Consider the following 53691-nt stretch of genomic DNA (forward strand, 5'->3'; position numbering starts at 1 on the left):
GCGGAGCCCCGTCAAGAATGGGGGGATTACCGAGATCAGCGAAAACATGTGGGTATCCGCCTACAGCCCAAATTTCCACAACCTCAAATTTGGCTTCAGTGGCATAGCGGCGGAGAGCATGGCGAGTGTAACGGTGATGATCGTGCGGCTCCTCGTGGAGCCAATAGAAAAAGGGCACGCCAACGATTAAAATGGCTTCGTCTCGCGCTATTCGAGCCATCTCATCCCATAGCCTAAGCGGGTTAAAAATGTGCTCGAGCACATCCGTGCATAAGATAGTATCCGCAGAGTCATCAGGAAGATCGACGTTCTCGTTAAGGTCAGAGAAAACGTCAACATGGCGGTTGTCATGCAAACTGGACTCCCAATCCACCCCAATGCTTCTGCTGACGAGCGGGCTGTAAATCCCACCATACGGCTTTTGGCCGCACCCAAGATCCACCAAATCGCCTTTCGCATACTTTTTAATCGCGTACTCGTACCCTGCGATAATGCGGTCGGCATTGATGCGGGAAGTGATATGTACTTGCTTTCTATCGCGGGAAGCACGCCACTTTCCGCGGCGATACTCAGCCTTACTGGGCGACCAGTTCTCGATAATCGACAATTGCCCCTCCAAGCAAAATAGTATCTCCCCAGTAATGCACGGCACCAAAACGCGGTCAATGCGCGAGGTGCTGATCTGACCCCTTCAAATTGGTCCAGTTTGAAGGGGCAGATCATTTTTGAACCGCCTCCCTGACTGAATCCGGAAAACTCTAGCGTCCGCTGGTCCAACGTTGGGGGGCGGTTCAAAAAACCGCCGAGGCTCCAATCGCAGCCGGATGAAAGTTAAGTGGCAGGTCACGTACGGTTGACGGCTTATGGAACACGGTCGGCCAGATCGTCACACTGTTCGAACCGCAAGAACGCGCCAACTACTCCAAATCATGCGGATATGCCCCCAAGTAAAGTGGACGTGCTCTAGCTAGCATAGAGCTAGGGTCCGTCCATCTCGGACGCTTGTTCTATTCGGGCCCTTCCTTATGGTTCGACGATTTTGGCGAAAGAAACCCCATTATATCCACAACAGCGCGTCGATTGAAGACAAAGCTCATAGCTGCGTAGCACGTAGTACCAATGCCCGCCGCAACTGCTATTCGAGATAGGTCCGACAATGAACCAACGAGAAAGCCGGTGAGGGCCACCGTAATCGTGATCGCACAAAGTGGTGACCCTACAGCTAGCAAATATTCCCGCCCCCCCACCTCACACAATGGTCTCAGTATAAACGCCCATTGCCCTAAGGACACGACGGCGAAGAGACCGATGAGGGCAAAGGGTACGGCCCGCACGTCAACATAACAGGCGACTCCAACAAATACTAAAATCCCCAATAATACAGCCGTAGAGGCCTTAAATGCTAGATCCGTCCGCCCCAAGGCGTAGAGTAGGCTGCCAATTGGGTTGCCCAAGCTACGGACGGCGCACCAGACCGCCATCCAACGTAGAAAATGAGCTGCTTCGCTCCAATTATCGCCCAGTATAAGAGCAACTAATTCTGGAGCCAGCAGTGATAGTGCCCCATAGAGCGCAAAGTTGACTGTCGCGGTCATCCTTAAAACAGAGATATAAATCCGCCCGACCTGCTTCTTGTCGCTCGATCGTTGCGCCAACAGTGGAAAGGTTACGCGAGTTATCACGGGATTGACCGCAAACATGATCTTTAGGCAGATGTCTCTCGGTTGGGAGTAAAAAGCCAGCGCTTGGGGTGAGACGAGACGTCCGACGATAAATATGTCCGCGTTCAAGGCGATAGCGTTCACTACGTTGACTGCTAGCACGTTCAAACCGAATTTCAAGAAACGACGACATTCTTTGTACTGGAAGTGAAATTGCGGTCTCCATCGACCTGCCCAAGCCAGCCAAGCACCTGCCGACGTGATGGTGGCAATGATGATTTGCCCAAATACTATCGCATAGACGCCGAGGCTAGCCCAAGAAAAGTATATTATAAATACAACACCGATAAAGTTAGCTGAAATCTCGATCTGTGCAACTCTTGCGAACTCGAGCTCTCGTTCCGCGAGAATTCGTAACTGCATCCCTGCCGCATTTATTACAATCACTGCCCCCATCATAGCGATCGGCAAGGCGAGCGCGGGCGCCCTAAAAAACTCAGAAATTGGTGATGATAGCGCAGCCAAAGAAAGAGCAATCACCGACGCTGTCACGATGCCCAGCCAATATATACTGGATCTTTCATGCTTTGTGGTGTCTCGATAAAACACTAGAGCGCTGCTTATGCCGAAGTCCGCAAACATCGTTGTGATATTCGTGACGGCGATAACTATTGCCAGAGCGCCGAGTTGTTCGGGACTGAGTAGGCGTGCCAGTACAGCAATTTGAGCAAAAGCCAATCCTGATCTAACCAGATTCGCTGTAGCGGTCCATCGGACCGCGCTGAAGGCTTGTCCTCGCACACTCATGGAAAGCTTCGTCTGATGTCGCAGGCGGGTCGCTCATGCTGCATCTCTCGTCTTCCGGTACACAGCAGCAAAACGGCTAGAATAATAATCCACGTCGGACGGAGCGCTTGAAAGAGGTCACCTTCCAGCGCGTTGCGGAAAATTGCGAAGAACCACAGTGCGAGTAGGCCAGACAAAACGCTATAGTTTTCATCGGCTGTGGGATGATATCGAACGATGGGAACGGAAATTGCCACCAAAGTGAAGATCAATGCGCCCCACCCCCCTTCCGCCAAGATGTTCATGAAGCCGCTGTGTGCATGCCCGACGGCCCGGAGGAAATCGGTGTCTACCAGCTTGAAATATGGCGAACCCCCGCCGGGTTCGAAGAATACTCCGAAGCCCCATCCAGTCCAAGGCCGCTGCTCTACGCTATAGAGTACCACGTTCCACACGTCGGTTCGACCCGTAAACGTCGGGTCGATTCCCAATAGCCCCGCACCCACGGGCCCCCACCATGGCAGAGCCGCTGCCGCAGCAATTGAGCCCAGTATAAGGATGTATGCCACGCTCCGCAGTACGAATCGGTACCTGAGAAAGTACATGCTTAGTTGTCCAAGTACGACCGAGGGTACAAGCATACCGATCGCGGTTTTAGATTCCGTCATCCACAAGAACAAAAATGAGGCGCTGCTCGCGGCATACCACAGCCAGCGAGCCTTCGTGGTTCCTGCGCCCTGCGTCCATAAAAGCAGTACAGAAACTGCTGCACTAGCGCCCGCTAGATTTTTATGTGGATAGATCCCCCGCCAAGCGCCTGGGTACTCCGACAAATGAATTCCGCCAAGCGCAAATACAGCGATGAAGTTAAGAGCAGTGACTGCAAGGCTCGCATATGCACCGGAACGGACGACGTCCTTCGGCGATAATTGCGGCACTGTAAGAGCGACGCCAGAAATGAAAATGAGAGACAGTATGGAGCGTCGAAGAGACGTGGCGGGATCTGTGGAGAAAAGGCCGGAGAACATCATCATAACGGCGATCAGGAGAAGCGGCCAGACCTTCGCAAGCCTCCTTGCAACGACGTTGGATTGTCTACACGAGAACACAGCGAGCGCAAAGAATAGCGGGAAATAAATCTGCGTAATAAACCGGCCCGAATCTTGATATACGATCTTAGTGCTGACATGCTCCGGCGAGAATATCGTCAGCCCGGTAAACGAACCAAAAAATAACGCGAAAAGTATAAAAGATGGCGAAAGCAGCGGCATTGTGCTGTTTGACTCGCCTGACGCAGAAACCTTCACTACTCAAGCCTCTGCATATAAAATGCGCTTGTAGACCGCTTCGATATTTTTCATTTGGGCGTTGAGCGTGAACTTAGCCAACGCCCTCTCTCTTGCGGATTTTCCATATTGATGGCTCACCTCTTGGCTAGCTAGGAAAAATCCGATTTTATCCGCTAGGTCCAACGCGTCGCCCTCCTTTGCGAACAATCCAGAGGCGCCTTCTCGTATTGTCTCCAGCAGTGGGCCCTGACGGAAGCACACCAATGGCTTTCCGGCGGCCATGGCTTCTAGGCAGATGATAGGAAGTCCCTCATTGTCACCAGTCCGGGCACGACTACTTGGGACGGCCACAACTCTTGCCTTGACAATCATAGCTTCCACGAACTCATGAGGCTTGGCGCCATGGAAAAGAACCGAACCTCCCAGAGGTCGGGCCGCTTCCTTTAGAGCTTTTTCATCCGGTCCAGTACCTATAATGTGAAGCACGGCATCGGGATGCTGTCTATGAACAGGCGCCCATGCCGCTAAGAGATGGTGGCATCCCTTTTTCTCGACGAGTCGTCCGACGAAGAGGCAGTTCGGATTAGTCGCGGACAGGGGGTGATTAAAGAACCGATCAGCCACGCCGTTGTGTATAACGTCTAATTTACCTCGTGGAACATTGCTCTCAAATTCAAGGCAATCGGCGATATAATTAGATGGGCAAATTATACTCGACGCATAGTCAATAATCGATTTGCGGCGAAATTCGCTGATTATTCCTGTCCTCTCCCTAAGACGTGCGCTCCTGTACGCTGTCGCATCAAAGCCATGGGCTGTGACGACCAGGGGTATTTGCCGTCTAGAAGTTGCTGCGTATACGAACGCCGCGTCTGTCAAGAAGTGTGCGTGTACTAGGGATGACCGATCCAGCACTTCAGAAGCATCTTTATTTACCCGGCCCGTAAGGGCACTTAACCACGCCTCACGTCTGTTCCCACCCATTTCCACCGCTGACATCGGCAAGATTCGAGAAGGCTCACTGTTGCGACAGGTTAACACCTCAACGGGGAAGTTTTGTATGCCCAAGATATGGTCCCGCACGAAAGTCTGAGATAGCGGGAGGATCGTTTTAGCAAAAACCGAGATGGTGTTCATAGCTTCACCTCAGCACAGCAAGATTGATAAATTTCGAGCGTCTCCCGATACAGACGTTCCTGATTGTACAAGCGGGAATATCGCTCTTGCTGTTGGACCATGACCTGATGCCATGCCAGGTCTGATGACAGCAGTGGCTGTAGTTTTGCAGCAAGATCCATTTCGTCTCCAGCATTGAAAAGGCTATTGGCGTTGCAGTGCCCGACAACGTCCGGTAATCCGCCAACACGGCTCGCTAAGACAGGTGTTCCAGCGGCCATTGATTCTAAAGCAGTCCTTCCGAATGGTTCGGCCCAAAGGGAAGGTACTATTGTCAGACGGGCACGTTTCATTTCTTCCCGGACCTGCTCAGACTTGATCTGTCCCATGAAAACGACCGTTGAATCCTTTTCTGTCAGTGACCGCAACTCTTCCTCTTGGGGGCCCCCGCCGATGATTCGAAGGCGGTGTCCGTCGCTCTGTATCTGTTTCCAAGCAGCTATTGCTGTGGCCACGCCTTTTTCAGGCACCAACCTAGCTATGACGACGACATCTCGCCGCTCCCTTGTTGATTGGATAGCGGAGTCAAATGCAGGAACAATGTTTGATCGTACAGTAATTTTGTCTGCCGGAAGACCGGCCTTAACGTGTATCTCTTTTACAAAATCCGAGATAGCAATGTACCGGCTTACGCAGCCAGTCCATGTGCCGAGGGCTTTATGGACCCCTAACATAGTCGCCACTACCGCACTGCCAATCATGCTGTCTCGATAGCAGCCGCGTGCGACACCCTTCCAGGGAATTGCGCTCCCAACGCAAGCGAAGCACGGAGCATTCGACCTGTATAAGCTCGCGTTAACACAGGTGTAACGATAATTCCGCAGATGCTGAATTGATGCTACCCCATGTTGACGTGCGATCCGATGGACAATTGGGGAAAACTGCGGAAAGAAGTTTTGAACGTGAAGGATATCGAACTGATCTGTCCTTAGCCGATCTTCCAGTGCTTTCGCGCTCGCTCGCGACCATACCGAGTTGACTGCCGTTGACACGATGTTTTTCCCTGAGATGCTAGCATTCGATAGCTCCCATAGGTCCACATCGTGACCGTACGACCGCAGCATATCTGCCTCTACCCGTGTTGAAATGTCCTCGCCGCCAGGGGCAGCATAGCGGTTGTGTAACATCAGAATGCGCATTAGGCGGAACCCGCTAGGTCTTCAAGAGGAATACTTGGCAGGTCAACCATACCTCATCTCGGAGGGCTGATGAGGATGGTCTGGTACCATCTTATGCGCTCCGATTTTCTGCTGGAGCACTTTGCGGACATACAAGGGGTTCAGGTGCAGGTAGCGGCGCCAGAGCCGCTTCGGCTCCTGGCGAAGCCGAAAGAGCCATTCCAAGCCTCGATCCTGCATCCATTTTGGCGCCTGGGGAAGCAGGCCGGCATGAAAATCGAAGGCCGCTCCCACTGCAAGCATCGGCAACGAAAGGCGACCTTTGTTCTCGTAGACAAAGACTTCCTGACGGGGGCAGCCAAGCCCCACGAATACGATATCTGCTCCAGACGCTTGTATGCGATTGATCATCTCATCGTTTTCGGATGCGGATAGCTTTCTGAACTTTGAAGGCTCATGGCCCGCAATCCTAAGCGCCGGATAAAGCTTCCCCAGATTACTGATCCAACGTTCGAGTACTTCTTCACGACTGCCATAGAGATAGATTGATAGACCTTCATCGGCCGCCGCCTTGCAAACGTCGAGAGTCAGGTTGGGACCATATACCCGATCAGGAAGGGATACCCCATAGAGGAACTTCATTGCCCACCGGACTGGCTGACCGTCCGGTGTGACCAGCTCGAGTGAATTCAGGCGGTGTCTGTGCTCGGGATCCATCGCGCCCGTCATCACCCCGTGAACGGCTAACGCCGATACACCGAATTGCGTCTTAGTTTTCGCTGCGTGTACGATTTTTGCGACAGCACCGTCGTAATCTACGACGTTCACATCCACACCAATGATGTTGACCTTCCCTTTGTCAATCATGCGCTTTTATTCCAGCGAGGCTTGCCTGCATCGTGAATGTCCTGAAGGGTCGACTGTATGTCGTACTTCAGGGAGAAATCGGGATAATCGCGTTGGAACGCCGTGATGTCGCTGATCCACCAGATGTGATCGCCAATGCGGTTCTGGTCTGAGTAGCTGTGATCAAGTTTTTTGCCAGCAATCTGCTCGCACATCTGAATTGCTTCGATCATTGAGCAATTAGCGAATCGGCTTCCGCCAATATTGTAAACTCTGCCTGGCTTGGGTGAGGAGGCGAACTGCCAAAGAGCATTCACGAGGTCGTAAGAATGGATGTTGTCGCGGACCTGCTTACCCTTGTAGCCAAAAATTGTATAGGGGTTGCCGGTGACGGTGCATTTCATGAGGTATGCGAGGAAGCCGTGTAACTGCGAGCCTGAATGACCGCCACCTGTGAGGCAGCCGCCTCTGAAACACGCGGTATTCATCCCAAAGTAGCGCCCGTACTCTTGAACCAGAATGTCTGCGGAGACCTTCGAGGCTCCAAAGAGCGAATGGGTGCACTGATCGATGCTCATTGATTCATCGATGCCCTTCTCGAAGTAGGGATGGCTTCCATCAATCTCCCAGCGGGTTTCGGTTTCGACAAGCGGCAAGAAATTCGGAGTGTCGCCGTATACCTTGTTTGTCGACATGAAGATAAAGGCGGCTTGAGGCGCATTGCGTCGAGTGGCTTCAAGCATGTTGAGGGTGCCGACTGCGTTTACGCCGAAATCTGTGAAAGGTTCTTTTGCGGCCCAGTCATGGGAGGGCTGCGCCGCCGCGTGAATGATTAGGGTCAGGTCATCACCGAGATCGGCAAAAAGTGCGTTGAGGGCGTCGAAGTCACGTATGTCAATGGAGGCATGACGGTAGCGCTTATGTGACTGTTCGAGCTCGGCAACTCGCCATTTCGTCGATGCGTCTGCGCCAAAAAAGTAAGATCGCATGTCATTGTCAATGCCGACGACATCCATTCCCTTGTCGATAAGGAAGCTCACTGCCTCCGATCCGATGAGCCCACCGGCTCCGGTTACAAGTGCGATAGCCATAGTAATTCCCCGTAATTTTCCGCTTACTCTGCTGCGATGGAGTGTTGTAGACTGGTGGTGCTGCCCGTCCTGCCGATGCACCAGTATTCAAACCCCGCGGCGACGACAGCGTCCTCAGGCATAACATTCCTAAGATCGATAACCAGCGGTGCGGCGACCTGCTTCTTCAGTTGCTTCAAATCGATTGTTTTGAACTGGTCCCATTCGGTGAGGACGATGACAGCATCGGCCCCGTTTGATGCTGAGAACGCGTCTTCGCAGAACGTCACGTCGTGGAAGATCTTCGCTGCATTCTCCATTGCCTCGGGATCATAGGCACGCACGGTTGCACCAAAATCCTGCAGAGCCTGAATGACAGGTATGGCAGGCGAGTCCCGCATGTCGTCGGTGTCAGCTTTGAAAGCCAGACCAAGCACCGCGATCGTCTTGCCGTGTACTGATCCTCCGCATGCATCAAGGACCCTGAGCGCCATTGCTCTCTTGCGATTGTCGTTGACCTGGATAACCGTTTCGATTGTCCTCAGTTGGACGCGGTGATCGCGTGCGGTCTTGGAAAGTGCCAACGTGTCCTTCGGGAAGCAGGACCCGCCGTAGCCAGGGCCGGCGTTCAGGAACTTCGAGCCGATGCGGCTGTCAAGTCCAACACCGTTTGCCACATGCCGGATATCGCCGCCCACGGCCTCGCAAAGGTCAGCAATCTCGTTAATGAACGTGATCTTCATCGCCAGAAAAGCGTTGGCTGCATATTTGATCAGTTCTGCGGAGCGCCTGGAGGTGTGGACAATGTTGGCGCCTGCGAGACCGTCAACTTCGTAGATCGCCGACACGATCTTCTTCGCCCAATCATTCTCGCTTCCGATGACGACCCGATCCGGGCGCATGAAGTCGTCGATAGCTACGCCTTCGCGGAGAAACTCCGGGTTCGAGACCACGGCCAACTTAAAAGGGCGATGAGCCTTGAGAAGGATCTGCTCCACCTCGTCTCCCGTGCCCACCGGTACGGTCGACTTGTTGACGACGACCAGATCTCCGGTTGCTTTCTCTGATATCTCACGAGCGACTGCATAGACATATTTCATGTCTGCATGGCCGTCGGTGGGTCGGGGCGGTGTGCCTACTGCGATGAAAGCCGCATGAGCGCCGTTGAGTGCGTCAGCAAGATCGGCCGTAAAATTCAGCCGTCCCGTCTCGTGGTTCTTCTTGACCAGTGCGTCAAGGCCGGGCTCATAGATCGGAACTTGGCCCTGCTTGAGAGCCTCGATCTTGCGAGGGTCGTTGTCAACACACACCACATCGTGACCGATTTCTGCAAAGCAGGTACCTGCAACGAGACCGACGTATCCGGATCCAATAACTGTGATCTTCATGCACTTGCCTCCACGCGAGACGCTCTGTTGAGACGGTTAAAATTGGAAAGTTGATCATTAAAATACTCGATTGTTCTCAAAATCCCTTCCCTAAGTTCCACGTTCGGCTGCCAAGCCAAATGGTCCTGGGCCCGCGAAATATCTGGGCACCGTTGTGTGGGGTCATCCTGGGGGAGGGGTAGTAAAATCAACTGCGACTTGGAACCCGTCAGCTCAAGTACGATCTCCGCGAGCTGCCGAACTGTGAATTCATTCGGATTTCCGATATTGACCGGGAAAGTGACTTCGTCCGGCGCATTCATCAAACGGATGATCCCCTCGACGAGATCGTCGCGATAGCAGAAAGATCGGGTCTGGCTACCATCGCCATAGATCGTCAGGTCCTCTCCCTTGAGCGCCTGCACGATAAAATTGGAGACAACTCGGCCATCTTCGGCGTTCATGCCCGGACCATAGGTGTTAAAAATGCGAACGACGCGAATGTTGACGCCGTACTGCCGATGGTAGTCGTAAAACAAAGTCTCCGCTGCTCGTTTGCCTTCATCGTAGCATGCACGGATGCCGATCGAGTTGACGTTGCCCCAGTAGGATTCCGTCTGGGGGTGAACCAGCGGATCGCCATAAATCTCAGACGTGGAGGCCTGAATAATCTTGGCACCATACTTCTTGGCCAGGTCCAGCATATTGAGAGCGCCAAGAACGCTGATCTTCATCGTGCGGACAGGATCGGCTTGATAATGCGGCGGAGAGGCCGGACAAGCAAAATTGTAGATTTCGTCTACTTCAATATCGAGAGGGTCGCAGACGTCCCACTCCCGGAACTGGAAGTTGGGATGAGACAGAAAATGCTCAATATTTGCTTTCGAGCCCGTATAGAGGTTATCCAGGCAGATAACCCGATTGCCGGCAGCAAGCACACGTTCGCAGAGGTGGGCCCCTAGAAACCCGGCGCCACCGGTGATCAATACATTTTTCATGAAGTCCCCGCTCCTGAAGACAGTTTGCTTCAGAGATTAAAACCCGGTGCCGCCCTTCAGTTCGGAGGCGACGGTCCAGAATAGGATTTTGATGTCCAGCAAGAGGCTGAAGTTGCGAACGTAGTAGAGGTCGGAGTAGATGCGGGCTCTTGCTTTGGAGGTGCGCGTGGTTGGACCTCTGAACCCACGCACCTGCGCGAGACCTGTGATGCCCGGCTTCAATGCGTGCCGCTCATGATAGGTCGGAACCAAGACCTCGTAGGGAACGCCGGCAGCCAGCATCCCGACCGGGTGGCATCTTGGCCCCACAAGCGACATGTCGCCAAAAAGCACGTTGAGGAGTTGCGGGAGCTCGTCGACGTTCGTCTTTCTGATGAGTTTCCCAACGCGTGTGACACGAGGATCGCCTTCAACCGTCTGCGCTACGCCCGACGCATCGCACAGGTCGGTTCGCATTGATCGGAACTTGAAGACCTTGATGCGTGACCCGCCTTGGCCCCAACGGGTCTGCGTGAATAGGACCGGGCCGGGGCTCTCAAGCTTGATCAATACTGCAACGAGTACGAAAAGTGGAAGAAGCAACACCAGCGCAAATGCCGATACGGTCAAATCAACCGCACGTTTGATGGCAAGTTGACGCTTTGGCAAAGCAGGTGCCGCCACCCCACTTGGCGAAAGTAGACCAGCGACAGGTGAGCGGAAGTGGCGAGGGGATTCCGTGGCGGGATCAGCGTATGCGCGTGCTTCCATCATGGTCGTTACTCACTACCTCGTTAACATGGTATTAACATATTCTATAATTTGTTGCAGTGCAAATTGCTTTCTACCTATTTCGGAGTATTGGTTAATCCGAGCGTTGGAGTGTATTAATCAGGCAACATATATTGGGCGTGTGGCGATCTATGCAGCATACGAGCGGCCGTACTCAGCCAAACCGCCTGGAGGCTCAAACGGGCAAGAGGTTGTACTTCAATAGGCTCTAAAAAACGAATTCGGAGGGATCTTCATTAGGCAGCGAATAATCTCTCCCAAAGTATTCTTCACGCCGACGCACCTAAGTCTTCAGCTGAAAAGTCGAATCCATAAAAGGAAACGGCCCGCTAACAGGCGGGCCGTTCGGACTGGTGCGTCTCTAATGCGAATTAGTTTGCGGAAGCAGCAGTGGCCTCAGATGGGCTGGTTGCTGCTGCCGCTGATGCGATCTCATCAGCTGCTTCTGGGGCGGCCGCAATTGCAGCGGCAGCAATCTCGGGGGCAGCTGCAGGGTTTGCTGCCACAGCTGCTCGCGTAATTGCAGCGGCAGCGGCAGGATTGGCAACGACAGCCACCCTCACGATGGCGGCAATTTCGGCGGCGGTTGCTCCGTTTGCGGCGGCTGCACTGACCGCAGCGCTCACTTCAGCGGGCGTTGAAGGAACCTGCGCAAACGCAGGCGCAGAAAAGGTTACTGCCGCAGCGATGGTGGCGGCCGTAAACAAAAGGCGCGATTTGGAAAATGCACTCATAATTTCTTCCTTGTTGTTGTACGGCCTGATGCAGCCACTCTTCATAATATGGAGCCGGGATCAGCCAAAAGATCGACCTTTACTTACTTCGTATATGCCACAACCGGCGGAAAATGCAATGGGTCATGTGGTATTTTAAGTCGAGGTTAACTCTAGCGCTCTTGCTGCCGGCGTAATGCAAATGGCTTAAACACTGCGCGAATATATTGCATGCTGTGAATGATGTATTGGATCCTGAACGCGATTGCGTCCTCATTCGACGTAATAGTCAGAGTAAGAAGAATACCCCAATAGTTTTGCGCGTTCCTGCTGGTTGAGAACAGCCAGGAGGGGTGTCCCGTCAGGCGCACTATCACGCAAAGCGGCCACAGCACGTTTCGCACTGCTCTGCGATGTCGCGGCCCACTTCACCACGAAGGCAATAACATCCGCATGGCGGGCGAGGTAGAGGCCGTCGACTACCGGCTCGATCGGCGGTGTATCCAGGATGATGTAGTCGAAGTTGCGACGCGCAACTGAAATGAGCCTCGCCATCTCCGGCCCCATCAGCAACTGGTCGGTTGGGCTATTGCCCCGTCGCCCCCCCAGAACCACGGTCAACCCCGTGTGGGGATCGGCGGTGGTGAGCTTTGGCAGGGAACCCGCGTCGCCGCCCTGCAGGTAGGTCACCAGGGTGGTGTCGGGCGCGAGGCCCAGGTGCCGGTGCAGGCTTGGTTTGCGCAGGTCGCAGTCGATGATCAGTGTGCGCTTGCCCGACAGAGCGTAGGTGCGGGCAAGCGACAGGGCGATGGTCGACTTCCCTTCATTGGGCAAGGCCGATGAAATCATCACGACGGTACCGCCGCTGTTTTCGTCACGCTGCCCGTTCTTCTTGTAGAGGCACTGGTCAATCGCCACTCGAATGCGGCGCACCGATTCCGAAAACATCGAAAGCGGGGAGCGGATGATGATGTCCGAAAGGCTGTGCCCATCGGCGTCGTCGGGGCCCGGCCCTTCTGTCGCTCGCGGTGAGATGGAAGCAAGCGGCAAGCGCAGGACGGTTGCCACCTGGTCCTCATTGGTGAAGCCGCCGACAAAATACTCTCGCACGAAAGCCAGTCCCACGCCGAGACCAAGTGCCATGACAGCAGCCAGTGGCAGGATCAGCTTCTTCTTTGGAAACGAGGCGTCACGGGGAGCCAGCGCCTCTGAGACCACCCGACTGTCTGCCATCTGCAAGGCAGCCTGGGTATCAAGGCGCTGCAGGCGAGAGGACAGGTTATCGAATTCGCGCCGCGCGCCTTCGGCCGTCTGCCGCAGGCTGTAGAGCTGCGTCAGTGTCTCGTTCGGAAGATTGCTGGTCAGGACCGCGTCGGTGAGGCTAGATCGTACTGAAGATTCTTCCTGTTCAAAGTTCTGGACTTCCGAACGGAGCGAGTTAAGCGCCCGGCGGCCTTCCTCGGCGATCGTTTCATCGAGCTTCTGCAGTTCGGCGCGAAGATCAATCGCACTGGCTGGAGAAGCTGAGGCCAACTGCCCGGCGAGCGCCTGCCGTTGCCGCTCCAGTTCCTCCGCTGCCTGGGTCTCGAGGCTCTGCACCAGGGTGGCAAGATCATTGCGCTTCAGGGTCTCGTCAATCAATTCTACCCGTGAAAGCCCTTCGCGGCGTTCCTGTTGGATCCGGGTCAGTTCGTCATACAGAAGGCCGACGTTGGAAGAGCCTTGCTCCCGAAGCGTACTGATATTGCCAAGGATGAACTCGTCGACGCTGCGAGCGCTACCGGCAATGGTCGCACGGGCGTTCTCGACCTGTTTCTGCAAAATGTCGCGTGAGGCAAGAGTCGCCGATACCTTGGATTCGACCTGCCGGCGGATATAAGTTTCGGCCACGGCGTTTGCGAGCAGCGCTGCCTTCTCGGGGCTCTTCGAGGTGACGGAGATGTTGATCAGGTAGGTCAGGCCGCGCCTGTTGACGCTGACTGCCTTTCGGAAGTTGTTGAGAACACCGGAAACGGCCTCCGCCGGATTTGGCGGTTCCGCAGTCTTCAGGCGGATCATCTCCAGAAAACGGCCGACCACCCCGACTTTAACCCCGAATTCTTCGTCGGCGACGAGGTTCTGGCTATTGATCACGTCGAGGAGAACGCCGTCCGATGCAACAATGGCAACTTCACTCTCCACCCGCGCATTGTCGGTGCTGCCATTCTGGCTTCTGGGATCGGCCTCGAGAATATCCTTGGAGGATGTATCGACGAAGAGGAGTGCGGAGGCCGAGTAGCGCGGCTCGATCGAATAAACGATAATGGCCGCAACAGCCGTCAAGCCGACCACGAAAGACAGGATGAGCAGGATCTGGCGGCGGAAGATCCCCATCAGACTGCGCAGATCGATATCGTTGTTCATGATGTTCCCAAGGAGCGAACGCAACAACCCGCGCGATCCGAGCAGGCCACCGGGCAATCGATTAACTTACGAGCGGATGTCCTAGCTCGACTGGTCCCCGCGAGTCACGAGGAAGGTATATATTTGGTTAATCGCGAACGCGACAGTCCTCGCAGTGTTGCGCTGCGGAAAAAGGGGAGCTTGTGAGGTTTTTGCTGCCTTGGGATATTTGATCCGACTAGAACCACCCGAAGGCGAAGGCACCGAGACGATGCCCCGGTGGTGCACTGCGCCATCAGGCGTTCCAGCTTGGCGGCGTCACCTGGAGTTCGCGCTGGTTATCCAGTTTTCATCTGACGCTTGCCGTTGTGATGCCGTCCACGCCAGGGCGGACAACATCATAGAATGCAACGGATGCTTGAATGATGATGATCCACATGGAGATCGAGACACCAAAGGCACAAAGAAGATTTCTGAAACGACGGGACATGATGCTCTCCTTGAGTGGGTAGCATCGCCTGGAGGCCTTCCTTAGTCGTAAAACTTCATGGTTACCGTTCTTCAGGCTTCCGGCGTGGTAAAGAGCGTGTTGTGGCAAAGCCGACAATTCGAGCAATTGGTGCTGCCACCCTGAAAATCCGGTATTTTTCGGGTCTCTCGATCGGGGCGGACGAACAGCGGCTGGTACTTTCCCCCTTGTTAGTTGCCGCGAACTGACCAGAACCGAGACACATAGCACTTGGTTGTCGCAGCCCCTTGGCCGGGGCCACCACATGAATACCCCTACGTTAACGACAGGTCTTGGGACGTCGGTTGATTTTGGCGCGGTTGCATAGCAGGCGCAATGCTCTGCCGCAGTAAGGTTCCGGAAGCTGCGCTCCGTCTGAAGCGAAGCTGCCGGCCAAACGTCGTGGACGGCAGAAGGTGAGGCCAATTAGGAGGCGGGGCGCCTGATTCCTTCTGGATCTTGGGCCATTTCAACCTCCTCTGCGATCTCGCGCAGAGCATAGGCGATGTCTGCCCGCGACCAGCCTTTCTCGCCCAGCTGAACGACCAGGCGCCGAACCGGCGCGCGGATTCCGAAATCGAACTCCAGGGCGCGATCATCAGCCGAGCGGGAATTCATCAGATCTGTCGTAAAATCTTTCATGTCGCCATGAACAGCAGCATCGAGCCTTCGATGCAACCGGTTCCGCTCGTTAAGGTTGGCAAGAAAGGTTAAAGCGAGAATGACACTGCTCCGGAACGGAACAGGTTTATCAAGGCGCAGATGCAACCGGCTTTGTTGATCTGCTTGATTTGGCGGCCACGGCCGGTAAGGGTCGCGTGTTGCAAGGCGCGTAGCCGCGTTGCCGCTTTTGCCGCAGCAGCGACAGGAACAGGCGCAAAGCCTGTTCTTCGTCAGGACAGAGATCGATGCGCTGCTGGCCGCGTGTGCCAACCCGTCCCCAGGCCCTGAGGAGGGATACTTCTCCGAACAGGTTCTTCTCAATTGATAGGGCGTAGAAGCGGGCCATATTCCTGGCCCCATCAAGGCGTCGAACATGAACATGATACGATTGCTGGCTCATGGCCAAAGAATCGCGCATGGTGAGGACAGCGTCCAACGACAGTTATGAATCGATCAAGCGCCACCGATTCAAGATTTTGATGTGATCACCTCTCGAGGCCGCGGCTCAAGCCGCCTGGGCAATCAACGCCATAACCGGGCAAGCGTCGCTGGATGACACCGCTGATCGCGCAGCGGCCCCTCGACTGACCTTAGTCGCGATCCAGCCGAGCCAGATGCTCTTCGCACACGAGTTTCACGCGATCATGAAGGGCGGCCGTGCGCTCGCCCAGCCAGGAAAGCGCTTCCTCGCTGATTTCGAAATGCTTCGAATACCGTGCCTTTACATAGGCCTCGTTCAGGGTGTTGAACCAGGCCCGTTCGCGATGCTGATCGCGCGGAAAAGCATCTGCTAAACGCCGATCCTGCTCTTCTGCAAGAGAGCGGAGAAACTTGATGTTGTGCGAGGGTGGAGCGTAGTTCGTCAGCGTCAGCAAGACGCAGGAATAAGCCTGCTCAAGTGATTGATGAAGTTCAAAGGACGCGACCTTGTAGTCCCTTTCACTGAGACAAAACTTCGAGACTTTAAGGAAGGTCTGCGAGAGCGAGAACCGCTCATGAAAATGCTCCCTTGCGACCCGCAGCCGATCCTCAGGCGAGAGCACTCCCGGCTCCGCCAGCGGTTCATCATCGAGTTCATAGAGGACAATCCCCTCCTTGCGAATGTCAGAGAAGAAGTACTGCCCCTCCTTGAGGAAGCTATTCACCTCGCGCCTGGAGTGAACAATGAAGCTGACTGGCGTTTCAATCGCCTTGTCGTGGATCAGCCGGTCGGCCGCCTTGTGCCAGTATTCGGCAAAATCGCAGAGCTTGCGGTTGTTGACGATGACCAGCAGGTCGAAGTCCGAGCGATAGCCCTTCATGGTGAAGGGCTCGTCGACCCAACCGCCTTTGGCATAGGAGCCGAACAGGATGATCTTCAGGATACGCCCGCGCTTCTTGAAGTCCGCCGTCCCCTCTTTGAGAGCATCCTCGAACTCCTCGTGCAGGATCTCCAGAACCCGAGCGAGTTCCCTCTGCTTGCGAAGCGGCATGTGGTCGAGGGATGATTTCATCATGGTCAAGGAATTCGAAAGTTAATTTAGGTTCATGGAAGAAAACCAAAGGGTAAGGACGCATTCTACATGTGACCGCTCGGATCTCAAATCGTCATGATGCGTCCAGGATCAGCCTACTGGCCCGCGGCTCGCTTGTATATCAGCACGGCCAGCAACACGAGTGGGGCGATGATCGCCATGATGACGAAGAGGTCGGCCCGATCAGCCGCAACCTGTTCCTCGATCTTCACCTCGGCCGTTGTCCAGACGATGCATTCTTCGTAAGCGGCGCCCTCTGGGATCTCACGACACGCCTCAACGGCAATCGCCTCGGCGCTATCTGGCGTGCTGTTCGGCATCCATCTCTCCAACGGCAGCAAGGGTGGCAGGGATCACCGTTCTGGAGTCTATATGATGCTGTCCAGGCGCTCCAGACAAAGCCCCGGGTTTCTGCTACCGGTTCCCGCTGGATCGCGTGACGCGTGGCGGACGGACCTTCTCAAAGAGAACCATGGGCCTGGGCTGCGATGCGAGTTCTTCCAGCCTTGATGGCCGCGGGGAGAGACCGTTCCGGGTATGATCGAGCTATCGAGGGAGATCTATCAGGTGAAATTCTGTAGAACATCAGCCGGCATGCCCTGAAGTCCCGGCAGCGATCGCCGGTTCCTCCTCGCATGGAGACAGGCTCGGCGCCATGATGAGAACCTGCACCGTCCGAGGACATCGGTCGACACGGCAAGGAGGTCAAACTCCGATCCGGACCCTCTGCCCACGGTCGGCGTAACGGCACCCGCCAGAGTTACTGACCCGCAGCGGCCTCGTGTTTTCCGTCTTTTTTATCAAGTGCCACCTTCAGGTACTCGGTGCTGTTGTCGATGTGCGCCCGCATGAGCAGCTTTGCGCGCTCGAGATCGCCGCTGCATATCTTGTTGTAGATCTCGAGGTGCTCGGCGTAGGCCGCGTCATACGACTTGGTCGGGACGCTTGAGGTGACCCGGATGACCTCGGCGACAAGTCCGTGCAGGTTGTTGTAGACGATCGACAGCACGCTGTTGCCGGCAGCGTCGACCAAGGCTTGATGGAAGGCTGCATCGGCTGCGGTGAAGCTGGCAAAATCCTCTCGCTTGCCAGCCTCGAGCATTGCCGCCAACGCCTCCTCGACCTTGGTGAGCTTCGATTTGCCTGCGGTTCCCAAGAGATCAATGACGTCGCTTTCGATCATCCGGCGCACGATCATCACCTCGGTCAGATGATGGGGGTTGGCGCGCAGGAGCTGGCGGACGGTCACAGCAAGCGTATCGAGGAACTCGCTGACGTCGGCACGCACCACCGTGGTCCGCTCACCATGGCGCCTTCGGACGAGGCCCTTTGTTTCCAGAACCTGGACGGCTTCCCGGACGGATCGCGTCGACACGCCGAATTCGCGCGCCAGGTCACCCTCCGACGGCAGTTTCTCGCCGACGCGCAGCTGTCCGGCCAGGATGCGCTCTTCCATTGCGGCCGCAACGGCGGCGTGCAGCTTGTCCCGGCCTGGGGTCTGGGTGGTCGTCAGTGTCATGGGTGTCCCTCAGCCATCGTAAACCGCTGCCATTGCTGTGCTGCCATAGCACAAATTAGTTATGACATAAGTGCTGTCAAGCTGCACCCGTCATGCTTGACATATGACTTATGACATGAGATCGATGAGGTGCTGGCGCTTGCACTAACGGAGGTACTGCCTGCCAGCACTGGGCAGTTGGGAGGAAAGACATGAAAGCGTTCAAAGCTGCGCTAGCGGCATCTGCTATTATCGGTGGTATTCTGGGGTCGGTTGGGCATGCCTTTGCCGAATGGCCGGAGCGGGCCATCACGGTCATCGTGCCATGGTCGGCCGGAGGCGGAACGGATGCAACCGCGCGCGCCGTTGCGCAGGAGTTGGAGGAGCGTTTTGGTCAGCCCTTCAACGTGGTGAACCGCACCGGTGGTGGTGGCCTCGTCGGTCATATCACGATCGCCAATTCTGCCCCGGATGGCTATACGCTGGGGGTAATCACTATTGAAACGACCATGTTCGAAGCCCAAGGTCTGCCAGGGGCATCGCCAGAGGCATTCACTCTGCTGGGCCGGTTCAATGCCGACGCCATCGGCATCAATGTGCGTGCAGACGCTCCCTATGCCACAGCAAAGGAGCTGGTGGAGGCGGTCAAGGCCAACCCGGGGCAGTTGAAGGCGTCCGGTGCAAATCGAGGCGGTCTTTCGCACTTGGCATGGGCGGGCTTGCTCAATCGTCTTGAAATCGATCCGCAGGCAGCGCCCTGGGTCGCCTCCGACGGTTCTGCGCCTGCCATGCAGCAGCTTGCCGCCGATGCCATCGAAGTGGTGTCGACGTCTCCTGCTGAGGCGCAGTCTCTGGTCGATGCCGGTGAGGCCAAGACCCTCCTGCTGATGGCCGACGAGCGCAGTGCGCTTTACCCGGATATTCCCACGGTATCAGAAGCGCTCGACGTCGCCTGGTCGCCCTTGCCGTTTCGCGGCCTGGCAGGTCCAGCCGGCCTTCCCGACGAGGTGGTGACCAAGGTGTCCGAGGCGCTTGCCGAGATCACCAAGGACGAAGAGTTCATCGCGCTGATGAAATCGCGAGGCTTCTCGGTTGCCTATCAGGACGCCGAGACCTTCACCAGCACGGTGATGCGCTCGCGCGACGACCTTGTCAGCGCCATGCAGGCCGTCGGCCTGGCAAAGTAGCTCTGGCGCAGGAGCTCACGCCATGACCTTCGACGAACGGATTCTCGGTCTTGCACTGCTGCTGTTCGGCATCTTGGTGGCCTGGCACTCCCAGGCCATCCCCTCGGTGCCAGGCGCCACCTTCGGGCCGTCCTTGATGCCGACGATCGTGGGACTGCTGATGGCCGGCTGCGGCCTGTCCATCTTCATCGGCGGCGTTCGCGCCGCCGATGGCGGCCCACTGGTGGATGTCTCGGTGTGGAGAGGGCAAAGGCGGGGACTTGCCTGTGCCGTGTGGGCGATTTCCGGCGTGCTTGTCGGCATTCTGTTCATGCCGATCCTCGGCTTTCCGCTGTTTGGCGTGCTGTACGCGCTGCCACTGATGCTGCTGATGCGGGCGCGTCCGCTCCCGGCGGCGATCATCTCGCTGGTGGTGGTTCTGGTTGCCTATTTCGCTTTCAAGCGCCTGCTCTACGTGCCCTTGCCCTCCGGGCCCCTGACACTCCTGGGTTAGCTCAATGACATTTGATGTTTTCATCTCGGCGCTGTGGATCGTCCTTCAGCCGCAGGTGCTGATCGTGGTGCTGCTTGCCTCCATCTACGGGCTCTTCATCGGCGCCATCCCGGGTCTGAGCGCGACCATGGCCACGGCACTGTTGATCCCGCTGACCTTCTACATGGATCCGGTGCCGGCGATTGCCGCCATTGTTGCGACGACGGCCATGGCGATCACCGCCGGCGACATCCCAGGCGTCCTGCTGCGCATCCCTGGCACGCCGGCCTCGGCGGCTTACGTCGAGGAGGCCTACGCCCTTAATATGAAGGGCAAGGCACAGCTCGCCATGGGGATCGGCATCATATTTTCCGCAGCCGGTGGCCTGTTCGGCGCGCTGGTGCTGCTGGTCAGCGCTCCGCTTCTGGCGCGAGCATCGCTGAACTTTTCCAGTTTCGAGTTCTTTTGGCTCGCCCTGCTGGGGCTGTTGACCTCCGCGCTGGTCAGCACCAATGCGCCGGCGCGCGGTCTCTTCTCGCTTTGCCTCGGGCTGCTGATCAGCACCGTCGGCCTCGACGTCACCTCCGGCCAGCCGCGTTTCACGTTCGGCGTCATCGACCTCTACGGGGGGGTCAGCTTCATCCCGACGATGATCGGCATGTTCGCCTTTGCCGAACTGCTGCGCGGCCTTTCGTCGGCAGGGACCGTTCCTCCTGTGCCAGCCAAGGAAAGCCTGTTCAGCAATCCGTTCGCCGGCGTCTGGGGCGCATTTCGCCGCTACCCGTGGAGTTTCCTGCGCGGCTCCACTCTGGGCGCGTCGATCGGCGCCCTGCCAGGGGTGGGCGGCGACCTGGCCGCCTGGATTGCCTACGGCATGAGCCGGCGCTTCTCCAGAACGCCGGAAAAGTTCGGCACCGGGCACGAAGAAGGGCTGATCGAGGCGAGTTCCTCCAACAACGCCGGCCTCTCCAGTGCCTGGGTCCCCGCGCTCGTCTTCGGCATTCCAGGAGATGCCGTCACCGCCATCGCCATCGGCGTGCTCTTCATGAAGGGCCTCAATCCAGGCCCGAAACTCTTCGTCGAGAACCCGACGATGCTGACGGCCGTCATCCTGACCTTTGCGCTGGCCAATCTGTTTCTCATCCCCATCGGCTTCCTTGCAATCAAGGGTGCCCGCTACGTTCTGGCCGTGCCCCGCGGACTGATCGTGCCGACCATCCTCGTCTTTTGCGTCGTCGGATCGTTTGCGATCAACAACACGGTCTTTGACATCGCCATCATGCTGGTGGCGGGCCTGGTGGCCTATCTGATGGAGTCCAATCGCTTTCCGATCGCGCCCGTCATTCTGGGCCTGGTGCTCGGCCCCATTCTCGAACGCAACTTCATCATGTCGATGCAGATCGCCGACGGCAACCTGATCGGCTTCTTCAGCCGGCCGGTGGCGGCCGGGCTGGGGATCCTGGTCTGCGCCATCATCGTCATCCCGATTCTTCGCAGTCTCGCCGCACGCCTGCGCAGACCGCTGTCGTCATAGACCACGTTTATCCAACACGAGGAGCAATTGCATGCACGATCCATTTTCCGTTGAAGGCCGTATCGCCGTCGTCACAGGCGGGCTGGGACAGCTCGGCACACAATTTTCCCGATCGCTGGCGCAAGCGGGCGCCAAGGTGGCGATCTTCTCGCGCCGCCCGTTCAGCGACGCCCAGATGGCTGAGAAGTTTCCCGGCCTCACCGACAACATCCGGGTCTACGAGGCAAGCGTAACGGACAAGGCGGCGCTCGAAGCCGCGACCGAACAGCTCATTGCCGATTGGGGTGTCCCTCAGATCCTCGTCAACAATGCCGGTATCGACTCCAAGCCGGACGGATCGGCCGAACAGAACGCGCCCTTCGAGGTCTATCCCCGCAAGTACTGGGACGACATCATCGAGACCAATCTGACCGGCGTCATGTTGACCAGCCAGGTGGTCGGCAGCCGCATGGCAGAAGCCAAGAGCGGCTCCATCATCAACGTCGGGTCCATCTATGGCATGGTCTCCCCCAACCAGGCTCTCTACGCCTATCGCGAGGAGAGAGACGGCGTGCCTTTCGTCAAGGCAATCTCCTACGCGGCCTCCAAGGCGGGCCTCCTGAACATGACGCGGTATCTGGCAACGTACTGGGCTCCGAAAAAGGTGAGGGTCAACCTGATCTCCTTCGGCGGTGTGAAGACGGCCAGCTTCGACAAGGAGTTCATCGACGCCTTCCTGGAACGCGTGCCGATGGGACGTCAGGCCGAGATCGACGAATACAACGGCGTGATCCGCTTCCTCGCTTCCGATGCATCTTCCTATATGACCGGCTCGAATGTCGTCGTCGACGGTGGCTTCACGGCCTGGTGAGGGGCGGCGCGATGAGCTTTTACATCGGCATTGATGTCGGCACCGGGAGCGCCCGGGCGGGACTTTTCGACCGGCAGGGGCGGTTGCTTGGCAGCGCCGCCGCATCGATAGAGACCTTTCGCCCGAGCCCGGAGCTTGCGCAGCAGAGTTCGGCCGGCATCTGGGGCGCCGTCGTCACCGCAGTGCGAGAGACGATGACGTCCTCCGGGGTCGACGCCGGGGCTGTCAGCGGCATCGGCTTCGATGCCACCTGCTCGCTGGTGGTGGCGGGGGAGGGTGGGGTACCGGTCACGGTCAGCCCCGATGGAGCGCCCGACCAGGATGTGATCCTGTGGATGGATCATCGGGCGATTGCCGACGCCGAGGCGATTACGCAGACGCGGTCACGGGTTCTGGATCATGTCGGGGGCGTCATGTCTCCGGAAATGGAGATCCCCAAGCTGCGGTGGCTCAAACGCGAGCTGCCGCAAAGCTGGAAAAGCGCCGAGACGTTCTGGGATCTGCCGGACTGGCTCGTTCATCGCGCAACCGGCAGCGACATCCGCTCTGTTTGTTCTTCAACCTGCAAGTGGACCTACCTGGGACATGAAGGGCTCCAGGGGGAGGGCTGGGACGCTCACTTCTTTGAGGCGATCGGACTGAGCGACCTCGCCGAGCGCGCCTTCGGTCAAATCGGCACCCGGTTTGCAGCAGCGGGCGTGCGCGCCGGCGGCCTTACTCCTTCTGCAGCTCAAGACCTCGGTCTTGTTGCGGACACGGCGGTCTCTACCGGCCTGATCGATGCCTATGCGGGGGCGCTGGGGACACTGGCAACAGGGGATGGTGAGGGGGGGCTCGACCTTGGCGCGCGCCTGGCGGTGATTGCCGGCACCTCCACCTGCCATATCGCGCTCACCCGCAAGCCGATGTATGTGCCGGGCATCTGGGGGCCCTACTTCGCGGTCTTGCTGGACGACTGGTGGGCCAATGAGGGTGGGCAGTCCGCGGCCGGCGCCTTACTGGATCATGTCATCGCCCGACATGCTGCAGCCGCTGAGCTGACAGCATCCTACCCAGAACGGCGGCCAGCAGACGTTTTGAACGAGCGTCTCGCATTCCTCTCCGAGGAGACCTGTTACCTGACGCGACAGCGCCATGTTCAGCCCGACTTTCACGGCAACCGTTCACCGCTGGCCGAACCATGGCGCACGGGAGCGTCTGTGGGACTGACGCTCGACGCCGGCCTCGACGATCTGGCGGTCGAGTATCTCGCAACGCAGCAGGCACTCGCCTATGGCACCCGTCACATCATCGAGGTGCTGCGCGCCAAGGGAGTCATGGTCGACATACTCGTCGTCAGTGGCGGGCTCGCCCGCAACCCCCTGTACCTGCGCGAGCACGCCGATGCGAGCGGCTGCCGCGTGATCGTGCCGGACCAGGCCGAGCCGGTGCTGCTTGGCTCTGCGATGCTCGGAGCCGCCGCCGCCGGGGACTATTCCAGTCTCGATGAGGCCATGCGCAGCATGAGCGGATCGGCCAGGGTCATCGAGCCGCGTGGGCGAGAGATCGCCCGCTACCATGACGCCAAATACACTGTCTTCCGCCGGATGCAGGACGATTATGCCGCCTATTGCGCGCTGATGAGCGGTGCAGGAGCAAGCTTTGAGAGAAGAGAGACGGGATCATGACGACAATCCAGATGGTCGCCAGTGGTGACTTGCGTGAAAGCGCGAATGTCCAATGCTGGCCGGCCCAGCAGGCCATGGAAGCGCGCATCGCAGAAGCCGTCTCTGCCACGGGACATAGCGTCTGCCGCGCACACCCCTTCAAGGCGGACAAAGGCCACGGCTTCATCGCATCTCAACGCGAAGGCATGGATATCTTCGCTGACATCGATCCGGAAGCGCCGGTCATCGTCGCCGAAGCAGTCTGGCAGTATTCTCACCACGTGCTGGCTGGTCTGGTCAGCCACAAGGGGCCGATCCTCACCGTGGCGAACTGGGCAGGGGAGTGGCCGGGGCTCGTCGGCATGCTCAACCTCAACGGCTCATTGACCAAGGCAGGCGTGCGCTATTCCACGCTCTGGAGCGAGAGCTTCGACGATGTATTCTTCTTGTCGGGGCTCAAGACCTGGATCGAGACCGGGACTTTGGATCACCCGATCACCCACGTGCGCCCGTTCGACCCGGCGCGCCTTGTCGAGGAGGATCGCAGGCTGGCAGCGTCCATCGCCGACGATATCCGCCACAGGAAGGTGATCCTCGGCGTTTTCGATGAAGGCTGCATGGGCATGTACAATGCCATCGTGCCGGACGAATTGTTGATGCCGCTGGGCGTCTACAAGGAGCGCTTGTCGCAGTCCGCCCTCTATCACGCCACCATGGCTGTGGAGGAGGAGGAGGCGCGCGCCGTCTACCAGTGGATGCTCGACCGGGGGATGCGCTTTCATCTGGGGCGTGACCCAACTCTGGAGTTGACGCAGCAGCAGGTGATCCACCAATGCCGCATGTACATTGCCGCCGTGCGAATGGCCGATTCCTTCGGTTGCGAGGCGATCGGCATCCAGTACCAGCAGGGCCTGAAGGATCTTCTGCCAGCGTCAGATCTCGTCGAGGGCATGCTCAACAACGACGATCGTCCTGACGTCATGCGGGAGGACGCAAGCATCATTCGCCAAGGGCAGGCGATCGTTCACTTCAACGAGGTGGACGAGTGCGCAGGCCTCGACGGCCTTTTGATCAATCGCGTGCATCGCGCCTTGGGGCAACCTGTCGAGACCACGCTTCACGACCTGCGTTGGGGTGACGTCGACCGGTCAGGGTCCCGGGATGACTTCATCTGGGTCTTCGAGATTTCCGGGGCTGCTCCTCCAGCGCATCACGAAGGGGGATGGGCAGGATCAGAAAGCCTGCGCCAGCCACCCATGTTCTTTCCCGCCGGCGGTGGCACCCTGCGTGGTGTGGCCAAGCCTGGGGAACTGGTCTGGAGCAGGATCTACATAGAGGATAACCGGTTGCAGATGGACATCGGCCGTGGCCAGGCAGTGTCACTGCCCGAGATGGAGACCCGCAGACGCTCCGAGGCCACCAACCCGCAATGGCCGATCATGCATGCGGTCCTCACCGGCGTGGACCGCGATGCAATGATGGCGCGCCATAAGGCCAATCACATTCAAGTCGTCTACGCTAACTCGCCAAACGAGGCAAACCGCTCCATGGGCGTCAAGGCCGCACTGGCCATGGAGCTCGGCATCGCGGTGCACCTTTGCGGTGTCGACGCCCAATCCAGCACACAATCAGCACCAGAAGCTTACCAAGGAGCATCGCAATGACCTACGACTATGCCGCAACAGATTGGGAATCGATCGAACGGCTCTCCAAGTGGTATTCGGGCGACATCCACGACGTCATGGACAAACACGGCGCCTACGGTCATCTCAAAGGCATATCCTTGTTCGGGAGTCTCGCAGCAGGCCAGGTGGTATGCGGACCGGCAGTCACGGTTCTTTACGAGCCCAGCACACGAGTCGGTCAGCCGCAGGACGTCTATCATGCGGCCATCGACGGCGTGGTCAAGGGCGGTGTTCTGATGGTGGATGCCTCGTGCGCGGAGGGATCGGGAACCGGAGAGCTGATGTCGACCGGCGCCAAGGTTGCAGGGGCAGCCGCAACGGTCGTGCATGGGACGGTGCGCGATCTGGCCGAGGTGAGGCACCTCGACTATCCGCTGTTTGCCCGTTCGGCCAGCCCGGTGGGTGTCTCGGGCCGCATGGAACCGACCCAGTCCCAGGTGGACCTGGATATAGATGGCGTGCGGGTTCGTCCCGGCGACGTGATCTTTGGGGACATCAGTGGCGTGGTGGTAATCCCGAGGGAACTGGTAAAAACCATCGCGGACGCAGCTGACGACAATGGCAAGGCCGAGTCCAGTTGCCGCAAACGGATATTGGACGGCGAAAAGCTCCAGAGCGTTTGGCCGATGGGAAGCAGCGGCCCCGCCTGACCGTATCCTGCCGATCCCTGGCCAGACGTTTGGGCAGGTGAAGCGACGTATCTAAGGATGCTTGAGAGGGCAGGCCGTCCGACAGCAGGCAGTCTGCCCGTAACCAGAGGCTACGCGGCGCTGCCAAATTCTCGAGAACAATTGGCGAAGACGTAGTAGGCGGAGCTTCTTCGTGACGGCGCCGATATTCCGTGCGCCGGTAAGACGCCTCCCTCAATCGCATTCGACGGTGCCGTCAGAATCGTTTTGTGGGGTCTCAAGGAGAGTGAGGTGTTCACTTCGGCTTCTGCCTAGCTCGTATACAGCCCGGTCACCTCCGGCGTGCCACATCGACTTGAGGTTTCTGAAACCGAAGCATTCCGCGAGACGTATTGGCGACAAGGCATAGCCCGATACGGTAACTTCTCCGCTCTCTGCCCCGAACAGGCGGACGAGCTTCTTTGGCGAAGGCGGTTCGGAGGTGTAGGCCAGCAACCGAACGTCGGCACCAACTGCTTCATAGAGCCTCTTTGTCCGGTTGGAAAGCTGGTCGTATTCTATCGCATCCGTGACTTCTGCTCCCGCAAGAGGTTGCGACGACCAGGGGTTGGGACCCCCATGCCAGACGATAAGGGAGCCGGATTCCGCTATCACCTTATCCGCAATCGGTAACAGATAATTAGCGCAGCTTGAGAAACAAGCTTCATCAACGTAGAGAGCCCCAATCCTGCCGATCAGATTTTCCGCAATCGAGAGCCAGAGATCAACTGGCCCTCCCGTCGTGCGGACCACGATATCGAGCCTCGGCATCGCGCGAAGAACCATGAGAAGCTTGGGGAGGTCGATATCGACCAGGCTGCCGGCGAGGCAGAGAACCGGTCCACCTTGCCCTTCCACCACTGACCAGCCTCCGGAGCCATTGGGAGAAAGGTCTTTAGCGAACCTCTCTCTGCACGACAAAACACTGGCATCTGGGACTGCGCCCAATGTTGCGTCGACGCACGATACCGCCAGACCAACAGAGAGCAGGAATTTACCTACCCAGGTCCACATATATCTTCTGTCTGCTGATGGTAACCGGGATCTGCTCGCGTTTAATCTCAACCTCTTGCCGAGCCTTCTGCACCTCCACAGCGCTCTTGCTCCGAGTCGTTTCGACAGCGGAGGATTCCTGGTTAAGTTCGACAACTCTCTGTTGAAATTCAAGCGGGACCGAAATCTGCTCGATCTCAATGCGAACGTTTTTGCGGCACTCCTCCTGAAGAGAAACATCGCCGCACAGCTTTACGTTCTGACGCTTTATCTCAACCACAAGCGCTTCAGGTTTTGCACCGAAGAGAAATTCCACCCGGCGGTTTCTCGCCTTGTTTCTTGGACTGTTGTTGGGGACGATCGGCATGAACTCCCCGAACGACACGCGATAGATAGAGGCCTGGTAGATGCCCCGCACTACGAGCGCTGACGCAACAGCATGTGCCCTTGCCAGACCCAACGTCAGATTGGGTTCGTCATTTCCATCGGAATCGGTATGCCCTGCAACAAACAAGGCCACATCAGGCGGCTCAAGCTTTAGGCTTTCTGCAATGACATCGAGAAGAGGATATGCTTCCGGCCGGATCTTGTCGCTGCCACTGTCGAAAAAAACGTCCTGCTGGGCCACCACGCGCAAAACCGGAATATCTGCGGGGAATTCAACAAGCCCGTGCGCGGCCGCGGATACCGACTCCTCGTAAAAGGTGAAAGCCTGGTCTCCCTTCGATAACCTCTTGAGCCTTGCGAGACGGTCCGCATGCTCGATTCCGACCGTCTCCCATGCATCGACCGGGCAGGGGAGCCCGGGTGGAAGTTCAACCGGACATGCGTCTGACGCGGCAAGGGCCGTGCCGCTTTGCAACATTGCGGCGATCACCAGGCTCCCGAAGAATAATCTAAAAGACCGCATTGTCGACCCGTTGGAGGGTGAAGCTGATGCCGTCTTCCTGGCCGTTGATGACACAAATCGAGTCGGAAATTTTTCCCTTGAGTTGATCTCCGGATGTGGAGAAAGACAATTCACGCAGGCCACCAAACGGCATCCAGCCCTCGCATGTCGGTGTTGCACCTTGTTTGTCGCTCCATATCTGCGCAAACACTCGGTCGCCGACGAAGGTACAATTGTCACCGTCGGTGCAGTTGAGGATGCCGCCAAATGGCACGAAGCGCAGCCGGTCGGATTGCTCCTCAATCCAGGACATCGTAACCGAGCCATTTACATCTTGCGCGAGGCGCATCCGGACTGGGTATTGATCGCCGCCATAGGAGATGCCGCCCTGATAGACTGCGACCTTGATTGGAACGCCGTTGCTTCCAATCGCTCCGCCCTCACCAGCAATTGTCTCAACCTTGCCTTTTGCAGTGAGGAAAAAAGCCTTGAGATACTCTGCGGCTTCTTCGCTAACCGCTGTCCCCGTCGAGAAAAGTCCGACTTCGACGCGCTGGAGATCGAGGGTAATCGCGTCTGCGTCCGACCGTCCCTGAGCCCTCGCTGTAGCGATGTCCGCCACAGGCAGGTTGTAGGCTGAAAGATTGGAGTAGATGATCAGACGTGGCAGCCCATCGGAGAGGGAATAGGCCTTAGTACGGCTGAGGGACTGGATGAGGGCCCCATGTGCGAAGTCGAGACGTGAGGCTGGCGAACCTATTTTAGCGTTCTTCATGCCCTGTACCAACGAGATGGTTGCGGTTCGGGAAAACTCCTCTGCGGCTTTCTCATTCGCAGACCGCCAATCGCTGCCGAAGAACGTTTGCATGCTGGTGGTTTCTTGGTCCAGCTTTGCGGCCTCCTCCTTCCCAACGGTCGGAAGGCACCCAGTAAACAGCGGTGTGAGGCCAGATCCGTCAGAATTGGCGATGGCAATGGTTATCCGTTCCCGCGGCGACATCATTTGGTCGATAGCGACATTGCGGGCATCAAAGAACTGGGCAGCGAAGCGTCTCCACGCCGTGTTATCGGGCGAAGGCCCCTCCGGGGCGTCCTCCGTTGCGACTGCTCCGTCGATCACAACGTAAGTATGGCGCAGCGATGGTTCGCCAGTCTCACTCGAACAGAACGTGTCTACAGTCTTGACCTGAGCTGCTGCGGGAAAGGTGATGCTGCACAGGAGAATGCAGGAAAGGAAATGTCTCTTCATCCCAAGCTCCTAGAGGTATTTGAGGGCAAGAGGACGGGCTGCGTACCGGGTTGCGTCCAGCATCTCCTCTTCAACGGCATCCAACTCGGGCTGCACCTCGAATTGGGCTCGCTTGCCTCGCAAGGCCGAGGTCAACTGCATCCGATACAGTTCAAGCGCCGCGATGACACGGGCGTCTTGTTCTGCGACCTTTGCAAGAAGAGAACGGCCGATAGAGAATTCGGTGTCTGACGCCAACGACGCGTGCTTGTTGCGAGCCTGCGCGATCTCTTTCTCGCACATCGCGTCGATCTTCTCGAACTCCCTATTCAGCGGCTGATTGATGCGCTCATGGAGCGCATACATTTTCTTCTCCGCCTTTAGCTTGTGCTGCAATGCTTGCGGATAGTTATGGTCTTCGTCGTGCGCATAGAAAGCGATTGCCACGCCGAGAAGCCAGACCAGAACGTTGCCGATCATGGAGCCACCGATCATAAAGAGCGCACTCGGGGCTTCACCGCCGATCACAGAGTTTTCGAGAAGCCGTTCTGCAAGAAGGCTATTTCGCGCGTACCATACAAGGGACAGTACCGAGGAGAGTAGCAGAAAACCGATGCTGAGCATCCAAGCCGAACTCGCCCGATCACCGTCCTTTCGGTGAGCTCCAAAACGAGATTCCAGCTGCTTGATGACCGTGCCATGAAGATGTGAGGCATAGGCAATGGCGATAGCCACAATCATTGTGACCCCCGTCGCAATTGCCGGTGTGAACATCTCGAGGGCGCTGAAACTCTCAAAGTTGATCAGCGCTTCAAATACGCCGATTACGCCAATTGCTGGCAGGTACCAGATGGGCGTGGGTCTAGCCTCCCTTCCGTGACGCGCACGGAGCTCGTCGTAGTCTTCCTTTGCTTTGGCATACTCGTGGCGGGCGGAATCATAGCGCTCATAGTCGGCGCCCCGCTTCTCACGACTGCTCTTTTGGGCCTGACGTTTCTGCTCAATGCGACGATCCTGCTCGTGCGAAATTGTTCGCTCAAGAAAGACGCCGCGGGTTCTTTTTTGATCGTTGTTTACTCCCAGGATGGTCGAAACAGCGTCGAGGGCTTGGCCGCGTGGACCAGAGATATAGCTTCGGTACCAGGACGCCATGTAAGGCGTAAGATTGGCAGGTAACTGCCCCACATGGTCCGTGAGTCTGATCTGTTGGGTTTCCACCTCGTTGGGGAGACCAGCGAGTAGGTTGCTCACGAGCTCTCCGCTTGGGGAAAGATCGAGGCTTCTGTAGCCATCCACTTGGCTATTGTCTGTCATTATATTCATCCCCACTGCCTCACGACGCGATTGGCTTCCAGTCGCCTGTATCCAGGCGGCACCAAAGCTGCTTGCCGCCGCTTGCAGTCTGGCCAGCGACATTGACGGTCTGCTGTGAGTAGCGGCATGCCGTGAACTGCGACTTCGAACTGTCAGCCGTTTTTGTCGAAGTACCCCCGGATGCTGCCGTTGCTCTCGGAGTCGGAATCGGAGCGTTTGAGACGCTGGTGGTGACAGCTACGTTTTTCCCACTATTGTTGGAGAAGCGAGTTGTGCGGGTCGAGTTGGCAGCGATCGCATCCAGTTCAGCCTCTCGAACACGTGCCCGATCTTCGGCAGCAGCGACTTGCATCAGCACGGCGCAAGCCCCGGCACCGGCCACGCCACCAATGATGGCGCCTTGTCCGGCACCCCTTCCACCGTTGATAGCCGCACCGGCTAGGGCACCTATGCCAGCCGACAACACTACACTGGCCACGCACTGGCCGATTGCACGATCCATGGCGGTGCGTGACGCATATGATGCCCCGCCAGGAACAGTTGTACAGCCACTGAGTGATAGTGCAGTCAACGCGAACGCAACCACCGCACTCGTCGTGCGTCGATGAATTTCAAACATACCCTAGCCCCTTCTATGCCCGGAAAAATGATAGCCATCTGCGCGCAGAGTCTGCAACAAAAAAGGAAGAGCGACCCCAGATTGCATGATCTTTTGGTGAATCATGCATATCCATCCACCCTTCAGAAAGGTGGTGAGCCTAGGCAGTGTCCCCATAAACGGGGTTCATCTTATTGACGGCGTGTGATTCAATCTCCTTGAAAGGAGATTGCCATGCGCCGTCACGAATTGAGCGATGAAGAATGGGCTGTCATTGCACCGCTGCTGCCGAACAATAGCCGTGGAGTTGAACGTGTCGACGACCGCCGGGTGATCAACGGCATCCTATGGCGCTTCAGGACTGGCTCATCCTGGCGAGATGTGCCGGAGCGTTACGGTCCGCGCACGACGCTCTACAATCGGTTCTCCCGCTGGCGCAAGGCGGGCGTCTGGGATCGTCTTCTGGACGCTGTTTCAAAGCGCTACGATGGAGATATCGTGATGATCGACAGCTCTTGTGTTCGCGTTCACCAGCATGGTGCCAATGCTAAAAAGGGGGCTCTGCCGATCCTTGCATGGGACGTTCCCGCGGCGGCCTGACGACAAAGATCCATGCTCTTGTCGATGCGGACGGCAGACCGGTTCGGCTGGAACTCACGGCTGGTCAGGCTGCCGATGCACCGATGGCCGAAAAGCTGCTGAACGACCTACAGCCCGGCGCAACGATTTTTGCTGACAAAGCATACGACACCGACGCAATTCGTGACTTTGCCAAGCAACACAAATGCTGGGCGAATATCCCTGCAAAGGCCAATCGAAAACAAACGTTCAGCTTCAGCCGTTGGGTCTACCGTCAGCGCAATCTCGTGGAGCGGTTCTTCAACCGTATCAAGCAGATGCGTGGCCTCGCGACGCGATACGACCGGCGCGCGGACAATTACCTCGCCGCCCTCAAGCTTGCCGCGACGAGGATATGGATTGCCTCAGCTAATGAGTCCGCATCCTAGGGAGAGGAGACCATTAGCGTTACTGCAATGTCCTGCCAGCCATGACGCAGACGCAGGCATGTTTGATCCTGCAGCGCCCGCCGCTATGGTGCGCTAGCGCCACGTCAGATCAGATTGGTCCAGCTTCCGAAACAGTTATCGCGTGAACAGAGCCTGCTCGCCGGCACCCAGAGCCGCACGGGCCGCATGATTTCGCTCAGGCGTATCCGCCAACTTATAGCCCGCCTCAAGAAGACGGTTAGTGTATATTCTGTTATATATGAAAGCCCAGATCAGATTTACGAAAAACCAGCCAAAACCAATCCCTAGGAAGCCGGCGATAAAGCCGACAGCCAGCATTCCCAGGCCAATTCCGACGTCTCCTCTTATAAGAGCGGGAAAGCCGCCAAAAAAGAAACTTGTCCAGCTGAAGCCGTAAAACCCAGTTTTCCCAACCCCAGAACTAGGATGTTGCAGTTGAACCAAAGTAGCCATCGAATCCCCCCGTAAGCAATAGCATTATCCATTGATCGAAAACGGGTGCTTTGCAAGGACATGGACAGGATATTCTCACAACTATGTCTCAGCAGCAGAAATGACGCTGACGCGGCAGGGACACGGGGTTCGTCAGAGGGCATGATCGCGATTTGATCGACCCGATCATTGCGTCGAAGCCGAAGGTCGCAGCCATCAATGTGGACATCGGCAAGGACGCCACACTGCTCCAGAGCTTGCCCCTCGTCCTGACCACCGCGCAGATCGGACAGAGCCGGCGCCTGCTTTTTTTGCGCCGGGCCGGCGCTGGCGATGTCGTTATCCGCTCACCCTGGTGAACTGGTTTGTCAGCCTCTGCTGCAGGCTGCACTATAGGGGGCAAGGGCCTTGCGGATGCTTGCAATCACCAGATTGCGGGCCGTCGGTTTCAGCCTAGCGGCCGAGACGTCGTCGTAGACCCCGGCGAGATACTGGCTCACCAGTGTCTCGGGCAGATCCCGTTCGCCAAGAGCCTCAAAGAGAGCCTCGACCGCCCGCTGCGCCTCGGGCAGGTTCCAATAGTAGCGGATGCGGTCGGAATAGGAGAAGTGCCGCTGCACGAACTTCTCCTCGTCGCTGCCCGGGTAGTAGCCGGCCCAGTTTTTTGGCGCGGCAAGCATCGAGGCCTCCATCGACCGCATCAGTGCGCCCCCCGTGTACGAGGGCACGAGAATGCCGGCAATCTGGTCAAGGCCGTACAACGCTTCCCTGAGCGCGAACGTCAGGCCCGGTCCAACTTTCAGAATGCAGAAGCCGCCAGCGACGAGGGCGCGCAATGCCTCGGTCGGCTGGTAGTCGGTGGAGTGGGCCTCGAAAACGATCCCGCCCGTGGCCTGACGCCATCCGGACAGATCCGAGGCCTCCTCGGGCTTGAAGCGCATCACGTTGGCGTTGCCGAATTCGACCCCGGGCTGGACGACGAGGCCGGCTATGCGATCCAGAACGCCTTCGAGCCCGGCTTCCCGAAACGTCTCCTCGTGGATGGCAAGCGTTGTGGCGGCATCGGCGGGGGAGGTGACTTCCAGAACATCGAGTTCCTCCATGGCGCCGCCCGGGACAGGAACCTCGGTCCCAATGACATAGCCAGGAGCTGGATGACTGCCTTCGCTTGCACCCTGTTCGGCGGCGATTGCGAGCCTTGCTGCCCGTTTTGCAATCGTGGCCACCGACAGGGGTGTGGGATCGTCGGCGCAGGCCATGCTGGCATCCAAGTGGAGCTTGCCAAAGCCTGCCGCCGCATAGGCATACGTCATCGCCTCGGCCTTGGCCATCGCCTCGTCGGCAGGAAGGTGCTTCCAGGGATTGGGCCCGAGATGATCGCCGCCGAACAGGATGCGCCCGACGGGAAAATCGACGGTCCTTGCAATGGCGAGCACGAAGTCGCGGAAATCAACCGGCGTCATGCCTGTGTAGCCGCCCTCCTGGTTGACCTGATTGCAGGTTGCCTCGATGCAGGCGATGGAACCGGTCTGAAGCGCCTCGATCAAGGCCGCCTCGATCACCAGCGGATGTGCACTGCATACCGAAGTGAGCCCTCTGGGGTCGCCGGCGTCGGCGAAGGCGTGAAGCGTAAGCAGAGCGTTCAGCGGCGTGCTCATTTCGCCTCCAGCATGACGACCTTGGTGAGGTTGCGCGGTGCGGTGGTGTCGATGCCTTTGCGCACGGCATACCGTTCGCCCAGGATCTGGAGGGCAGGAAGTACGCCGAGCGCCGCTGCACCGTCGGAAAAGCCATGCGCCAGGGAGATGTCGCCGTCGCCGCCGAAGCCGAGAACCACGGCGCCTTTGTCCTGCAGTTCCTTGACAAGTTCGCTCTCGTGCTTGCGCGTCTCTTCGCTGTACAGCATGACCACGCAGGTCTTCTCGTCGAGAAGGCTCACCGGTCCATGGCGGTATTCGCCGGGATGGAAGCCCTGCGTGTAGCAGATTGCCATTTCCTGCAGTTTCAGCGCCCCCTCAAGCGCCACGCCATAGTTCACGCCTCCGCCGAGGAAGACGAAATGGCTGCGCGGCCCGTAGACGGCGACGTCGACGGCGTCCATCGCCGCCATGAAGGCTTGTGCCTGGTCGATCTCCGCCTCGGTGAAGGCCACGCCGGCCAGCGCCAGGCCCGCCATCAGCATCAGGCTGGCAGAGCAGGTCATCACGATGCCTTCCTGCGGATGCGTGGAAAATTCGATCGGCGTGTCTGACGCCTTCGACAGGCTTGAGCCGGGTGCGCAGGTAATGCCGATGACATGCTGGCCGCGGGCCCGGCTGGCTTCGGCGGCCTGAACCGTTTCGGTGCTTTCGCCGCTGCGCGACAGCGCGATCACGTCACAGCTCGTTGCAGTAGAGTAGGCTTGCGGGCGCACGATCCATTCGCCGGCTGGCACGGCAAGCGCCGAAATGCCATTGGCATTCATCGCCGCCGCGACACTCAGCGCCAGATTGTAGGAGGTGCCGCAGCCGATAACGATGCGCGGGACGTCTGTTACCTGCAGCTTTTTCGGCATCTGAGCCTTTTTCCAGAAGGGGAACTGCTCGGTGATGCTGCGAAGGGTCGCGTTCATGATTTCATGTCCTTTTATGCGAGGGTGGCGCGAGCTCCAGCTGGCGCGCGAGATTGTCAATGAATGCGGTATCGACGGCCCAGCCGGCCTGCCGTGCCGCGAGAAGAAGTCCGCCGCCGATCGGGGGCAGGGCGGCGCCCACGGGCGGCTGTCCGATCAATGTGCTGACCGCGCCGAGGATGATTGCACTGTCAAACACCGAACCGGCCGTGGCCCATGGCGTGCCGGAGGAAAGTCCGCCCTTGCTCATGCCCGCAGCGTGATGCTCCGCCAGGTAGTGCGCCGCGTCCTGCAGAACCTCCCTGGCCCGCATGTCTCCATCCTCGGCGAGGCCATTGATGGTCTGCGCCAGCGAGGCGATGGCCGAGCGGGTGTGGTCCTGGTGGGCGGTCCACTCCATCAGGGCTAGCGGATTGCGATCGAGGGAGAGATGGAGCGCCTGGCAGAGTTTTTCGGCAAACCCCGTGGCGGGAAGCCGTCCGTCGAGTTCTCTGGTGGCGAGGCTGAGCGCCTGCCGTCCGATCCAGTAGCCGGAGCCTTCGTCGCCGAAACTGTCGCCCCAGCCGCCGACGCGGGTGATCCGGGTACTGCCTCCAGCCTGTGTGCCCGCAATGGCCATGGAGCCGGTACCCACGAGCAGAAGCAGGCCTTCGCCTTGCGGGAAGGCGCCGTGAAATGCCATTTCAACGTCGTTGCAGATGAATGCGGTCGCGCCCATCCCAGCTGTCACCACGGCTGAAACTGCGCGGTCGAGCTCACGCACCTCGCCAAAGCCGGGCATGCCCATGGTCACTGCCTTGACCGAAGGCGCGCCCGAACGAAGGTGAACCATCACCTGCTCCAGCTCAATCTTCCAGGCGCGGTTGTCCTGCGGGTTGCAGCCGCCGGCAATGGGCAGCGGTACCAGTTCGCCGCTGCTCGACAAAAGCGCACTGGCGGTCTTGCTGCCGCCACCGTCGGTCGCGCCGATCCAGTCAGCCATTGGGCGCGTCCCTGTTGGCGAGCGTCAGGGTCGTGGCACTGTCGCGGATATGGCTGAGAAGCGGCGCCGAGAGCGCGCCGCTGGTGATGAGGTGCAGGGGTTCGGCGAGCCGCAGAACGCCGTAGGTCGCGCGCTCGCCGAGCTTGCCCGCATCGCACAGCACGAAGGTCTGTTTGGCGCGCTCGACCATGCGCTGGTTGACCCGCGCTTCTTCCGCATCGTGGCTGGTGATCCAGCCGTCATCGGCAATGGCGCTCGCCCCGAGAAACAGCTGATCGAAGTAGATGTTGTCGAGCATGGCCTGGGCCAGCGGCCCGACCATGGACATGTTCTGCGGTCGCAGCCGCCCTCCCAGCAGGCAGACGGTGATGCGGTCGATATTGGCCAGTTCCTGAGCAACCACGATACCGTTGGTGAAGACGGTGATCGGTATGCTCATCAGCTTGATCTTGCGGGCAAGCTGCAAGACGGTGGTGCCGGCATCGAGAAAGACGGTCGTGCCCTCGCGCAGATGCTCGGCCGCGGCCGAGGCGATCAGGCGTTTGGCGGAAAGATTGTGCTGCTCGCGCGCGCCGAAGGCCACTTCCGAGCGCATCTCCGCGGCAATGCGCGCTGCGCCATGGGTGCGAACGATCACCCCGGACTTCTCGAGATCCGTCAGGTCACGCCGCACCGTTGCCAGCGATGCGCCAAGATGTTCGGCGATGTCGTTGACCTGCAGTTCTCCCCGGTCGAAGAGAAGATCGCGTATGCGTGTCTGGCGTTCGTTCATCATCGTGTTCGTCGCGTCCGTTAGGCGGGGATCTGGGTCGGCGCGGTTCGCACCGCTGCTTCATTGTGCAGCGGAATGCGCGCACCGGATGTGTGGTCGAACAGGTGGATCGCCTCGCTGTGCGGCTTGACATGGAGAGCCGAACCGGAGGGCGGGTTGAAGTCTCCGCTCAGCATGGCGGCGATCTCCTGGCCGGCGGCCAGGCCGTGAACGAGGGTCTGAGCACCGGTGGTTTCCGACAGTCCAACCGCCATCTTGAAGCACCCGGCGGCCGCACCGGCGACCGGAACCAGATGCTCGGGACGAATGCCGATCGTCACATCGCTGCCGCTCTGCAGCGCGGGATGACCGGACAGAGGGATACGGGTGTCGGCGACATTGAGTGCTGACGTCTCGCCCTCGCGCACATAGGTGCCCTTGAGGAGGTTCATGGCGGGTGAACCGATGAAGGTGGCGACGAAGGTATTGGCCGGGCGGTGGTAGACCTCCGAGGGCGTGCCGATCTGTTCGACATTGCCCCTGTTGAGAAGAACCAGCCGGTCCGACATCGTCAGCGCCTCAACCTGGTCGTGAGTGACGTAGACCGAGGTGGTGCCGAGCCGTTTTTGCAGTGTCTTGATCTCAAGCCGCATCTGCACGCGCAGCTTGGCATCGAGGTTGGACAGGGGCTCGTCGAACAGAAAGACCTTGGGATTGCGTACGATCGCGCGGCCCATGGCGACGCGCTGACGCTGGCCGCCTGACAGAGCACGCGGAGGGCGATCAAGATAGTCGGAAAGGCCAAGCAACTGCGCGGCCTCCTCGACCGCCTTGCGCGCCGTGGCCTTGTCCACCTTCCTGAGCTTCAGGCTGAACCCCATGTTCTCCGCCACCGTCAGATGGGGGTAGAGCGCATAGTTCTGGAACACCATCGCGATATCGCGATCCTTGGGCGGCAACGTGTTGATGATGCGGTCGTTCATCGAAATCGAGCCACTGGTGATCGATTCCAGGCCGGCAATGGTGCGCAGAAGGGTCGATTTTCCGCAGCCGGACGATCCGATCAGCGAGACGAACTCGCCATCGTTGATGGTCACCGATATCCCGTGCAGCACGACGATATCACCATAGGCCTTGGTGAGGTTCGAGATGGCAAGCGTCGTCATTGGCAGATTACCCGAGTTACGGAAAGAAAGGATGCGGCGCTGCACCGGCAGGCGACGGAGGCAAAACGACCGGTCATTTTGTTGCTCCCGCGGTCAGCCCGCTGACGAGGAAGCGGTTGAGGAACACCACGACCAGAACCGGCGGAATGATGGCGACGATGCCGGCCGCATTCATCAGGCCGTAGTCGATGTAGTTGCGGGTGACGAATTCGGGGATCAGCACGGTCAGCGGTTTGGTCGCCAGCGTCGGCGAGAAGATCAGCGGCACCATGAACTGCCCCCACGCGTTGAGGAAGGTCAGGATTGCCGAAGCGATCAGGCCGGGCATGGCGATCGGAAGCACGATGTGGATGAGCGTGTAGGTGCGGCTGGCGCCATCCAGGAAGGCTGCCTCCTCCAGCGACGGCGACAGTGACTTGTAGATCGAACGCATCAGCCACAGAGCCAGCGGCAGGAAGGCGGAGACATAGATCAGCGTGATGCCGACATAGGTGTCGATCCAGCCAAGCGCGATCATCAGCCGGTAGAGGGGGATCATCACCGTATAGGCCGGGATCGCCATGGTCATGACGACGATCGAGAAGAGGAGACCCGATCCTGGAAAGGGCATGCGAACGAAGGCATAGGCGCCAAACGCTGCAATGATCACGGTCGCAATTGTCGCCGCGAGCGAGGTGACGAGCGAATTGGTGAACGCTGCTGAAAACTGCGGCCAGACGCTCTTGACCTCGTTGCCCTGCGACAGGCTGGTCGCGCCGAAGAGATTGGCATAATGTTCGAAGGTGACGTTGGCCGGCCAGAAATGCGCCGTGTCGCCAATGAGCATGTTGGGCGGCGTGAAGCTGGTGACCAGGGCCCAGTAGATGGGGCCGAGCGACCAGCCCAGAAGCAGCGCCACCGCAATGGCGAGGCTGATGCGCCCGGCGAGAGATGTCATGAACTGGGACTTCATCAGTCGTACCGTGTTTCCGAATAGACGCGCACCACATAGACGGCTGAAACGATCAGCGAAGCCAGCATGGCAAGCACGCTCAACGCCATGCCGTAAGAGAACTTCAGCGACTGGAACGCGGACATGTACACCTGGATCATGATCGAGCGGGTGTCGAGGCTGGTGCCGTTGAGGATCCAGGCTTCGTCGAACATGTTGAAGGCAAACACCGTCGACTGGCTGAGCGCAATCGCGATGCCTCCGGAGATCAGCGGCAGCGTGACGAGCCTGAAGAGGCCGAAGGCGCCAGCCCCGTCGAGGCGTGCCGCCTCGTAGAGGTCACGCGGGATCGATTGCAGCGAGGCAAGGAGGATGATCGCCGTCAGCGGCATCATTCGCCAGGCATGCACGAGGGCAATGAGGAAGAGTGCGGTCAGGCGGTCGTTGAACCAGACATGGCGGGGCTCGACCAGGCCGAAGGTGCTGAGGATCTGGTTGAGGACGCCGTAGGAGGGATTGAAGATCCAGCCCCAGACGACGGCATTGACGACCGGCGGCAGGCACCATGGCAACACCAGCGCCGCAAGCAGGATCGAGCGGCCGAAGCGAACCCGGTTGAGAAGAAGGGCGGACGAGAGACCGAGAACGATCTGGATTGCCACGGTCATCGCCACGAAGACGAAGGTGTTGTTCCAGGCCTGAAGGACGTTCCGGTCGGTAAACGACTGGATGTAGTTGGCCAGGCCTACGAAGGGCGTGCCGGCGCGCATCGGATCGACGCGGTAGAGGCTGTCGATCATGGTGAAGATGAGAGGAATGAGCACCAGTGCCGCCATGATGACGGCCACTGGCATGACATAGACCGCACCCGTCAAACCGGCGGTCGGTCGATAACTGGATGGCGGGGTACGGTCTGTCATTGTCGTCACTGGTCTGTTTTCCAGAATGCCGGTTTTACTTTGCGGCTTCTACGTCGGCTGCAATGTTCTTGATCGCATCGGCCACGGTGATCTGCCCTTTGGCGGCCAGATTGAGGTTGGTCGAGACGGAAGTCGAGAACTCCGGATACCAGGCCGGTGCACCCTGGGCGAACATGGGCTCAACGAGGGCAGCCTGCTTGAGAATGATGTCGCCCTCGACCAGCTTGCCGTCGGCGTTGAGCTTTTCGAGCACCGACAGGCGGGCCGGAAGGTTGCCGAGCGTCTCATAGGCAGCGATCTGGATCTCCGGTTCGAGCAGCCAGTTGATGAAGGCGGTCGCGGCCTCCTTGTTCTGGGCGCCCGTGGGGATGCCGACGGCTTCCGGGAGGCCGATGGTGCGGGCCTTGCCGGTGCTCGAGATCATCAGTGCCGCTGCGGCGGCATCGGCCACCTGCGACTTATCGGCGTCCGTGTAGACCGAGAGGTTGCCCGCCCAGCCGGCGACGTCGAAGGTGATCTTGCCGCTTTTGAACAGCTCCTGGATCTCGACGTCCTTCAGGCCGGTCGCCGCCGGATCGATCAGACCCTCGTTGAGCGCCGCGATCTCGAATTCCATCGCCTTGTAACCGGCCGAGTCCACATCGGTGAAGAGCGGCTGGAAATTCTCGTCGAAGAGGTCGCCGCCGAAGACCTTCGTCAAAAGGTACCAGGCTGTCGAGGTGCCCTCGCTGGCCGACAGCGGCAAGCCGATCGGATGCTCGGCGATGCCCTTCTCCTTGATGGCGCGGGCAGCGGCAAGAAGCTCGTCGGGCGTCGTCGGAACGGCTTCGACACCGGCATCGGAGAGATGCGTCTTGTTGTAGATCATGACGCGGAAGTCGTTGTTGTAGGTCACGCCCATGACATGGCCGTCATAGCTGAAGATGCTGGCGGTCGGCACGTCTGCCAGGACGTCCTGGCTGATGGCGTCATTGAGAGACTGGTACCAGCCGGCGGCGCCGAACTGCCCGACCCAGGACCAATCGACTTCGGTCGCACTTGCGGGAGCGGTATTGGCCACCATCGAGGTGACGATCTTGGTGCGGATTTCATCCCAGCCGAGCGTCTGGATATCCATTTCGACACCCTGCTTCTCTGCAAACGTGTCGGTGAGTTCCTTGGGAAGTGTGCCCCAGGGCGGCAGCAGGACCGAAAACTGATCGGCGGCTTGACCCGGTACGGTGGAGAACAAAGTTGCCGCTACGAGCGCGGCCTGGAAGGCCATGGTTTTCATAACTTACCCCATACTGGAAGAATGATGGAGGCTACGACGGATCCCGTTTCTCTCTGCGCCGGCGGATATAGAGCCCTTCCGGCATGTGCGTTTGACGAGTTTTCCGACCACCTCGTCGCAAAATCTGCCGGATTAAAAAATCAGAGTCAATCTAGAAAATGATTGTTTATGATCGTTTGACGTCAGGAATTCGCGTGTGAGGGGAGATTAACGATCGAGCGAGCAAGCCGTGGGGAGAGTGAGCGACAAAGGGCGCGCACCAACTCCAACAATATTCCGTCGCCGAGTGTCTCGCTGCGCATCTCGAACGTCGTTCCCGCCTACGGCGTGCTACCTCTGGAGTTCTGTCGCGGCACCAGGCCAAGCCACGCGGTAAAATCGCGGCCATGGAGAAACACTCCCATCGGCGGTGCGAACGTCTCGCTCGCCAAGGCGGTAGCCGGGCTGATCCCGGAATTATGCGCAGTCGGTGGATTGTATCGGCGTGGCTCCATCCAGGCGCTGAGCGCGGTGAAGCGCCCAGCGCTTTGCCGGATAGCGTTTTGGAGGGCGAGTGAGCTGCAACACTCCTGACGCTGTTCCTCAACCGATGATCAGTTGAGGGACAGCAGCTATGATGATCAAAACGGCGAGCATGACGCCGACAAACGGAAGCGCGCCGGCAAAAATCGCCTCCAGCCGCGTCTTTCCGTCTCCCAGGGCGGAGTGGACGGTAAAGATGGAAATCCCGAACGGCGGCGTCAGCAGCCCGACTTCAACCGCGATCACCGTAATGATGCCGAAGTGGATGAGATCGAAGCCCAGTCCCTGGGCGATCGGTGCGGCAATGGGCACGACGATCAGGAGAATGGAACTGCTGTCGAGGATCATGCCGAGCAGCAGCACAAGCAGCACATAGACGATCAGGAACCCCGCCGCACCCAGTCCGCTCCCCTGAACGAAATGACCGATCGCGGTTGGAATTCCAGCGACGGCAAGCATCTGGCTGTAGAAGCCCGCCGCCACCAGGAGGATCAGGATGCCGACAGAGATCGTTCCGGTCTGCGTCAGCACGGCCCACCATTTTTTCAGGTCCAGGCTGCGACGGGCGACTGCGATCAGGAGCGCAGCGAATGCTCCGACGCCACCCGCCTCGGTCGGCGTGAAGAAGCCACTGTATAGTCCGCCGAGGACGAAGACGACGAGGATGACGATCGGCACGAGCTTGCGAAGGACTTCCGGCAGTTTCATCTTCGGCAAGGCATGCAAGTCGGCGCTGCTGCGCTGAAGGTGTTCGCTGGTAAACACCAGGTGGGGCAAAAAGCGCGCCATGAGCATGATGATCAGCACGAAGCCGAGCGCCAGAAGTGCACCCGGCACCAGGCCGGCAATGAACATGCGCCCGATCGACTGCTCGGCCAGCACGCCGTAGATGATCAACAGCAGGCTCGGCGGTATCAGCATTCCCAGGACGGAACTGCCTGCCACCGTGCCCGCGGCAAAGGCCGGTCGATAGCCGTGGCGCGTCATTTCCGGCACCGCAACCTTGGTGAAGACCGCAGCCGAGGCGATCGAAACGCCGGTCACTGCGGCAAAGACGGTGTTGGCGGCGACGGTCGCAATCCCAAGCCCGCCGAGCAGCCGCCGCAACAGCGCCTCCGCCACGTCGAACGTGTCCTTGCCGACGTTCGATATGCTGACAAGATGCCCCATCAGCACAAACAGCGGAATGGTCGCAAACAGATAGTTGGCAACGCCGTTATAGGCGGAAATGGACATCAGCCGCATGGCCAGGTCGAAGTTGCCCCGCAGGATCCAGACGCCGGCAAAGGCGACCGTCAGGAGCGCAACGGCAATCCGCATGCCGAGCAGGACGAGCAGAAACAGAACGCCGATCAGCATGAGTCCGATGGTGATGCTACTCATGGGCGCCTGCTTTCACGGTAGAGAGCCGACCAAGGCTTTCTGCGCCAAGAACCGCAAAGGCGAGCGCCGATGCTGCGGATCCGAACACGATGATCAGGCGAAACGGGAAGGTCGGAAGGGTCCAGACGCCGCGCACGCCGAAGAACTCGGCGGTCCGCCATGCGCTGGCGGTATCCGGCCAGGCGGCTACCGCCAGCGCCACGAAAAGAAGCGTACCGACGACCGCGAAGACGAAGTCCAGGGCATGCGGCAGCCGCTCTGAACCGCTTTCGACCAGGCGCAGGAGGAAATCGGCACGCACCAGGCTTCCGTTCAAGACCGCAGCCGGCAACATCAGAAAGACAATGGCGACCACCGACCTGGCGGCAATTTCTGCGACGCCGGTGATCGGGGCGGCGAGGAAATTGCGGCCGACAACGTCGGCCACAATGAGGAGCATGATGGCGAAAATCCAGACCGTACCCACGGCCGCGATGATGTTGAGGCCGCCCTGTAGCAGGCGCCTCAAAGGCGAAGGATCCGGTTCCGCGATAGTGTCTGCTTGCATGTTGGATTTCCGTCGGACTGGCTGGTGATGGCTACAGGGCGTTGGCGGCGGCGACCGCCTAGATCTCGGCTGCCCAGTCACGCGCCGGCGTGATCCCCCGCGCCTTGAGCTCGGCGAAATAGGCCTTCAGCACTGCCGCCGCGGCTTCCCCATTGGCCTCGAGCCAGGGTGCGGCGACGTTCGGCAGCGTGTTGGCCCATTTTTCCTGTTCCGCGACCGGCAGTTCGGCGACCTGCAGGCCGGCGGCCACCATTTCCGTCATCGCGGCGGTCGTGCGCTGGGTCACGTAGTCGCCATGCTTGCGGGAGGTGAGCTTGCCGGCTTCCTTCAGGGCGGCCTGCACGTCCGGCGGCAGGCCGTCATAAAAGCCCTTGTTGACCGCGATGCCGCCGAAGTACATCGAACCGAAGCCAACGCGGGTGAGATGCGGCGCCACCTCGTAGACGCGCGTCGGCTGGATGCCGCTCGCGAACGAAAGCGTACCCTCCGAAACGCCGGTCTGGATGTCCGTATAGTAGGTCGTCAAGGCGCCGTCGACCGGCGTACAGCCGGTATTGGCAAGCCAGTTGGCCGAGGTGCCCGGCGCGTTGAGGCGGCGGTTGCGCACGTCCTCGACCGAGGCGATCGGAAAGTTGGCGTAGATATCGTAGCTGTCGGTCACGAGCGAAGACAGATGAACCATGTTCTGGTCCGTCCATCCCGCCTTCAGTTCGGGAAGCTCTTCCGTCAGCTTGTCGAAGATCTCAATGACCGCGACATGATCCGAATTGGCGAACGGCGTGAAGTAGGTGACGTTCTGGAGCGGCATGGCGGAGCCCTCCCAAACGGTGCCGACCATGCCGATATCGACGATGCCGTCGCGAACGGCGGCGCGCGTGTCGTTGAACTTGTAGAGCGTGCCGCCATAGTTCTCGTGCCAGTTGATCGAATATTTGCCGCCGGCCTCCTTGAGCAGGCGATCCAGTTCCGGCTGAAGCGCCGTCTGCATCGCATAGACCCAGATGTTGTTGGTCGGGTGGCTTGAGCCGATCTGGATATCGATGGCTTCGGCGGCAAAGCCGCGGGTGTTCAGGAACGGCATCGCAAGCGTTGCCGAAGAAGCCGCCAAAAAGGCGCGACGTGTGGTGATCATGATGTCCTCCCGTTTCCCGCGATCTGCGGGCCTCCTACACGGCTTACGGCGCCGCAACCGCCTGTTTCCCGACGCTTTCTCCTGCATCTCCCGGACCAGTGTCGCCACCGGCCTCCTCCGGTAGAAGGGCGCCGAACGCTGCAAAGAATTCCACCGCCAGTTTCTGGGCCGTGGCCTTGATCAGGCGGTTTCCGAGCGCCGCCAGCTTGCCGCCGACCGCAGCCTCAGCCCGATACGACAGGACCGTCACGTCACCCTCGGCAACGAGCGTGATACGGGCGGTGCCCTTGGCAAAACCGGCGATCCCGCCGGAGCCCTTGCCCGACAGGGTGCAGGCCGAAAACGGGTCCAGTTCGGTCAGCGTCACCTCGCCCTGAAACCGTGCCGACACCGGTCCGACCTTGAGCCGGACCACGGCGGCAAATTCCGTCTCGCTTTTCTGCTCCAGGCTCTCACACCCGGGGATCGCCTGCTCGAGGACGGCGCGATCGAACAGCGCCTGCCAAACCGCCTGCGGCGTGGCATGGAGAATCTGAGTGCCTTCAAGCTCCATGATCGTTACCTTTCGTCATCCCGTCAGACATGGCCAAGGGCCGCCAAGATTCGTGCAGGCGTCATCGGTGTCTGCATCAACCGAGACTTGAATGGCATCAAGGCGTCGTTTACCGCATTCATCGCGGCGGCGCCCGCCGCAGCCGTCCCGGCTTCGCCAACGCCCTTTGCTCCCAAAATCGTGTCGAGGGTCGGCGTTTCCACGTGTCCAATCACGATGTCTGGCATCTCGCAGGCCATCGGGACAAGGTATTCGGCAAGCGACCCGTTCGTCAGCTGACCGGCCTCGTCGTACAGACACTCCTCGAACAGCGCCGCTCCGAGGCCCTGGACAACGCCGCCGCGGATCTGCTCATCGACGAGCAGGGGGTTGATGATGCGTCCGCAATCCTCCACCACCCAGTGCTTCAGCAGCTTGACCAGCCCGGTCTCGACATCGACCTCGACGTGGCTCGCCTGCACACCGTTGGTGAAGGCGAAGGGGAAGCCACTGGGGGCGTAATGCTGGGCAGCGGTCAGCGAATTGTCTGTCCCGCCAGGAAGTGTGTCCGGGCGATAGGTGGCGATGCGGCCGATCTCCGCAAGCGACAGGCGAACGGCACCGGTGTGCGCATCGACGACGCTCGCATCTGCCAGGCGGAGATCCACCACCTCGGATTGAAGGACGGCAGCCGCAATCGCGAGGATCTGGTCGCGCAGCTTCCTGCCGGCGCGAAGCGCAGTTTCACCGCCGATGCCGGCGCCTCGGCATGCCCATGTCGCACCGCCCAAGGGTGTCGTATCCGTATCGCCGGTGATCACCTTGACCCGGTCTGGCGAAACGCCGAGCTGTTCGCCCACGATCTGCGCGATGATCGTCTCTGTTCCCTGTCCCTGTTCCGTGACCGAAATCATACATTGCACGTCGCCCGAGGGCGTCAGCTTGACGATCGCACCGTCCTGCGCCGAGATCCTGGCACCGCCAACGCCGTAGAAGGCCGCGCCGGGGTTGGTGATCTCGATGAAGGGCGCAATCCCGATGCCGCGGTAGGATCCTGTCTTCCGCAGCAGCGCCTGTTCGGCCCGCAGCGTCTCGTAGCCCATCATCTGGCGCAGGCGTGCAAGACAGGCCTGGTGCGAGAGCTTCTCGAACTGGTAGCCTGTCGCAGACGTATGGGGATAGGCGTCATCGGGCACGACATTGCGCACCCTCAGGTCCAGGGGATCCTGCCCGAGAGCTTCGGCGACCCGGTCGACCAGCACCTCCGTCACGGCACAGGCGATCGGGTGCCCGACGGCGCGATACTGGCTGGTCTGGACCTTGTTCTGAAAGACGACCGACAGCCGGCCGCGATAGTCCTGCATCCGGTAGGGCCCGCCCATCAGGCGGATCACCTGATTGCCTTCCGCCGCGCTGGTGCGCGGATAGGCCGAAAAAGCACCGATTTGCGTCAGGTCGTCGACCTCCATGGCCGTGATCATGCCATTTGCATCGACGGCCATGCGCGCACGGACCTTGTGGTCGCGGGCGTGGATGTCGGACAGGAAGGACTCCAGGCGGTCGGCGACAAAACGGACCGGCCGGCCGAGCAGCTTGCTGGCGGCAACGGTTGCCATCTCTTCATGGTAGACGTGCAGCTTCATGCCAAAGGAGCCGCCGACATCGGCGGCGATCACCCGAACCTGCCCTTCGTTGAGGCCGAAGTGCCGCGCATAGACATCTTGGAACTGATAGGGTGTCTGGGTCCCCTGGTGGACCGTCAACTGCCCTGTCGACGGGTCGAAATCGGCCACAACCGCACGCGGTTCAAGCGTGACCGCCGTATGCCGTCCAAAGCTGAACTCTCCGTCGACCACGCATGCAGCCTTGGCAAAGGCCGCGTCGACATCTGCCGTCTCCAGAACCGTTTCGTAGCACAGGTTGCTGGCAAGGCCGGGACTTGCAGTGTCGGCACCGGGCGCGAGCGCGGCTGCGCCGTCCACGACAGGCTCCTGGTCTTCGATTTCGACCACAACCAGTTCACAGGCATCCTCCGCCTGCGCCCTGCTGCTGGCGATCACCATGACCACGGGCTGTCCGGCCCAGACGACATGTGTCTCTGCCAGGATGTTCTGTGGCGGGCTGGCCATGCGGGCGAAGTGATCCAGCGTTCCCACCCAGGGCATGCAGAGCGGGTTGAGGTCGGCGGCAGTCAGGACGCAGATCACACCCGGCGCCTGCGAGGCCTGCTCGACATCGACCGCCAGGATCTGTCCCCTGGCGACAGGGCTGCGGACAAAGGCCGCGTGCACCATCCGGGGCAGGACCAGGTCCGTGGTGAAGCGCCCGCGGCCTGCCAGGTGGCGCAGCGCATTCTGCCGCCGATGCGGCTGTCCGATAAAGGCCGTGGTGTCTGGTGCCATGGTCATCCGGACGTCCCCTGGTCGATGGTTCGGGCAGCTGCCGTCGAGGCGATCGCATCGACGATGGCCTCGTAGCCGGTGCACCGGCAGTAATTGCCCGAAAGCGCGTCGCGGATCTCCGAGCGATCCGGATGAGGATTATCCACCAGAAGCGCATGCGCGGTGGCCAGCATCCCGGACGTGCAGAACCCGCACTGAAGCGCGTTCCGCTCATGGAAGGCGGCCTGAAGATCGGCGATGACACCCCGATCCCGCAATCCCTCCAGGGTCTCGACCATCTCGCCGTCGACCTGGACTGCAAGCGTCAGGCAGGCATGGGCCGGCCGACCGTTGAGCATCACGAGACAAGCGCCGCAGGCGCCCATCTCGCAGCCCAGATGGGTGGCGGTCAGTCCCAGGCGGTCACGCAGCCAGTCGGCAAGGCTGAGGCGCGGTTCGACCCTTTGCCGGACGGTCTCGCCATTGACGGTCACGGTGATTTCCTTGGTGAGGTCCTGCTCCATCTCACGGGCCTCCCAGGCGACCAAGCACGCGCCCCAGCAGGACGCGCGCCAGATGAAGGCGCATCGAGGCCGGCATCTGCGGCAGGTCCTCAAGGTCCAGGTCGCCTTCAAGGGCAGCCTGGGCCGCAGCGATGGTTGCGCCATCCAGCGCACCGCCTCGCAAGGCCGCTTCCGCCTTCGCCGCCCGTATGGGCCTGTCGCCCACGGCAAGAAAGGCGATGCTGATGTCACTCAGTCGCTGATCCGCCATGACCGCCTGGATGGCGGCGCCTACTATGGCGTAATCGCCCCTGCGGCGAGACAGCTCGTCGAATGCCACACGCTGCCCCTCGCGTGCCGGTGGCACGAACAGGGAGCGCAGGATCTCTCCCGGTCTCATCGCCGTCTCGTAAAGGCCGAGAAAGAAGGCGTCGGCTGGCACGCGTCGCACGCCGTCGCGACCGACGATCTCCATTTCCGCCCGCATCGCCAGTGCGGCGGCGGGAAACTCCGACGCGGGATCGGCCAGGACGAGATTGCCGCCGATCGTCGCACGGTTGCGGATCGCCGGATGGGCGACAAAGGGCGCTGCCGCAGACAGCAGAGGGGCATGTTGAATGATCAGCGGATGCGTGAGGGCCTCGGCGTGGCGCGTCATGGCGCCGATCCGCAGCCAACCATCACAGAGCTCCACCCCGGACAGCTCCGGAATGCGCGAGATGTCGATCAGCAGCGACGGCGCCTGAAGGCGCAGGTTGAGAGCGGGCACGACGCTGTGTCCACCGGCCAGAAACTGTGCGTCCCCGTCGCCTGCCTCGAAGGCATCGAACGCGGCCGACAGGCTGTCGACCCGGACATACTCCAGAGCGGGCGATTTCATCCATCCTCCCAAAGGCGGCCTCCACCGCATTTGTAACCAACTGGTCACAAAGTACAGATCAGAATTCTTCCTGCAAGCAAAAAGTGACCACTTGGTAATTTTTCACTGGGACGCTAAAAGACGGCGATACGGGAGATGCAGATGACCGATGTGACTGCTTCGCCGCCTTCTGCGGGACGGCGCCGGAAGAACATGCGAGGCGAAGAGCGTGAAAAGGCGATCGTCAATGAAGCGGTGCGCTTCTTCGCCGAGGTCGGCTTCGAAGGGCAGACCCGCGAGCTTGCCAAACGCATGGGGATTTCGCACGCCGTCATCTACCGGCACTTCGAGAGCAAGGATGCGCTGATCGAACGCGTCTATGACCACATCTACCTTCGACGATGGAATCCGCAATGGGAACCGCTTGTGCTGGATCGCAGCCGCTCGCTGGAGGCCCGCCTGCTGCAGTTCTATCTCGAGTATGCTGCCCGTGTTTTTGACTACGACTGGGTCCGGATATTTATCTCGTCAGGCTTGAAATCCTACGATCTGACGGGCCGCTACTTATCGATCATCCGCGACAAGATCATCATCCCCGCCGCCCTGGAACTCCGTCACGAACGCGGCGAGGAGACGGGAGAGGCGCCGGTCACGGAAAGCGAGACAGAGCTTTTCTGGGGGCTGCACGGCAGTATTTTCTACATTGCCATCCGCAAGTTCGTCTACAATGTCCCCGTCGACATCGACGTGGACGCGACCGTGGAAAACACCGTGCGCGCCTTCTTCCACGGCATCGCCTCACCAAAGCCTTAAGTTTACACTGAGGTATTCCGGTTCATCGTGCCGGTCGCCCACCGTAGATACATGGGCCCCGTCGGCTTAGCTGGATGTTGAGGAGGTGTGACTGGGTTTGAGGACTGTCTGCCGACGGTTATACTCGAACGCCCACATGCGGCATGGCGATGAGTGGCGATAGCCTGGTGCTTCCTTCGCTTGCTGCAGCCATCGGCACACAGGGGTAACTGTAGCGTGCTCCAACGCAAGGGCTGATACTTCTTAGGGGGCACACTGGGTAGCGGTGCCAGGGGCCTAATGTCTCAGGACCCCCGCCGCCTCGGCGGCCTTTGTGAATGCCGCTTCAGCTACCGATAGCGGCACTTCGCCTGCCATGGCCTTTAGACACGCACGTTTCGCGGCCGATTCAAGTTTTCCAGGTGACGCCGGCCAAGAGTTCGCCAGGCACGCGAGGGCCTCACGGGGATTGCAGACACTTCTGAAGTGGTCGCCTCCATCATAGGTAATCTCGATCGGCTTGTCCCAGATGTCTGTCTGCATGGCGTCGTGGCTCCTGGCATTTCAGCGGAGTCAACGTCTGCCGCGGAAACCCGTTCCTGGGCCTAAAGTCCGACGAGCTGCTTTTTCCACGGCTCGTGAGGTTGAAGCTGCCGGACCTGACCGGGCTCATCAAAATTGCGGCGGACTGCCCCAACTGCTGCAGGGTCGGCTGCAGCATTCTCCTCGGAGAGTGCACCCATCGTCGCGGTCCTTTGATGCAGTTGGAGTGACAGAGAAAAGGGCAGGGGCAGTATCTGCTGGGCACGACGCTGCGTTCATTCATTCGGTATGCCGGCTCTGTCATAAATAACGGGGCTCAGCGCAGTCTCCGGCACGAGGTTGCCGCGTTCAATGCAGCTCCAGCGGGATCTGCATTCCCTTGGGGATGACCGGCTTCTTGAGCATGGCGACCTGAATGCGGGAGTAGGCTGCTTTGCGCTCGCGCTCGTGGCGCTCTCTGCGCGCCTTTGATGCGGCAACAGCGGCTAGAGCACGCTCAACAACGTCTTCGGTACGGTTCATCTGCACCTCCATGTGTTCCTGTTATGTTCTCGTATAGGTCTGAAATGTCAAGCGTAGAGTCACGGACAGAACGGCAGTGACTGGAGAGGGATCGCAAGGGCTCGTCCGGGCAGGACAGGCTGGGGGCGAGCCGTCGCCCCTGCGACAACAAACAAACTTCATAGGAAGCCACAAGTTCCACGAGATTCCAGAAATTGCCTTGCGCAGCATGTGCCCTAGTTTGATTGGTGGAAAAGGGAGATGCCTATGGCTGAAGCTGCAACGACATCGCGCAGATCAAACCCCACTGAGAAGCGGGCCGTGACGGATGCCGCCGCGCAAGCCATCATTGATCAGGAGACGGCAGAGCGGGAGCAAAAAACCGAGCGCCTGCGGGCATTGCGATTGGCAAAGACTATCGCTCCCACAGGCCAGACGGCGCCTGATGGCAATGAAGCTGTCAGCTGATCAAAGCCTTCAACTCTTGTTCTTCTCGAACGCCGAGCTCGTAGAGCTGAACCAGTTCGCTTGCGATCACCTCCGAATCCAGCGTATCGAGATTTCGGGTCCCGCAGACTTCATCGTAGATTTCCTGGAGAAGCTGGAGATCTTCGGGGGCGAAGGGAATGTTCATCGGTTCTGTCATGCCGGCAAGATCGCCCATTCAAGCTGAATCGCGCATGAACGGGTTTGGAAGAGGCAACTCGCATGGCAAAAAATGCGATTGTTCCCGAGCAGGCGAGGGCTCTGACAATCGAAGATCACCCGTCAACAACAGGACCTGCGTCATCGTTGGCAGGCCCAGTGGCGGCCTCTGACCGGCTGCCATCGATAGGCTGGTAATTTAGCATGAGCAGTGCCGCCGCCAGCTGCGCCAGTTGCTGCGCAATCTCATTTAGGTCTGCCGATGGTGATGCCTCTGCCTCTTCTTCCATCCTCTAAAAATAGCGCCTACTGATGCACCGGCAAGTGGTGGCTTGCAAGACGCCTAAGGCACCCTCCGCAAACCGACCATCAGATTGTCACGTGCTTCGCTGTCGCCTGGAGCTGTCCAAAGCCGCCTGTCGCGCGTCTGGGCACGGTGCTTCCGCAGGGCTGTGGGCACCCATTAGGAGGGCCATGTCGATCCTCCATGTCACGCGAGACTGTAGCCTTCGAGGCTCCCTCAACCAACCTCCGACCACTGTCGTTCCAGGCGCGGCAGAACACGACCTTTTCGTAGGCTCGAACTTGCACTTTTTCGGGTCTGAGACCCTGCGCTCTATTCTGAAACCCGCGACCGTCGCCGTCGTGGCCGACACGATTTCCGCTCGTAGCCTGCTGCTCGTCCAGCGGCGCTGGCCAGCCCGTGATGCCGGAAAAGGATCCCGCCCCGGAATCGCAGGCAGTTTCCACCGACGGTGACCCACCGCCGGGCTCAACTTCAGCGCCACTGAAGGCGAGGCAGATGCCCTCGATTGACGACCACCTGGTAACGCCGGCAAAGGGGGAGGCCCGCCAGGGGTGCGACGAGTATCTCTGCAGCGACATACCGGCTTCTGGCCGCCTTTCTGCGCCATCAGTATTCCGGAAACCTGCGCAATGGGTGCCTCCGATCTTGCCAGACATCTGGGCATCGCCCGAACGACCTGTCAGCCCGCCTACCAGCGGCGCTTCCCAGCCATCACCACCATGCAGGATCCGTGGTGGCCGCCGCTCGAACGACGGCGGTTTCTCTTGCTCCGTCTTGAACTCTCCGCACGGGATTCCAATATCGGTAGCCGCTTCTTTTCGTCGACAGCAAGAGAGGAGGTTTCTCGCGATGTATATGGATTTGACCTGGAGAGTTCCCGTCAACGTCCGCCTGCAGAGCGGTCTGGAGAGAATATTTCTCTCCGTCAACGATGCCGTGGATTTCCTTGAGAACGAATGGCCGCTTCGCCGCGGTGAACGCTACGACCGCGCCTTGCGGAAATGCAGGGGAGCGCTTCGGCGTCTGGTCCCGCTCGAGGTCGCGCGGGAGGCGTTTATCGCGGCTTGCTTTGAGGCCGGGATGCCGATGGTGATGAGTGGGCCATTGTGTTTTTCGATCCCCAATCCATCATCCGCTGTGGCGTGACGATCAAGGTCGCGGCGACGCCAGCAACTATACCATGGACAGCCGGCCGGGCTGCGCGTTGGCCGGCCGATGGAGGCTGTCCATCCTCGATGGCGTGGTACGAGCTGGCGCCTGTTGCCGAGTCGTACGCTAGGATATGTCAACAGAGGCGGGCTATCGGCCACGCCCTGGTATTCGGAATCGAGGAGGACGAGAAGGCACCCATTGATGCTGCCTTCCTCGAGACGAGCAGGGACGTGGCGGCGACGACCTGACACAGTCCTCAATAGAGCGGCGCGGCAACATTATCATTAGACCAAATATTGTTTGTATGCGCTTCTGATCCCGACGATTGATGATTCCGAACGATGCGTGCAGGATGCATGCGGCAGAGTTCCGGG

53 protein-coding genes and 2 pseudogenes are annotated in these 53691 nt (G+C 59.2%); 13 read left to right on the forward strand and 42 right to left on the reverse strand.

Annotated elements, in window-relative coordinates:
* Nucleotides 1-607: class I SAM-dependent methyltransferase (locus EO99_RS0122730; protein ID WP_156034964.1), on the reverse strand; the 607-nt coding region annotated here is incomplete at its 3' end.
* Nucleotides 608-846: 239 nt separating this feature from the next.
* Between EO99_RS0122730 and EO99_RS28380 the strand changes: the two are divergent.
* Nucleotides 847-951 (forward strand): annotated as a pseudogene (locus tag EO99_RS28380) (IS630 family transposase); the annotation flags it as partial.
* Nucleotides 952-1007: 56 nt separating this feature from the next.
* On the opposite strand, the gene EO99_RS0122735 reads toward EO99_RS28380, so the two are convergent.
* From EO99_RS0122735 to EO99_RS0122810, 17 genes are all read right to left on the reverse strand, one after another.
* Nucleotides 1008-2468 (reverse strand): MOP flippase family protein, encoded by a 1461-nt coding sequence (locus tag EO99_RS0122735; protein WP_029620863.1) that lies wholly within the window; start codon nt 2466-2468, stop codon nt 1008-1010.
* Nucleotides 2465-3754: an O-antigen ligase family protein gene (locus EO99_RS0122740; protein WP_156034966.1), complete on the reverse strand. Its 1290-nt coding sequence runs from the start codon at nt 3752-3754 to the stop codon at nt 2465-2467. Before EO99_RS0122740 ends, EO99_RS0122735 begins: the two co-directional genes overlap by 4 nt.
* Before the next feature lie 3 nt (nt 3755-3757).
* Complete coding sequence (locus tag EO99_RS27020; RefSeq protein WP_077067157.1) at nt 3758-4873, reverse strand: glycosyltransferase; 1116 nt, start codon at nt 4871-4873, stop codon at nt 3758-3760.
* Nucleotides 4870-5613, reverse strand: a complete 744-nt coding sequence (locus tag EO99_RS27880) for a glycosyltransferase (RefSeq protein WP_077067158.1) — start codon at nt 5611-5613, stop codon at nt 4870-4872. Before EO99_RS27880 ends, EO99_RS27020 begins: the two co-directional genes overlap by 4 nt.
* A gap of 480 nt (nt 5614-6093) precedes the next feature.
* Nucleotides 6094-6897, reverse strand: a complete 804-nt coding sequence (locus EO99_RS0122755) for a WecB/TagA/CpsF family glycosyltransferase (protein ID WP_029620866.1) — start codon at nt 6895-6897, stop codon at nt 6094-6096.
* Entirely contained in the window at nt 6894-7967 is a 1074-nt protein-coding gene (locus EO99_RS0122760; protein ID WP_029620867.1) for an NAD-dependent epimerase/dehydratase family protein, read from the reverse strand. The genes EO99_RS0122755 and EO99_RS0122760 overlap by 4 nt, the downstream gene beginning before the upstream one ends.
* Nucleotides 7968-7990: 23 nt before the next feature.
* Nucleotides 7991-9334, reverse strand: coding sequence for a UDP-glucose dehydrogenase family protein (locus tag EO99_RS0122765; protein WP_029620868.1), 1344 nt, complete (start codon nt 9332-9334; stop codon nt 7991-7993).
* Nucleotides 9331-10311, reverse strand: coding sequence for a UDP-glucuronic acid decarboxylase family protein (locus tag EO99_RS0122770; protein ID WP_051680031.1), 981 nt, complete (start codon nt 10309-10311; stop codon nt 9331-9333). Before EO99_RS0122770 ends, EO99_RS0122765 begins: the two co-directional genes overlap by 4 nt.
* A gap of 36 nt (nt 10312-10347) precedes the next feature.
* Complete coding sequence (locus EO99_RS0122775; protein ID WP_081852172.1) at nt 10348-11064, reverse strand: sugar transferase; 717 nt, start codon at nt 11062-11064, stop codon at nt 10348-10350.
* A 389-nt stretch (nt 11065-11453) separates the two neighbouring features.
* Complete coding sequence (locus EO99_RS27695; RefSeq protein WP_156034968.1) at nt 11454-11816, reverse strand: hypothetical protein; 363 nt, start codon at nt 11814-11816, stop codon at nt 11454-11456.
* A gap of 252 nt (nt 11817-12068) precedes the next feature.
* Complete coding sequence (locus EO99_RS26465; protein ID WP_051680032.1) at nt 12069-14198, reverse strand: GumC family protein; 2130 nt, start codon at nt 14196-14198, stop codon at nt 12069-12071.
* Between the two features lie 328 nt (nt 14199-14526).
* Nucleotides 14527-14667 carry a hypothetical protein gene (locus EO99_RS27700; protein ID WP_156034970.1) on the reverse strand — a complete coding sequence of 47 codons (141 nt, stop codon included), beginning with the start codon at nt 14665-14667 and terminating at the stop codon, nt 14527-14529.
* Nucleotides 14668-15111: 444 nt separating this feature from the next.
* Complete coding sequence (locus EO99_RS27705) at nt 15112-15453, reverse strand: hypothetical protein (RefSeq protein WP_156034972.1); 342 nt, start codon at nt 15451-15453, stop codon at nt 15112-15114.
* The gene (locus tag EO99_RS27030) at nt 15437-15748 is read right to left on the reverse strand and encodes a WGR domain-containing protein (protein ID WP_077067159.1); all 312 of its coding nucleotides are present in this window, start codon (nt 15746-15748) and stop codon (nt 15437-15439) included. The genes EO99_RS27705 and EO99_RS27030 overlap by 17 nt, the downstream gene beginning before the upstream one ends.
* Before the next feature lie 190 nt (nt 15749-15938).
* Nucleotides 15939-16844 carry a nucleotidyltransferase and HEPN domain-containing protein gene (locus EO99_RS0122800; protein WP_029620873.1) on the reverse strand — a complete coding sequence of 302 codons (906 nt, stop codon included), beginning with the start codon at nt 16842-16844 and terminating at the stop codon, nt 15939-15941.
* A gap of 113 nt (nt 16845-16957) precedes the next feature.
* Nucleotides 16958-17182, reverse strand: coding sequence for a hypothetical protein (locus EO99_RS0122805; protein WP_029620874.1), 225 nt, complete (start codon nt 17180-17182; stop codon nt 16958-16960).
* A 440-nt stretch (nt 17183-17622) separates the two neighbouring features.
* Nucleotides 17623-18381: a FadR/GntR family transcriptional regulator gene (locus tag EO99_RS0122810; RefSeq protein ID WP_029620875.1), complete on the reverse strand. Its 759-nt coding sequence runs from the start codon at nt 18379-18381 to the stop codon at nt 17623-17625.
* Nucleotides 18382-18572: 191 nt separating this feature from the next.
* On the opposite strand from EO99_RS0122810, the gene EO99_RS0122815 reads away from it, so the two are divergent.
* From EO99_RS0122815 to EO99_RS0122845, 7 genes are read left to right on the forward strand one after another with little or no spacing between them, the layout of a single operon-like run.
* Complete coding sequence (locus EO99_RS0122815) at nt 18573-19547, forward strand: tripartite tricarboxylate transporter substrate binding protein (RefSeq protein ID WP_029620876.1); 975 nt, start codon at nt 18573-18575, stop codon at nt 19545-19547.
* A gap of 22 nt (nt 19548-19569) precedes the next feature.
* Nucleotides 19570-20040: a tripartite tricarboxylate transporter TctB family protein gene (locus EO99_RS0122820; RefSeq protein ID WP_029620877.1), complete on the forward strand. Its 471-nt coding sequence runs from the start codon at nt 19570-19572 to the stop codon at nt 20038-20040.
* A 4-nt stretch (nt 20041-20044) separates the two neighbouring features.
* Nucleotides 20045-21553, forward strand: a complete 1509-nt coding sequence (locus EO99_RS0122825) for a tripartite tricarboxylate transporter permease (RefSeq protein ID WP_029620878.1) — start codon at nt 20045-20047, stop codon at nt 21551-21553.
* Between the two features lie 31 nt (nt 21554-21584).
* On the forward strand, nt 21585-22403 hold the full coding sequence (locus EO99_RS0122830; protein ID WP_029620879.1) for an SDR family oxidoreductase: 819 nt from the start codon (nt 21585-21587) through the stop codon (nt 22401-22403).
* 11 nt (nt 22404-22414) lie between these two features.
* Nucleotides 22415-24070 (forward strand): FGGY-family carbohydrate kinase, encoded by a 1656-nt coding sequence (locus tag EO99_RS0122835; RefSeq protein WP_029620880.1) that lies wholly within the window; start codon nt 22415-22417, stop codon nt 24068-24070.
* Nucleotides 24067-25713 (forward strand): fucose isomerase, encoded by a 1647-nt coding sequence (locus tag EO99_RS0122840; RefSeq protein ID WP_051680033.1) that lies wholly within the window; start codon nt 24067-24069, stop codon nt 25711-25713. The genes EO99_RS0122835 and EO99_RS0122840 overlap by 4 nt, the downstream gene beginning before the upstream one ends.
* Nucleotides 25710-26384 (forward strand): RraA family protein, encoded by a 675-nt coding sequence (locus EO99_RS0122845; protein WP_029620882.1) that lies wholly within the window; start codon nt 25710-25712, stop codon nt 26382-26384. The genes EO99_RS0122840 and EO99_RS0122845 overlap by 4 nt, the downstream gene beginning before the upstream one ends.
* A 213-nt stretch (nt 26385-26597) precedes the next feature.
* Here EO99_RS0122845 and EO99_RS0122850 read toward each other — a convergent pair whose 3' ends face one another.
* From EO99_RS0122850 to EO99_RS0122865, 4 genes are read right to left on the reverse strand one after another with little or no spacing between them, the layout of a single operon-like run.
* Entirely contained in the window at nt 26598-27416 is an 819-nt protein-coding gene (locus EO99_RS0122850; protein WP_156034974.1) for a hypothetical protein, read from the reverse strand.
* Nucleotides 27397-28272: an OmpA family protein gene (locus tag EO99_RS26470; protein WP_162179333.1), complete on the reverse strand. Its 876-nt coding sequence runs from the start codon at nt 28270-28272 to the stop codon at nt 27397-27399. Before EO99_RS26470 ends, EO99_RS0122850 begins: the two co-directional genes overlap by 20 nt.
* Before the next feature lie 19 nt (nt 28273-28291).
* Complete coding sequence (locus tag EO99_RS27885) at nt 28292-29533, reverse strand: hypothetical protein (protein ID WP_029620885.1); 1242 nt, start codon at nt 29531-29533, stop codon at nt 28292-28294.
* A 9-nt stretch (nt 29534-29542) separates the two neighbouring features.
* Complete coding sequence (locus EO99_RS0122865) at nt 29543-30928, reverse strand: hypothetical protein (protein WP_029620886.1); 1386 nt, start codon at nt 30926-30928, stop codon at nt 29543-29545.
* A 730-nt stretch (nt 30929-31658) separates the two neighbouring features.
* Between EO99_RS0122865 and EO99_RS27245 the strand changes: the two genes are divergently transcribed.
* Nucleotides 31659-32431 (forward strand): IS5 family transposase gene (locus EO99_RS27245; protein ID WP_408002885.1). Its coding sequence is split into 2 segments (ribosomal slippage): nt 31659-31979 and nt 31982-32431, totalling 771 coding nucleotides; the frame shifts between segments, so codons are not numbered across the junction.
* Nucleotides 32432-32566: 135 nt separating this feature from the next.
* On the opposite strand, the gene EO99_RS0122880 is transcribed toward EO99_RS27245, so the two are convergent.
* The gene (locus tag EO99_RS0122880; RefSeq protein ID WP_029620889.1) at nt 32567-32905 is read right to left on the reverse strand and encodes a hypothetical protein; all 339 of its coding nucleotides are present in this window, start codon (nt 32903-32905) and stop codon (nt 32567-32569) included.
* 152 nt (nt 32906-33057) lie between these two features.
* Between EO99_RS0122880 and EO99_RS0122885 the strand changes: the two genes are divergently transcribed.
* Nucleotides 33058-33243, forward strand: a complete 186-nt coding sequence (locus EO99_RS0122885) for a hypothetical protein (protein ID WP_029620890.1) — start codon at nt 33058-33060, stop codon at nt 33241-33243.
* A gap of 9 nt (nt 33244-33252) precedes the next feature.
* Here EO99_RS0122885 and EO99_RS0122890 read toward each other — a convergent pair whose 3' ends face one another.
* The 16 genes and pseudogenes from EO99_RS0122890 to EO99_RS0122960 all read right to left on the reverse strand — a co-directional run bounded on the left by EO99_RS0122890 (nt 33253) and on the right by EO99_RS0122960 (nt 49398).
* On the reverse strand, nt 33253-34542 hold the full coding sequence (locus EO99_RS0122890) for a D-tagatose-bisphosphate aldolase, class II, non-catalytic subunit (protein ID WP_029620891.1): 1290 nt from the start codon (nt 34540-34542) through the stop codon (nt 33253-33255).
* Nucleotides 34539-35495, reverse strand: a complete 957-nt coding sequence (locus EO99_RS0122895) for an SIS domain-containing protein (RefSeq protein ID WP_029620892.1) — start codon at nt 35493-35495, stop codon at nt 34539-34541. Before EO99_RS0122895 ends, EO99_RS0122890 begins: the two co-directional genes overlap by 4 nt.
* Before the next feature lie 4 nt (nt 35496-35499).
* Nucleotides 35500-36477 carry an N-acetylglucosamine kinase gene (locus tag EO99_RS0122900; protein WP_029620893.1) on the reverse strand — a complete coding sequence of 326 codons (978 nt, stop codon included), beginning with the start codon at nt 36475-36477 and terminating at the stop codon, nt 35500-35502.
* Complete coding sequence (locus EO99_RS0122905) at nt 36470-37249, reverse strand: DeoR/GlpR family DNA-binding transcription regulator (RefSeq protein WP_162179334.1); 780 nt, start codon at nt 37247-37249, stop codon at nt 36470-36472. Before EO99_RS0122905 ends, EO99_RS0122900 begins: the two co-directional genes overlap by 8 nt.
* A gap of 20 nt (nt 37250-37269) precedes the next feature.
* Nucleotides 37270-38394 (reverse strand): ABC transporter ATP-binding protein, encoded by a 1125-nt coding sequence (locus EO99_RS0122910; protein WP_051680035.1) that lies wholly within the window; start codon nt 38392-38394, stop codon nt 37270-37272.
* A 73-nt stretch (nt 38395-38467) separates the two neighbouring features.
* Nucleotides 38468-39331: a carbohydrate ABC transporter permease gene (locus EO99_RS0122915; RefSeq protein ID WP_029620896.1), complete on the reverse strand. Its 864-nt coding sequence runs from the start codon at nt 39329-39331 to the stop codon at nt 38468-38470.
* Between the two features lie 14 nt (nt 39332-39345).
* Nucleotides 39346-40245, reverse strand: coding sequence for a carbohydrate ABC transporter permease (locus EO99_RS0122920; RefSeq protein WP_029620897.1), 900 nt, complete (start codon nt 40243-40245; stop codon nt 39346-39348).
* Nucleotides 40246-40279: 34 nt separating this feature from the next.
* Nucleotides 40280-41518 carry an extracellular solute-binding protein gene (locus EO99_RS0122925; RefSeq protein WP_029620898.1) on the reverse strand — a complete coding sequence of 413 codons (1239 nt, stop codon included), beginning with the start codon at nt 41516-41518 and terminating at the stop codon, nt 40280-40282.
* 264 nt (nt 41519-41782) lie between these two features.
* Nucleotides 41783-41970 (reverse strand): annotated as a pseudogene (locus EO99_RS28715) (transposase); the annotation flags it as partial.
* Between the two features lie 130 nt (nt 41971-42100).
* Entirely contained in the window at nt 42101-43423 is a 1323-nt protein-coding gene (locus EO99_RS0122930; protein WP_029620899.1) for a TRAP transporter large permease, read from the reverse strand.
* Complete coding sequence (locus tag EO99_RS0122935) at nt 43416-43970, reverse strand: TRAP transporter small permease subunit (RefSeq protein WP_029620900.1); 555 nt, start codon at nt 43968-43970, stop codon at nt 43416-43418. Before EO99_RS0122935 ends, EO99_RS0122930 begins: the two co-directional genes overlap by 8 nt.
* Before the next feature lie 58 nt (nt 43971-44028).
* Entirely contained in the window at nt 44029-45102 is a 1074-nt protein-coding gene (locus tag EO99_RS0122940; protein WP_029620901.1) for a C4-dicarboxylate TRAP transporter substrate-binding protein, read from the reverse strand.
* A 43-nt stretch (nt 45103-45145) separates the two neighbouring features.
* A complete protein-coding gene (locus EO99_RS0122945; RefSeq protein WP_051680037.1) occupies nt 45146-45655 on the reverse strand; it encodes an SRPBCC family protein in 510 nt (169 codons plus the stop codon).
* Nucleotides 45656-45678: 23 nt separating this feature from the next.
* Nucleotides 45679-48042, reverse strand: a complete 2364-nt coding sequence (locus EO99_RS0122950) for a xanthine dehydrogenase family protein molybdopterin-binding subunit (protein WP_029620903.1) — start codon at nt 48040-48042, stop codon at nt 45679-45681.
* Nucleotides 48039-48539 (reverse strand): (2Fe-2S)-binding protein, encoded by a 501-nt coding sequence (locus tag EO99_RS0122955; RefSeq protein ID WP_029620904.1) that lies wholly within the window; start codon nt 48537-48539, stop codon nt 48039-48041. The genes EO99_RS0122950 and EO99_RS0122955 overlap by 4 nt, the downstream gene beginning before the upstream one ends.
* A gap of 1 nt (nt 48540) precedes the next feature.
* On the reverse strand, nt 48541-49398 hold the full coding sequence (locus EO99_RS0122960; protein WP_029620905.1) for an FAD binding domain-containing protein: 858 nt from the start codon (nt 49396-49398) through the stop codon (nt 48541-48543).
* Between the two features lie 141 nt (nt 49399-49539).
* On the opposite strand from EO99_RS0122960, the gene EO99_RS0122965 reads away from it, so the two are divergent.
* Nucleotides 49540-50190 carry a TetR/AcrR family transcriptional regulator gene (locus tag EO99_RS0122965; protein ID WP_235776908.1) on the forward strand — a complete coding sequence of 217 codons (651 nt, stop codon included), beginning with the start codon at nt 49540-49542 and terminating at the stop codon, nt 50188-50190.
* 276 nt (nt 50191-50466) lie between these two features.
* Here EO99_RS0122965 and EO99_RS0122970 read toward each other — a convergent pair whose 3' ends face one another.
* Nucleotides 50467-50712, reverse strand: coding sequence for a DUF982 domain-containing protein (locus EO99_RS0122970; protein WP_029620907.1), 246 nt, complete (start codon nt 50710-50712; stop codon nt 50467-50469).
* Between the two features lie 348 nt (nt 50713-51060).
* Entirely contained in the window at nt 51061-51234 is a 174-nt protein-coding gene (locus EO99_RS28045; protein ID WP_173425160.1) for a hypothetical protein, read from the reverse strand.
* Nucleotides 51235-51480: 246 nt separating this feature from the next.
* Between EO99_RS28045 and EO99_RS0122980 the strand changes: the two genes are divergently transcribed.
* Nucleotides 51481-51681, forward strand: coding sequence for a hypothetical protein (locus tag EO99_RS0122980; RefSeq protein WP_156034978.1), 201 nt, complete (start codon nt 51481-51483; stop codon nt 51679-51681).
* On the opposite strand, the gene EO99_RS0122985 is transcribed toward EO99_RS0122980, so the two are convergent.
* Nucleotides 51674-51877, reverse strand: coding sequence for a hypothetical protein (locus tag EO99_RS0122985; RefSeq protein WP_029620910.1), 204 nt, complete (start codon nt 51875-51877; stop codon nt 51674-51676). The two genes, EO99_RS0122980 and EO99_RS0122985, sit on opposite strands and share 8 nt — an antisense overlap.
* Before the next feature lie 1143 nt (nt 51878-53020).
* Here EO99_RS0122985 and EO99_RS0122990 point away from each other — a divergent pair.
* A complete protein-coding gene (locus tag EO99_RS0122990) occupies nt 53021-53311 on the forward strand; it encodes a DUF982 domain-containing protein (protein ID WP_235776909.1) in 291 nt (96 codons plus the stop codon).
* The last annotated feature ends 380 nt before the right edge of the window (nt 53312-53691 follow it).

Origin of the sequence: Pseudorhizobium marinum (assembly GCF_000705355.1) — a bacterium.
In the GTDB taxonomy this organism is placed as follows: domain Bacteria; phylum Pseudomonadota; class Alphaproteobacteria; order Rhizobiales; family Rhizobiaceae; genus Neorhizobium; species Neorhizobium pelagicum.

Bases quoted from the DNA above. Each gene is read 5' to 3' on its own strand.
- EO99_RS0122990 (WP_235776909.1), top strand. From the start codon at position 53,021: ATGGATTTGACCTGGAGAGTTCCCGTCAACGTCCGCCTGCAGAGCGGT.
- EO99_RS26465 (WP_051680032.1), bottom strand. From the start codon at position 14,198: ATGAACAACGATATCGATCTGCGCAGTCTGATGGGGATCTTCCGCCGC.
- EO99_RS0122770 (WP_051680031.1), bottom strand. From the start codon at position 10,311: ATGAAAAATGTATTGATCACCGGTGGCGCCGGGTTTCTAGGGGCCCAC.
- EO99_RS0122980 (WP_156034978.1), top strand. From the start codon at position 51,481: ATGGCTGAAGCTGCAACGACATCGCGCAGATCAAACCCCACTGAGAAG.
- EO99_RS0122950 (WP_029620903.1), bottom strand. From the start codon at position 48,042: ATGACCATGGCACCAGACACCACGGCCTTTATCGGACAGCCGCATCGG.
- EO99_RS0122865 (WP_029620886.1), bottom strand. From the start codon at position 30,928: ATGTCGCTGGCCAGACTGCAAGCGGCGGCAAGCAGCTTTGGTGCCGCC.
- EO99_RS0122775 (WP_081852172.1), bottom strand. From the start codon at position 11,064: ATGATGGAAGCACGCGCATACGCTGATCCCGCCACGGAATCCCCTCGC.
- EO99_RS0122760 (WP_029620867.1), bottom strand. From the start codon at position 7,967: ATGGCTATCGCACTTGTAACCGGAGCCGGTGGGCTCATCGGATCGGAG.
- EO99_RS0122800 (WP_029620873.1), bottom strand. From the start codon at position 16,844: ATGATGAAATCATCCCTCGACCACATGCCGCTTCGCAAGCAGAGGGAA.
- EO99_RS0122925 (WP_029620898.1), bottom strand. From the start codon at position 41,518: ATGAAAACCATGGCCTTCCAGGCCGCGCTCGTAGCGGCAACTTTGTTC.
- EO99_RS0122930 (WP_029620899.1), bottom strand. From the start codon at position 43,423: ATGAGTAGCATCACCATCGGACTCATGCTGATCGGCGTTCTGTTTCTG.
- EO99_RS0122900 (WP_029620893.1), bottom strand. From the start codon at position 36,477: ATGGCTGACTGGATCGGCGCGACCGACGGTGGCGGCAGCAAGACCGCC.
- EO99_RS0122850 (WP_156034974.1), bottom strand. From the start codon at position 27,416: ATGTGGACCTGGGTAGGTAAATTCCTGCTCTCTGTTGGTCTGGCGGTA.
- EO99_RS0122835 (WP_029620880.1), top strand. From the start codon at position 22,415: ATGAGCTTTTACATCGGCATTGATGTCGGCACCGGGAGCGCCCGGGCG.
- EO99_RS0122970 (WP_029620907.1), bottom strand. From the start codon at position 50,712: ATGCAGACAGACATCTGGGACAAGCCGATCGAGATTACCTATGATGGA.
- EO99_RS0122905 (WP_162179334.1), bottom strand. From the start codon at position 37,249: ATGAACGAACGCCAGACACGCATACGCGATCTTCTCTTCGACCGGGGA.
- EO99_RS0122820 (WP_029620877.1), top strand. From the start codon at position 19,570: ATGACCTTCGACGAACGGATTCTCGGTCTTGCACTGCTGCTGTTCGGC.
- EO99_RS27880 (WP_077067158.1), bottom strand. From the start codon at position 5,613: ATGATTGGCAGTGCGGTAGTGGCGACTATGTTAGGGGTCCATAAAGCC.
- EO99_RS0122825 (WP_029620878.1), top strand. From the start codon at position 20,045: ATGACATTTGATGTTTTCATCTCGGCGCTGTGGATCGTCCTTCAGCCG.
- EO99_RS0122830 (WP_029620879.1), top strand. From the start codon at position 21,585: ATGCACGATCCATTTTCCGTTGAAGGCCGTATCGCCGTCGTCACAGGC.
- EO99_RS0122765 (WP_029620868.1), bottom strand. From the start codon at position 9,334: ATGAAGATCACAGTTATTGGATCCGGATACGTCGGTCTCGTTGCAGGT.
- EO99_RS0122910 (WP_051680035.1), bottom strand. From the start codon at position 38,394: ATGACGACGCTTGCCATCTCGAACCTCACCAAGGCCTATGGTGATATC.
- EO99_RS0122965 (WP_235776908.1), top strand. From the start codon at position 49,540: ATGACCGATGTGACTGCTTCGCCGCCTTCTGCGGGACGGCGCCGGAAG.
- EO99_RS27885 (WP_029620885.1), bottom strand. From the start codon at position 29,533: ATGAAGAGACATTTCCTTTCCTGCATTCTCCTGTGCAGCATCACCTTT.
- EO99_RS27695 (WP_156034968.1), bottom strand. From the start codon at position 11,816: ATGAGTGCATTTTCCAAATCGCGCCTTTTGTTTACGGCCGCCACCATC.
- EO99_RS0122815 (WP_029620876.1), top strand. From the start codon at position 18,573: ATGAAAGCGTTCAAAGCTGCGCTAGCGGCATCTGCTATTATCGGTGGT.
- EO99_RS0122890 (WP_029620891.1), bottom strand. From the start codon at position 34,542: ATGAGCACGCCGCTGAACGCTCTGCTTACGCTTCACGCCTTCGCCGAC.
- EO99_RS0122880 (WP_029620889.1), bottom strand. From the start codon at position 32,905: ATGGCTACTTTGGTTCAACTGCAACATCCTAGTTCTGGGGTTGGGAAA.
- EO99_RS0122845 (WP_029620882.1), top strand. From the start codon at position 25,710: ATGACCTACGACTATGCCGCAACAGATTGGGAATCGATCGAACGGCTC.
- EO99_RS0122955 (WP_029620904.1), bottom strand. From the start codon at position 48,539: ATGGAGCAGGACCTCACCAAGGAAATCACCGTGACCGTCAATGGCGAG.
- EO99_RS0122915 (WP_029620896.1), bottom strand. From the start codon at position 39,331: ATGACATCTCTCGCCGGGCGCATCAGCCTCGCCATTGCGGTGGCGCTG.
- EO99_RS27700 (WP_156034970.1), bottom strand. From the start codon at position 14,667: ATGTCCCGTCGTTTCAGAAATCTTCTTTGTGCCTTTGGTGTCTCGATC.
- EO99_RS27030 (WP_077067159.1), bottom strand. From the start codon at position 15,748: ATGAGCCAGCAATCGTATCATGTTCATGTTCGACGCCTTGATGGGGCC.
- EO99_RS0122940 (WP_029620901.1), bottom strand. From the start codon at position 45,102: ATGATCACCACACGTCGCGCCTTTTTGGCGGCTTCTTCGGCAACGCTT.
- EO99_RS0122840 (WP_051680033.1), top strand. From the start codon at position 24,067: ATGACGACAATCCAGATGGTCGCCAGTGGTGACTTGCGTGAAAGCGCG.
- EO99_RS0122755 (WP_029620866.1), bottom strand. From the start codon at position 6,897: ATGATTGACAAAGGGAAGGTCAACATCATTGGTGTGGATGTGAACGTC.
- EO99_RS0122735 (WP_029620863.1), bottom strand. From the start codon at position 2,468: ATGAGTGTGCGAGGACAAGCCTTCAGCGCGGTCCGATGGACCGCTACA.
- EO99_RS0122895 (WP_029620892.1), bottom strand. From the start codon at position 35,495: ATGAACGCGACCCTTCGCAGCATCACCGAGCAGTTCCCCTTCTGGAAA.
- EO99_RS0122810 (WP_029620875.1), bottom strand. From the start codon at position 18,381: ATGACACTGACGACCACCCAGACCCCAGGCCGGGACAAGCTGCACGCC.
- EO99_RS0122960 (WP_029620905.1), bottom strand. From the start codon at position 49,398: ATGAAATCGCCCGCTCTGGAGTATGTCCGGGTCGACAGCCTGTCGGCC.
- EO99_RS0122920 (WP_029620897.1), bottom strand. From the start codon at position 40,245: ATGACAGACCGTACCCCGCCATCCAGTTATCGACCGACCGCCGGTTTG.
- EO99_RS0122985 (WP_029620910.1), bottom strand. From the start codon at position 51,877: ATGGGCGATCTTGCCGGCATGACAGAACCGATGAACATTCCCTTCGCC.
- EO99_RS27020 (WP_077067157.1), bottom strand. From the start codon at position 4,873: ATGAACACCATCTCGGTTTTTGCTAAAACGATCCTCCCGCTATCTCAG.
- EO99_RS0122805 (WP_029620874.1), bottom strand. From the start codon at position 17,182: ATGCCGAACAGCACGCCAGATAGCGCCGAGGCGATTGCCGTTGAGGCG.
- EO99_RS0122935 (WP_029620900.1), bottom strand. From the start codon at position 43,970: ATGCAAGCAGACACTATCGCGGAACCGGATCCTTCGCCTTTGAGGCGC.
- EO99_RS0122945 (WP_051680037.1), bottom strand. From the start codon at position 45,655: ATGGAGCTTGAAGGCACTCAGATTCTCCATGCCACGCCGCAGGCGGTT.
- EO99_RS28045 (WP_173425160.1), bottom strand. From the start codon at position 51,234: ATGAACCGTACCGAAGACGTTGTTGAGCGTGCTCTAGCCGCTGTTGCC.